42 protein-coding genes and 3 pseudogenes (1 of these 45 running past the window's edge) are annotated in these 49,827 nt (G+C 69.7%); 21 read left to right on the top strand and 24 right to left on the bottom strand.

What is annotated here, in order from left to right:
• From JL475_RS11800 to JL475_RS11785, 4 genes and pseudogenes are all read right to left on the bottom strand, one after another.
• Window positions 1-365: pseudogene (locus tag JL475_RS11800) on the bottom strand (hypothetical protein); the annotation flags it as partial.
• A 291-nt stretch (window positions 366-656) separates the two neighbouring features.
• The gene (locus JL475_RS11795; RefSeq protein ID WP_202277502.1) at window positions 657-1,769 is read right to left on the bottom strand and encodes a HAMP domain-containing sensor histidine kinase; all 1,113 of its coding nucleotides are present in this window, start codon (window positions 1,767-1,769) and stop codon (window positions 657-659) included.
• Window positions 1,766-2,506 (bottom strand): response regulator transcription factor, encoded by a 741-nt coding sequence (locus tag JL475_RS11790; protein WP_202277501.1) that lies wholly within the window; start codon window positions 2,504-2,506, stop codon window positions 1,766-1,768. The genes JL475_RS11795 and JL475_RS11790 overlap by 4 nt, the downstream gene beginning before the upstream one ends.
• 122 nt (window positions 2,507-2,628) lie before the next feature.
• Window positions 2,629-3,342: a spermidine synthase gene (locus tag JL475_RS11785; RefSeq protein WP_202277500.1), complete on the bottom strand. Its 714-nt coding sequence runs from the start codon at window positions 3,340-3,342 to the stop codon at window positions 2,629-2,631.
• Window positions 3,343-3,515: 173 nt separating this feature from the next.
• Here JL475_RS11785 and lon point away from each other — a divergent pair, with 173 nt between their 5' ends.
• A complete protein-coding gene (gene lon / locus JL475_RS11780) occupies window positions 3,516-5,948 on the top strand; it encodes an endopeptidase La (RefSeq protein ID WP_202277499.1) in 2,433 nt (810 codons plus the stop codon).
• Window positions 5,949-6,048: 100 nt separating this feature from the next.
• Here lon and JL475_RS11775 read toward each other — a convergent pair whose 3' ends face one another.
• Window positions 6,049-6,876, bottom strand: coding sequence for a lysozyme (locus JL475_RS11775; protein WP_202277498.1), 828 nt, complete (start codon window positions 6,874-6,876; stop codon window positions 6,049-6,051).
• 216 nt (window positions 6,877-7,092) lie between these two features.
• Here JL475_RS11775 and JL475_RS11770 point away from each other — a divergent pair, with 216 nt between their 5' ends.
• Entirely contained in the window at window positions 7,093-7,587 is a 495-nt protein-coding gene (locus JL475_RS11770; RefSeq protein ID WP_202277497.1) for a MarR family transcriptional regulator, read from the top strand.
• 207 nt (window positions 7,588-7,794) lie between these two features.
• On the opposite strand, the gene JL475_RS11765 is transcribed toward JL475_RS11770, so the two are convergent.
• Entirely contained in the window at window positions 7,795-8,580 is a 786-nt protein-coding gene (locus tag JL475_RS11765; RefSeq protein WP_202277496.1) for a protein phosphatase 2C domain-containing protein, read from the bottom strand.
• Between the two features lie 431 nt (window positions 8,581-9,011).
• On the opposite strand from JL475_RS11765, the gene JL475_RS11760 reads away from it, so the two are divergent.
• From JL475_RS11760 to JL475_RS11740, 5 genes are read left to right on the top strand one after another with little or no spacing between them, the layout of a single operon-like run.
• Window positions 9,012-11,951 (top strand): nitrate- and nitrite sensing domain-containing protein, encoded by a 2,940-nt coding sequence (locus tag JL475_RS11760; protein WP_307825022.1) that lies wholly within the window; start codon window positions 9,012-9,014, stop codon window positions 11,949-11,951.
• Window positions 11,948-12,496, top strand: coding sequence for a roadblock/LC7 domain-containing protein (locus tag JL475_RS11755; protein WP_202277494.1), 549 nt, complete (start codon window positions 11,948-11,950; stop codon window positions 12,494-12,496). Before JL475_RS11760 ends, JL475_RS11755 begins: the two co-directional genes overlap by 4 nt.
• Window positions 12,493-12,915, top strand: coding sequence for a DUF742 domain-containing protein (locus tag JL475_RS11750; protein ID WP_202277493.1), 423 nt, complete (start codon window positions 12,493-12,495; stop codon window positions 12,913-12,915). The genes JL475_RS11755 and JL475_RS11750 overlap by 4 nt, the downstream gene beginning before the upstream one ends.
• Window positions 12,896-13,534 carry an ATP/GTP-binding protein gene (locus tag JL475_RS11745; protein ID WP_202277492.1) on the top strand — a complete coding sequence of 213 codons (639 nt, stop codon included), beginning with the start codon at window positions 12,896-12,898 and terminating at the stop codon, window positions 13,532-13,534. Before JL475_RS11750 ends, JL475_RS11745 begins: the two co-directional genes overlap by 20 nt.
• Before the next feature lie 55 nt (window positions 13,535-13,589).
• Window positions 13,590-14,855: a styrene monooxygenase/indole monooxygenase family protein gene (locus JL475_RS11740; RefSeq protein ID WP_202277491.1), complete on the top strand. Its 1,266-nt coding sequence runs from the start codon at window positions 13,590-13,592 to the stop codon at window positions 14,853-14,855.
• On the opposite strand, the gene JL475_RS11735 is transcribed toward JL475_RS11740, so the two are convergent.
• The 9 genes and pseudogenes from JL475_RS11735 to JL475_RS11695 all read right to left on the bottom strand — a co-directional run bounded on the left by JL475_RS11735 (window position 14,816) and on the right by JL475_RS11695 (window position 23,230).
• Window positions 14,816-16,081, bottom strand: a complete 1,266-nt coding sequence (locus JL475_RS11735) for a C40 family peptidase (protein ID WP_202277490.1) — start codon at window positions 16,079-16,081, stop codon at window positions 14,816-14,818. The two genes, JL475_RS11740 and JL475_RS11735, sit on opposite strands and share 40 nt — an antisense overlap.
• Before the next feature lie 102 nt (window positions 16,082-16,183).
• The gene (locus JL475_RS11730) at window positions 16,184-16,510 is read right to left on the bottom strand and encodes a hypothetical protein (RefSeq protein ID WP_202277489.1); all 327 of its coding nucleotides are present in this window, start codon (window positions 16,508-16,510) and stop codon (window positions 16,184-16,186) included.
• A 62-nt stretch (window positions 16,511-16,572) separates the two neighbouring features.
• Window positions 16,573-17,226 carry a TetR/AcrR family transcriptional regulator gene (locus tag JL475_RS11725; protein ID WP_202277488.1) on the bottom strand — a complete coding sequence of 218 codons (654 nt, stop codon included), beginning with the start codon at window positions 17,224-17,226 and terminating at the stop codon, window positions 16,573-16,575.
• A gap of 35 nt (window positions 17,227-17,261) precedes the next feature.
• Window positions 17,262-18,212: a diiron oxygenase gene (locus JL475_RS11720; RefSeq protein WP_202277487.1), complete on the bottom strand. Its 951-nt coding sequence runs from the start codon at window positions 18,210-18,212 to the stop codon at window positions 17,262-17,264.
• Between the two features lie 225 nt (window positions 18,213-18,437).
• Window positions 18,438-18,966, bottom strand: a pseudogene (locus tag JL475_RS11715) (DUF3291 domain-containing protein).
• Window positions 18,967-19,033: 67 nt separating this feature from the next.
• On the bottom strand, window positions 19,034-20,491 hold the full coding sequence (locus tag JL475_RS11710; protein WP_202277486.1) for a penicillin-binding transpeptidase domain-containing protein: 1,458 nt from the start codon (window positions 20,489-20,491) through the stop codon (window positions 19,034-19,036).
• A complete protein-coding gene (locus tag JL475_RS11705) occupies window positions 20,488-21,867 on the bottom strand; it encodes an FtsW/RodA/SpoVE family cell cycle protein (protein WP_202277485.1) in 1,380 nt (459 codons plus the stop codon). Before JL475_RS11705 ends, JL475_RS11710 begins: the two co-directional genes overlap by 4 nt.
• Window positions 21,868-21,910: 43 nt before the next feature.
• Window positions 21,911-22,618 (bottom strand): SH3 domain-containing protein, encoded by a 708-nt coding sequence (locus JL475_RS11700; RefSeq protein WP_202277484.1) that lies wholly within the window; start codon window positions 22,616-22,618, stop codon window positions 21,911-21,913.
• A gap of 105 nt (window positions 22,619-22,723) precedes the next feature.
• A complete protein-coding gene (locus tag JL475_RS11695) occupies window positions 22,724-23,230 on the bottom strand; it encodes a dual specificity protein phosphatase family protein (RefSeq protein ID WP_202277483.1) in 507 nt (168 codons plus the stop codon).
• A gap of 100 nt (window positions 23,231-23,330) precedes the next feature.
• Between JL475_RS11695 and JL475_RS11690 the strand changes: the two genes are divergently transcribed.
• From JL475_RS11690 to JL475_RS11680, 3 genes are all read left to right on the top strand, one after another.
• A complete protein-coding gene (locus JL475_RS11690) occupies window positions 23,331-24,134 on the top strand; it encodes a nuclease-related domain-containing protein (protein ID WP_202277482.1) in 804 nt (267 codons plus the stop codon).
• 217 nt (window positions 24,135-24,351) lie between these two features.
• Entirely contained in the window at window positions 24,352-24,867 is a 516-nt protein-coding gene (locus tag JL475_RS11685) for a SigE family RNA polymerase sigma factor (protein ID WP_202277481.1), read from the top strand.
• Window positions 24,857-25,588, top strand: coding sequence for a hypothetical protein (locus JL475_RS11680; RefSeq protein WP_202277480.1), 732 nt, complete (start codon window positions 24,857-24,859; stop codon window positions 25,586-25,588). Before JL475_RS11685 ends, JL475_RS11680 begins: the two co-directional genes overlap by 11 nt.
• A 101-nt stretch (window positions 25,589-25,689) precedes the next feature.
• On the opposite strand, the gene JL475_RS11675 is transcribed toward JL475_RS11680, so the two are convergent.
• The 7 genes from JL475_RS11675 to JL475_RS11645 all read right to left on the bottom strand — a co-directional run bounded on the left by JL475_RS11675 (window position 25,690) and on the right by JL475_RS11645 (window position 30,896).
• Complete coding sequence (locus JL475_RS11675) at window positions 25,690-26,550, bottom strand: carbohydrate ABC transporter permease (protein ID WP_202277479.1); 861 nt, start codon at window positions 26,548-26,550, stop codon at window positions 25,690-25,692.
• A complete protein-coding gene (locus JL475_RS11670; protein ID WP_202277478.1) occupies window positions 26,547-27,485 on the bottom strand; it encodes a carbohydrate ABC transporter permease in 939 nt (312 codons plus the stop codon). The genes JL475_RS11675 and JL475_RS11670 overlap by 4 nt, the downstream gene beginning before the upstream one ends.
• A complete protein-coding gene (locus tag JL475_RS11665; protein ID WP_202277477.1) occupies window positions 27,485-28,702 on the bottom strand; it encodes a sugar ABC transporter substrate-binding protein in 1,218 nt (405 codons plus the stop codon). The genes JL475_RS11670 and JL475_RS11665 overlap by 1 nt, the downstream gene beginning before the upstream one ends.
• A gap of 344 nt (window positions 28,703-29,046) precedes the next feature.
• Complete coding sequence (locus JL475_RS11660; RefSeq protein ID WP_202277476.1) at window positions 29,047-29,703, bottom strand: dienelactone hydrolase family protein; 657 nt, start codon at window positions 29,701-29,703, stop codon at window positions 29,047-29,049.
• 43 nt (window positions 29,704-29,746) lie between these two features.
• Window positions 29,747-30,088: a DUF6343 family protein gene (locus tag JL475_RS11655; RefSeq protein ID WP_307825021.1), complete on the bottom strand. Its 342-nt coding sequence runs from the start codon at window positions 30,086-30,088 to the stop codon at window positions 29,747-29,749.
• A 12-nt stretch (window positions 30,089-30,100) separates the two neighbouring features.
• Complete coding sequence (locus JL475_RS11650) at window positions 30,101-30,526, bottom strand: CBS domain-containing protein (protein WP_202277475.1); 426 nt, start codon at window positions 30,524-30,526, stop codon at window positions 30,101-30,103.
• Between the two features lie 115 nt (window positions 30,527-30,641).
• Window positions 30,642-30,896, bottom strand: a complete 255-nt coding sequence (locus JL475_RS11645; RefSeq protein WP_202277474.1) for a hypothetical protein — start codon at window positions 30,894-30,896, stop codon at window positions 30,642-30,644.
• Window positions 30,897-31,263: 367 nt separating this feature from the next.
• Here JL475_RS11645 and JL475_RS11640 point away from each other — a divergent pair, with 367 nt between their 5' ends.
• Together JL475_RS11640 and JL475_RS11635 are read left to right on the top strand one after the other, a co-directional pair.
• Complete coding sequence (locus JL475_RS11640; RefSeq protein WP_202277473.1) at window positions 31,264-31,944, top strand: endonuclease; 681 nt, start codon at window positions 31,264-31,266, stop codon at window positions 31,942-31,944.
• Window positions 31,945-32,262: 318 nt separating this feature from the next.
• Window positions 32,263-33,804 (top strand): M28 family metallopeptidase, encoded by a 1,542-nt coding sequence (locus tag JL475_RS11635; RefSeq protein WP_202277472.1) that lies wholly within the window; start codon window positions 32,263-32,265, stop codon window positions 33,802-33,804.
• A 222-nt stretch (window positions 33,805-34,026) separates the two neighbouring features.
• On the opposite strand, the gene JL475_RS11630 is transcribed toward JL475_RS11635, so the two are convergent.
• Complete coding sequence (locus tag JL475_RS11630; protein WP_202277471.1) at window positions 34,027-34,935, bottom strand: hypothetical protein; 909 nt, start codon at window positions 34,933-34,935, stop codon at window positions 34,027-34,029.
• Between the two features lie 201 nt (window positions 34,936-35,136).
• Between JL475_RS11630 and JL475_RS11625 the strand changes: the two are divergent.
• The 3 genes and pseudogenes from JL475_RS11625 to JL475_RS11615 form a co-directional block, all read left to right on the top strand.
• Window positions 35,137-35,382, top strand: a pseudogene (locus JL475_RS11625) (RNA-guided endonuclease TnpB family protein); the annotation flags it as partial.
• Between the two features lie 268 nt (window positions 35,383-35,650).
• Window positions 35,651-36,178, top strand: a complete 528-nt coding sequence (locus JL475_RS11620) for a hypothetical protein (protein ID WP_202277470.1) — start codon at window positions 35,651-35,653, stop codon at window positions 36,176-36,178.
• A gap of 918 nt (window positions 36,179-37,096) precedes the next feature.
• On the top strand, window positions 37,097-37,372 hold the full coding sequence (locus JL475_RS11615) for a hypothetical protein (RefSeq protein ID WP_237406836.1): 276 nt from the start codon (window positions 37,097-37,099) through the stop codon (window positions 37,370-37,372).
• A 64-nt stretch (window positions 37,373-37,436) separates the two neighbouring features.
• Here the strand turns inward: JL475_RS11615 and JL475_RS11610 are convergent, their stop codons facing one another.
• Window positions 37,437-38,102, bottom strand: a complete 666-nt coding sequence (locus JL475_RS11610; RefSeq protein WP_202277469.1) for a hypothetical protein — start codon at window positions 38,100-38,102, stop codon at window positions 37,437-37,439.
• A 927-nt stretch (window positions 38,103-39,029) separates the two neighbouring features.
• Here JL475_RS11610 and JL475_RS11605 point away from each other — a divergent pair.
• The 6 genes from JL475_RS11605 to JL475_RS11580 form a co-directional block, all read left to right on the top strand.
• Entirely contained in the window at window positions 39,030-43,082 is a 4,053-nt protein-coding gene (locus JL475_RS11605; protein WP_202277468.1) for a hypothetical protein, read from the top strand.
• Complete coding sequence (locus tag JL475_RS11600; RefSeq protein WP_202277467.1) at window positions 43,079-46,468, top strand: helicase-related protein; 3,390 nt, start codon at window positions 43,079-43,081, stop codon at window positions 46,466-46,468. Before JL475_RS11605 ends, JL475_RS11600 begins: the two co-directional genes overlap by 4 nt.
• 565 nt (window positions 46,469-47,033) lie before the next feature.
• On the top strand, window positions 47,034-47,885 hold the full coding sequence (locus JL475_RS11595) for a helix-turn-helix transcriptional regulator (protein ID WP_202277466.1): 852 nt from the start codon (window positions 47,034-47,036) through the stop codon (window positions 47,883-47,885).
• Between the two features lie 92 nt (window positions 47,886-47,977).
• Entirely contained in the window at window positions 47,978-48,367 is a 390-nt protein-coding gene (locus JL475_RS11590; protein ID WP_202277465.1) for an ATP-binding protein, read from the top strand.
• A gap of 172 nt (window positions 48,368-48,539) precedes the next feature.
• A complete protein-coding gene (locus JL475_RS11585) occupies window positions 48,540-49,391 on the top strand; it encodes a sigma-70 family RNA polymerase sigma factor (RefSeq protein ID WP_202277464.1) in 852 nt (283 codons plus the stop codon).
• Window positions 49,388-49,827, top strand: the 5' portion of a protein-coding gene (locus tag JL475_RS11580; protein ID WP_202277463.1) for a protein phosphatase 2C domain-containing protein. Its footprint extends 382 nt past the window's final position; the window shows 440 of its 822 coding nt (coding positions 1-440); it begins with the start codon at window positions 49,388-49,390; its stop codon lies beyond the right edge, outside the window. The genes JL475_RS11585 and JL475_RS11580 overlap by 4 nt, the downstream gene beginning before the upstream one ends.

Below are 49,827 nucleotides of genomic sequence, written 5' to 3'. Positions count from 1 at the left end.
CACACCATGAAGGTCGAGCGGGACGGCAAGGTCATCAAGACCATCCCGATCACGGCCGGCGCCCCCGGCACCGAGGCGGGGGCGGGCGTGGCGGCGGGCTGGGCCGGAGCGGCCGGCGGAGCCGTCGTCGTGCCGGCGGTCCCCGTCGACGCGTTGCTCACCGGAGCAGAGGCCTGGGGCGCCCCCGGCTTGTAGTCGGCGAAGAAGTCCCACCAGGCCCGGTCGACCGAGTTCGGGTCCTGGAGGTACTGCTGGTAGATCTCGTCGACGAGCCATTCATTGGCACCGAAGGCCGCAGCGGGGTTCTTGCCCGCTTGGTCGGTGTCGGTCGAGATGCTCGAGTTACTGGGGGACTGTGGCGACACGGCGTCAACCGCCCTCTTCCGCTTCACAAGATGATGGACAGCGGAAATTAAGGCTACGCCTCCAAGAGCGGGAAGGTCAGGTCGGGCCCGTTCAACGTCGCGTAAGTCACATCTCGGAGGGCGTTTCGGCGTGGGAAATGGCGGGAAACAAGCCTGGTTCCGCTTCTTCGGATCGCGTCGGGCATGCGTCGGCCGCGGCCCGGCGCACTCGCGACCCGGGTCTTTGCCTGATCACACGTGTCCGTCAGGGCGAACACGTGTGGATCTTGCGACTCGGCTTCGAACCTTACGTCAACCTGACGCGGGAGACGCTCCCGGAAGAGTGATGAGAATCCGGCAACCACGCTCGGATTCGGCCACCCCGATCCGTCCGCCGTGGAGATCGACGGCCCAGCGGGCGATCGCCAGACCGAGACCGGTGCCGCCGTCGCTGCCCGGGCCGTGCGGCAGATTGACGCTGCCGCGGTTGAAGCGCTCGAAGACGCGGTGCCATTCGGTCCGCGGAATGCCGGGCCCCTCGTCCAGGATTTCCAGCCGCAGCGAATCCGGCTGCGTTCCGGGCCGCGCCCTGACCGTCACATGGCCGTGCGGCGGACTGTGCTTGACCGCGTTGTCGATGAGGTTGGCGACCACCTGGTGGATGCGCTCCGGGTCGACGTGCGCGGTGAGCTCCGGCGGCGAGACGTCGAGGCGCAGGTAGACGTCCGTACGGGTGTGGCTGCCGGAGCCGGTGGCCATGCCCGCGCGCGCGGAGGCGACCATGTTGGCCTCCTTGAGCACGCCGGACAGATACGGCCACACCTCGAAGCGCTGCCGCTTCAGCGGGACGACGCCGTTGTCCAGGCGGGACAGGTCGAGCAGCGTCTCCACCAGTCGGCCGAGCCGTTCGGTCTGCTTCAGCGCCGTGCGCATCGTCTCGGGGTCGGCCTCGGTGACGCCGTCGACGATGTTCTCCAGCACCGCGCGCAGCCCCGCGATCGGGGTGCGCAGCTCGTGCGAGACGTTGGCCACCAGTTCCTTGCGCTGATGGTCCTGTGCCTCCAGCTCGTCGGCCATGACGTTGATGGTCTGGGCCAGGTCGCCCAGCTCGTCCCGGCGGTTCTCCCGCACCCGGCGGGTGTAGTCGCCGTGCGAGATGGACCGGGCCACGGCGTTCATGTCGTCCAGCGGCGCGGTGAGCGAGTGCGCCACGAACTGCGTGATGAGCAGCGTGGCGATCATCGAGAAGACCGTGATGAAGCGCAGCTCGGTCTTGGTGTGGACCGCGACCACCGAGAGACCGGTGGTGATCAGCACCGAGATGACGACCAGCGCGCCCAGCTTGGTCTTGATCGAGAACGGGCGGACACCGCCCCGGGGGCCCCGGCCCCCGGGGCCTCTCCGTGTGGCCGGCCCGTCGCTCACGGCGTCGGTGTCTCCAGGGCGTAGCCCACGCCGTGCACGGTGCGGATGCGCTCGGCGCCGATCTTCCGGCGCAGCGCCTTGATGTGGCTGTCGACGGTACGGGTGCCGGAGGCGTCCGCCCAGTCCCAGACCTCGGCCAGCAGCTGCTCCCGGGAGAGCACCGCGCGGGGCGTGTTCGCCAGGCACACCAGCAGGTCGAACTCGGTGGGCGTCAGGTGGACGTCCTCACTGCGCACCCGCACCCTGCGCTGCGCGTGGTCGATCTCCAGCTCGCCCAGGCGCAGGATGCCGCTGCGCGGTGTGGTGGCGGCCAGGGCCGCCCGCTCCATGCGGCGCAGCAGTACGTGCACGCGGGCCGCCAGTTCCCGCATGGAGAACGGCTTGGTCATGTAGTCGTCGGCGCCGACGCCGAGTCCGACCAGCATGTCGGTCTCGTCGTCGCGCGCGGTCAGCATCATGACCGGCACCGGCCGCTGGGCCTGCACGCGCCGGCAGACCTCCAGACCGTCGAAGCCCGGCAGCATGATGTCGAGGATCAGCAGGTCGGGCTGCCATGCCTCCGCCGTGTCGACGGCGGACGGCCCGTCGCCCGCCGTCTGCACCAGGAATCCCTCGGCACGAAGGCGGGTCGCGATGGCGTCCACGATCGTCGCGTCGTCCTCGACCACCAGGACCCGGCGTTGTGCGCCCGGAGTGGCCGCCGCCGTGCCGTTGTGGGAGGTGTGTGTCTGCTCCATCGCCCGCCCCTGAAGTGTGCTTTCCGGAATCCGTGGGGTGATCCGTCTCTGCGCATGACTGCGATTGACGCTTGAATGATCGGCGCCAAGGCAGCAGCGTACGGGGAGCCGCCGCGCCTTTGCTATCCAGGGCGGACGCCGAGGTGCACGACGTCCGGAACGCCCCGGGCAACCGGGACCTCTTCGGTACGCACCTGCTGGAACCCGGCATTACGCAAGGTTTCTTCGAAATCCCCGGACGGCTTGGCCGACCACACCGCGAGTACCCCGCCGGGCCTCAACGCCCTTGCGCAGGCCAGGAGTCCGGCGGGGGAGTAGAGCCCTTGGTTGTCCTCCGTGACGGTCCAGTCGGGCCCGTTGTCGATGTCGAGACAGAGCGCGTCGAACGTGTCGGAAGTCTCATTGACGTACGCCACCAGGTCGGTCTCGACGATCGCCGTGCGGGGGTCGGCGAGGGCGTGCGCGGAGAACGCGGCGAACGGAGGCAGCGGGCCCGCGCGGTGCCAGTCGATGACGGCGGGTTCGCGCTCCACCACGGTGATGCGCCCCCAGCGGGGCTGGGTGGCGGCGTGGGCGAGCGAGAAGCCGACGCCGAGTCCGCCGATGAGGACGTGCGGGCCCGGCCGCGGGCCGTGTCCCGCGCGGGTGTCGGCGGCGTCGAGTGCGGCCAGGGCGGCGTCGATCAGCCGCCGCTCCGAACGGCCGTCGGAGGTGTCCATCAGGAAGCAGCCGTTCGCGATGATCTGCAGCAGGCTGCCGTGCCGGCGGAGCACCACCTCCCCGTACGGGCCCTCGCGGCGGTCCAGGACTTCGGGAATGTCGTACGGGGTGGTCATGCGTTCATCCTGGCAGCACCTTCCGTTCGGCGGGCCGTGCGGGTCGTGTCGTGCGGGAGTTCCCTCCGTCACCCTCGTGAGTGATCGCTGAGAGCGAACGCGATCCGGGGAACATTCGGTGACTCACAGACATTGAGTCGGCATAGCTCAACTTGACTGCCGAAGGGGAGATCATGGCTGCTGAGTCCACATCGCTCGCCCTGCCCGTGCTGCCGCTCGACGACGAGGTCGTGCTGCCCGGGATGGTGGTTCCACTGGACCTGAGCGACTCCGAGGTGCGCGCCGCGGTGGAGGCCGCCCAGGCCGCCGCCGCGTCCGCGCCGGGCAAGCCCCGGGTCCTGCTGGTGCCGCGTATCGACGGGACCTACGCCGGTACCGGCGTCCTGGGCACGGTGGAGCAGGTCGGCAGGCTGGCCGACGGCGACCCGGGCGCCCTGATCCGGGGCCGCGGCCGCGTGCGGATCGGCGCCGGGACCACCGGGCCGGGCGCGGCGCTGTGGGTGGAGGGCACCCGGATCGAGGAGACCGTTCCCGAGCCCCTGCCCGGCCAGGTCGGCGAACTGGTCACGGAGTACAAGGCGCTCGCCACCGCCTGGCTGCGCAAGCGCGGCGCCTGGCAGGTCGTCGACCGGGTCCAGGCCATCGACGACGTCGCCACCCTCGCCGACAACTCCGGTTACTCGCCCTTCCTGACCACCGAACAGAAGGTGGCGCTGCTGGAGACCGCCGACCCGGTGGCCCGGCTGAAGCTCGCCACCCAGCAGCTCCGCGACCACCTCGCCGAGCAGGACGTCGCCGAGTCCATCGCCAAGGACGTCCAGGACGGCGTCGACAAGCAGCAGCGCGAGTTCCTGCTGCGGCGCCAGCTGGAAGCCGTGCGCAAGGAACTGCGCGAGCTGAACGGAGAGAACGGCAAGGACTCCGCCGAGGAGTCCGACGACTACCGGGCCCGCGTCGAGGCCGCCGACCTGCCGGAGAAGGTGCGCGAGGCCGCCCTCAAGGAGGTCGACAAGCTGGAGCGCTCCTCCGACCAGTCGCCCGAGGGCTCGTGGATCCGCACCTGGCTCGACACGGTCCTGGAGATGCCGTGGAACGAGCGGACCGATGACAGCGCCGCCGCGTACGACATCCAGGGCGCCCGGGCCGTGCTCGACGCCGAGCACGCGGGCCTGGAGGACGTGAAGGAACGCATCACCGAGTACCTGGCGGTGCGCAAGCGGCGCGCCGAGCGCGGACTCGGCGTGGTCGGGGGCCGCCGCGGCGGTGCCGTGCTCGCCCTGGTGGGGCCGCCCGGCGTCGGCAAGACGAGCCTCGGCGAATCCGTCGCCCACGCGATGGGCCGGAAGTTCGTCCGGGTCGCCCTCGGCGGTGTCCGCGACGAGGCCGAGATCCGCGGCCACCGGCGTACGTACGTCGGCGCGCTGCCCGGCCGGATCGTGCGGGCGGTCAAGGAGGCCGGGTCGATGAATCCGGTGGTGCTGCTCGACGAGATCGACAAGGTGGGCTCGGACTTCCGGGGCGACCCGTCCGCCGCCCTCCTCGAAGTGCTGGACCCGGCGCAGAACCACACCTTCCGGGACCACTACCTGGAGGTCGAGCTGGACCTCTCGGACGTCGTCTTCCTCGCCACCGCCAACGTCCTGGAGGCCGTTCCGGAGGCGCTGGCGGACCGGATGGAGATCGTCCGTCTGGACGGCTACACGGAGGACGAGAAGGTCGTCATCGCACGCGACCACCTGCTCCCGCGTCAGCTGGAGCGGGCCGGGCTCGCCGCGGACGAGGTCGACCTCGACGACGGCGCGCTGCGCAAGCTGGCCGGCGAGTACACCCGTGAGGCGGGCGTACGCACCCTGGAGCGGTCCATCGCGCGGCTGCTGCGCAAGGTCGCGGCCCAGCACGAACTGGGCGAGCGGGAGCTGCCGTTCACCGTCACGGAAGGCGATCTGCGAGGACTGGTCGGACGGCCGCACCATGTGCCCGAGTCCGCCCAGGACCCGGCCGAGCGCCGCACCGCCGTCCCCGGTGTCGCCACCGGGCTGGCGGTGACCGGCGCCGGCGGTGACGTCCTCTACGTGGAGGCGTCCCTGGCCGATCCGGAGACGGGCGCCGCCGGACTGACCCTGACCGGACAGCTGGGTGACGTGATGAAGGAGTCGGCGCAGATCGCGTTGAGCTTCCTGCGGTCGCACGGCGCCGAGCTGGAGCTCCCGGTGGCCGACCTGAAGGAACGGGGCGCGCACATCCACTTCCCGGCGGGTGCGGTGCCCAAGGACGGCCCCAGCGCCGGCGTCACGATGACCACCGCTCTGGCCTCGCTGCTCTCCGGGCGCCTGGTCCGTACGGATGTGGCGATGACCGGTGAGGTCTCGCTGACCGGGCGGGTGCTGCCGGTCGGCGGGGTGAAGCAGAAGCTGCTCGCCGCGCACCGGGCGGGGATCACCACCGTGATCATCCCCAAGCGCAACGAGCCCGATCTGGACGACGTCCCCGCCGAGGTGCTGGACGGGCTCGACGTCCACGCCGTGACCGACGTCCGCCAGGTCCTGGAGCTGGCGCTCGCGCCGGCGACGAACGGCGCGGCGCCGGAGGTTCCGGTGGCGGCCTGATCGCCGTCCGCCGTCCGCCACCGGAAGGGCGACGGCCCGGGTCCCGTGAGGGAGGCCCGGGCCGTCACCGTGCGGGTCGGGGGCGGGGCGCGAGGCGGCGTCAGCCGAGCGCCAGCGCCCGCACCCGGTCGACCGTGCCGTTGAAGAGGTCGTGGTCCTCGACCGTCGGCCCGGTCGAGGTGTACTGCCACATCGTGTAGAAGTCCCAGCCCGCGGGCAGCTCACCCGCGGTGGAGGCGTACCGGGCGATCCACAGGGGGTTGTCGGCGGCGAACCCGGCGTGGTTCCCGGTGCACTGCTTCCACCAGTTGGTCGCCGTGTAGATCACGGCGTGCCGGCCGGTGCGCTCCCGGTACTGGTCCAGGAAGTCGCGGATCCAGCTCACCATGGCGCTCTGCGACTTGCCGTAGCAGGCGTCCCCGTAGGGGTTCCACTCGATGTCGAGCACGCCCGGCAGTGTCATGCCGTCGCGTGACCAGGCGCCGCCGTTGTCGACGAAGTAGTCGGCCTGGGCGGCGCCGCTCGTCCTGTCGGGGGTCGCGAAGTGGTACGCGCCGCGGATCATGCCGATGTCGTACGAACCGTTGTACTGCTGCGTGTAATAGGGGTTCTTGTAGTACGTCCCCTCCGTGGCCTTCGCGTAGGCCCATTTGATTCCGCTGTCCCAGAGGGTCGACCAGGGCACGTCGCCCTGGTGGCTGGAGACATCCACGCCCTCCGTCCAGGCGGTGCGGCCGGTGGGCGCGCCGTCCTGGCCGTCATGGGCGACGACGCCCATGCCCATGTGGGCGGAGCCGCGCGGTGGGACGTCGGGGGCGGCAGCCGTGGCCGCGGGTGTCGCGCGGGGAAGCGAGACGACCGCGAGCAGGACCGCCGCGACGGTCGTGAACGCGCGTAGACGGGTGAAGCCGAATCTGTGCACGGGCATGACGTGTCTCCGAGGAACTTGGTGCGGGACCCTTGGGAAGGGGAAGCAAGGGAGGCGACGCACGCGGACCGCGACGTGAGCCCCGGGAATCCCCGGGGCTCCCCAGGGGTTCGGAAACCGCCGCCGGGCCGCGTCTGCGAAATACTTGCGGAGCCGCAGCGGCGTCGCCACTTGGCGGGAACACGGACGACCGGGAAAACCGAGGCAGGAACTGACGTGCACGAAGGCGGAAACGGCGGCGCAGAGGACACCTCGTCCGAGGAGCCCGCGAGCGGTGTGGAACAGCCCGGATTCCTCGCTCTGGAAAAGGAGTTGACGGTGCTGCTGCGTCGCGCCAGGGCCAGCCAGGGCGAGATGTCACGCGAGGTCCATCCGGACCTGGAACCGTCCGCGTACGGCCTGCTCGTCCGTCTGGATGAGTGCGGCAAGCAGCGGGCCACCGAACTCGCCGCCTACATCGGCGTCGGCAAGGCGACGATGTCGCGTCAGCTGCACGCCCTGGAGGAGCTCGGGCTCGTCACCCGCGAGCCGGACCCCGCCGACGGCCGCGCCTGGCTGGTCGCCCTCACCCCGGAGGGCCGGGACCGGGTGAGCAGGGTCCGTGAGGCCCGCCGCGCGCGCTACGCCCGCAGCCTCGCCGACTGGGACACCGGCGAGGTCACGGAACTCGCCCGGCTGCTGCACCAGCTGAACCGCGGGACGGACAGGTGACCGGAGCGCCGTTCGGGGCGATTCGGCGCCGTCCGGGGGACGTACGGCGCTCTTCGGCGTAATCCGGGTGATCCGGGTGATCGGAGTGAGCGGGACGCCGTTCGGGGGAAGCGGGGCGCCGTTCGGCGTACCGGAGTGCTCGAGCCCGGCGGCGTACGGGCGGGCGAACGGGACGGCGGCGGGCGAGCGGGAGTGGTGTACGGGGAGTCAGAACTCCACGTACACCACCGTCGCGTCGTCGTGCGTCTTGCTCCGGCCCGGCGTCACCCGGTCCGTGTCCGCCCGCTCCAGGGCCCGTACGCGATCCACCAGCGCCTGCGGCCCCTCCTTGCGGACGAGGGCGAGACACTCCGTCCAGTCGCCCTCGCGGAACCTCTCCACCCAGCGCGCGGCCCCGTCCGTCAGCGCGGCCAGGGCGTGCACCTCGGCACGCGGAAGGGTGCCGGTGACCGCGCGCGCCGCGACCGACGGATCGGCGGCCGCGGTGAAGAAGCCGCCCTCCTTGTTCCGCACCGTGGCGTCCACCAGTGCGTCCGTGGCCAGGGCCGAGCGGGGCAGCAGGGCCAGCCGGTCGTCCAGCAGCGGGGTGACCGCCCCGTCGGGGGACTCGACGAGCAGGACCGAGTCGGACAGCACCAGGTACTCGACGGACTCCGGTGACCAGCGGGCCAGCACCACCGTCGCCTGAGGAGTGCGCGGGTGAGAAAGGTCACAGGTTTCGACGTGCGCGTCAGCGGTACGCACAAGGGCCCGGGACAGCAGGTCGGCCAGGGGGACATCCGGGAGTGAAACGGTCAGTTCGGCCAGTGCCCCGCCGAGTCGCGCGGTGAACCAGGGGACGGAGTGCCGGCAGCCCGCCCCGTCCCGCGGCGGCGTGACGCCGTCCAGCACGACCAGCGAACCGCCCTGTCCGGAGGCCGGAAGCCCGACACTGGCGAAGTCCTCGTTGGGGCGGTCCGCGTCGCCGGGTTCCGAGGCGAGTCCAGTACGCATTCTTCCAGTCTGCACGAGGCCTCCACCGGGACCGCCGGAGGCCGGACGGGTTCGCTGATTTCCCGGGACCGTGCAGGTCAGGAGCCGAGTTTGGGTGGGAATGCCGTGCTCCGGGCGCGCGTGGCGGCGAATACTGCCATTGGCTGCCGCAGACGTCCAACCGGCCCGCCGCGCACGGCCGCTGCGGGGCGTGGCGGGACTTGCCCCTCAACTCGCCTCCGATGTTCACTCCTTCGAGTGGCGGGTCAGGTGATGCGTATCCAGCGCCCAGAGGCGCTGGGAGGGTCGGGAGGCGTTGAGGGCGTCTCACGGGCCCAGCGCGGTCGACAGTCCGGACAGGACACAGGTGCCTGTCACGAGCAGGGCGTGGACGCCTGTTGACGGAGCGTCACCCGGACCCACGGGTACACGAGTCAGGAATGCGAGCACCGGTGCAGAAGACGCGGCCTCGTCGCACAGGCAAGCAGACGGCCCCCACGGGGGACGCCGACCAGAAGCCCACCGTCGGCAAGGGCCGCCCCACCCATGTGCGCAACCGGCTCATCGTGGCCGTCGCGGTGGTGGCCGCCGCGATCGCGGGCGCTGGAACGCCGTCCGTGCTGGCGGCCTCCGGGCAACTGAACGACTCCCAGAACCTGGTGACCCTCGCCGAGCGGACCCAGGACTCCCTGACGCTCGCGCACTCTCTCGCCGACGAACGGGACGAGGTCACGTCCTACATCGCGGCCGGCCGCCCCAAGTCCAAGGCACCCGCCGAACAGGACAGCGCCCGCGTCGACCGGCAGATCGAGGAGCTGCGCGCCGACACCGGCACCCCCGAAGCCATGCGCGACGACCTCGACGCCATCGCGGCCGTGCGCAGGGCGGCGCTCACCGGCAAGAGCAGCGCGCTCGAGGCGCACCAGGCGTACTCCACCGCCATCACCCAGCTGCACCGGCTCGCCGAGCAGCTCGCGGAGCGGACCCCGCCCCGCGCGGGCTCCGGAGCCTACGCGCTCGCCGAACTGGACTCCGCCGTCCAGCAGGCAGCCGCCACCCGCGGGCTGCTGCTCGCCGCACTCGACGTGCCGGGCACCACCCAGACCGTCATCGACCCGATCACCGGTCTGCCCACCACGTCCACCGCCTCCTCGGGCGCCGACACCGAGCGGCGCGACGAGCTGACCGCCGCGGCCCTCCAGGCCCGCCTGCGCTCCGACGCCGCCCTCGCCGACTTCCGTGACACGGCGCCCAAGGCGGCCCGCGCGTCCTACGACTCCACGGTGACCGGACCCGAGGTCGACTCCGCCGAGAAGTACCTCGCGAGCCTCACCGACCAGCCGTCCCTCTCCGACGACGAACTCGCCACCGACGTCAAGAAGCTGGAGGCCGCGCTCACCGCCCGCGTCGAGACGATGCGCGGAGTGGAGTCCGCCCTCTTCGAGAAGCGCACCAAGGACCTCGCCCAGCTGCGCGACGACGACGTCACCGCGCTGGAGATCCACATCGCCGTCCTCGGCGCTCTCATGCTGCTCGCGGTCGGCGTCGCCACCGCCATGGCCCGCACCCTCACCCGCCCGTTGTCCGTGCTGCGCCGCGGTTCGGCCCGCCTCGCCGGGGCCGAGGACCCGAGCGTCGAAGAGCCGGTCACCTTCACCGGACGCAACGACGAGTTCGCCCAGGTCGTCCGCTCCGTCAACGCCCTGCACGCGCACGCCGCGCAGCTCACCGCGCGGATCGCCACCCTCGAGGCCGACCGCAAGCACCTCGTCGCGCAGCGGCAGCGGATGGCCGACGCCCGTGAGGAGCTGCGCACCGAGCTCACCGAGTCCGCCGCCCGTCTGGAGCAGTTGCGCACCAGCATCGGCGGCACCTTCGTCAGCCTGGCGCTGCGCACTCTCGGCCTGGTCGAACGGCAGCTCGGTGTCATCGAGGGCCTGGAGGAGCGTGAGGACGACCCGGACCGCCTGGCCACCCTGTTCAAGCTCGACCACTTCGCCACGGTGATGCGCCGGCACAGCGAGAACCTCCTCGTCCTCGCCGGCACCGAACACGTCCAGCACGCGGCGGGTCCGGTGCCGCTCGTCGACGTCGTACGGGCCGCGGTCAGCGAGATCGAACGGTACGAGCGGGTCAGGATCGCCTCGCTGCCGCCGCACGCGCACATCGCCGGGTTCGCCGCCGACGACCTCAGCCATCTGCTGGCCGAACTCCTGGAGAACGCCACCTCGTTCTGCCCGCCCGACCTGCCCGTCGAGGTCTCCGGCTGGCTGATGGAGAGCGGCGAGGTCATGCTCTCCGTGCAGGACGAGGGCATCGGCATGGACGGGGACCGGCTGGAGCGGCTCAACGCCCGCCTGTCCGACTCCGACCCGGAGGCGCACTACAAGCATGAGGACGAGGACGGCCTCGGACTCGGCCTGTACGTCGTGGCCCGGCTCGCCCAGCGGCACGGGGTGCGGGTGCGGCTGCGGGAGCAGAAGCAGGGCGGCGTCGCCGCGGTCGTGGTCCTTCCCACGACCCTGCTGGCCGCCAAGCCCGCCCCGCCCACCGCCGTCCCCGCCTCCGGTTCCGGCACCGCCGGTGCGCAGCGCGTCTCCCTGCCGGGCGCGGACGCCGAGGCCAACGCCAACGTCCTGCACGGCCGCACGGAGAGCGACGACCCGCTGGTCGCCCTGGCGGAACAGGCGGTACGGCAGCAGTCCGCCGCGGAGGCACCGACCGCGGAGGCCCCCGCCGAGCAGGAGCCCACGGGCGACGCGCCGGAGGAGCCCGCGGAAAACGCCCCTGCCGAGGCCGCTGCCGAGCCCCTCTCCGGAGCCGGAGCCGGAGCCGAAGCCGGAGACGGCGACAGCGCCGGTGACAGTGACAGCGCCGGTGACAGCGACGGCGACGGTGGCCCCGAGGCTGAGGACGGGACGCATCAGCGGCCCGCCGAGACCACCATGGAGCTGCTGATCCCGTCGCCCTCCCCCGCGCCCGACGCGACCGCGGCGGCGGACGCGAAGGCCCCGGGCGCCCAGCTGGACACCGGGCCCGAGCCTCCGGCCACACCGTCGGCCCGTTCGGTGCCCGCCCCCGCCCCCGACGCCGAGCACACGCGCGTGCCCGACGGCCCGGAGGCGGAGGAGGAGCCGGTCACCGCCAAGGGCCTGCCCAAACGCACACCGAAGATCGCCGCGCGCGCCGAGGCCCCCAGGCAGCGCACCGGCTCGGTGGACGCCGACGCCCTGCGGCGCCGCCTCGGCGGCTTCCGCCAGGGGGCGGAGGCCGGACGCCGGGACGTCGAAGTGGAGATCGCCGAGGAGACGGGACCGCACCGACCGCCGTCCACCGCGGCCGCACCGTCCGAAGAAGTCACGGGGGGCACCGTCGAGGAGGCAAGCAGTTGACCGCGCCCAGTACCTTCGGACTGAGCAGTGAGGCCCGCAACCTGCACTGGCTGCTGACCAACCTCGTCGAGGAGGTGCCCGGCATCCTCTCGGTGGCCGTGGTCTCCTCCGACGGGCTGCTGCTGCTCTCCTCCGACCCCGCCCTCGTGCACGCCCGGACGGACCAGGGCGAGGCCGCCGCCGGGGCACCCGAGGCGCGGGCCGTGAAACGCGCCGGCCCGCGAGGCTCCGCCGCCGATCTGGCCACCGTCGTCTCCGGCATCGGCAGCCTGACCGTCGGTGCCGCCAAGCTGATGGACTACGGCCAGGTCAAGCACACCATGGTGGCGATGGACGAGGGCAGTCTGTTCGTGATGTCGATCAGCGACGGCTCGCTGCTCGGGGTGCACGGCTCCGCGGAGTGCGACATGAGCGTGGTGGCGTACCACATGGCCCTGTTCGTGGGCCGGGCCGGCCATGTCCTGACCCCCGAGCTCCGCAGCGAACTGCGCAAGTCCATGGAGAACAAGACCCTGGAGAACGAGTCCACCGGGAGCCCCTGTTGAGCGGTAAAACCAGGAAGAACCTCCCGATCCGCGGCGGGGACCGCAAACCCGCCCGGGTCCGCCCCTACTCGCTCACCCATGGTCGTACCCGCTTCGGCCATGTGCTCCTCGTCGAGACGTTCGTGGCGGCCACCGCCGAACTGGAGGCCCCCGAGCAGCGCAAGGAGCTGACGAAGGGCTCGCTGAAGTCGGCGATCATGCCGGAGATGCGGGCCATCGTCGAACTGTGCCGCCGGATGCGCACGGTGGCAGAGATCGCCGCGCTGCTGAGGATGCCGCTCGGCGTGGTCCGGGTGCTCCTGAGCGACCTCGCGGACCAGGGAAAGATCCGTGTCTACGGAACGGGAACCGGCCACGGCACGGGCCGCCCGGACCGCGTGCTGCTGGAAAGGGTGCTGAGTGGACTCCGCCGTCTCTGACGCAGTTCAAGGCGTCTCCCCGCTCGTCGAGGACGACGAGCAGTTGCTGCCCTGGCAGACGGACCGTACCCGCGCCCCGATCGCCACGAAGATAGTGGTGGCCGGCGGCTTCGGAGTCGGCAAGACCACGCTGGTCAGCACCGTCTCGGAGATCAAGCCTCTGGAGACCGAGGCGCTGATGACCGAGGCGAGCGCCGGGACCGACGACCTCACCGCCACGCCGGACAAGCTGACCACCACCGTGGCCATGGACTTCGGCCGCATCACGCTCGACGACGACCTGGTGCTCTACGTCTTCGGCACGCCGGGGCAGCAGCGGTTCTGGTTCATGTGGGACGACCTGGTGCGCGGTGCGATCGGCGCGGTCGTCATGGCCGACACCCGCCGGCTCAAGGACTGCTTCCCGGCGCTCGACTACTTCGAGAGCTGCGGACTGCCGTACATCGTCGCGGTCAACCACTTCGACGAGACCGAGCTGTTCGAGCCGGACGACGTGCGGGAGGCGCTCACCATCCCGGACCGTATACCTGTCATGATCATGGACGCCCGGCGCCGGATCTCGGTCGTCGAGACCCTCCTGTCCCTGGTGGGTCACGCGCTCGAGGAAACCTCGGAGTAGCCCGGAAGCCCCCGCTCGGCTGCCGGAAGCCCTCGTCCCCTAGGAGAACTCCCGCATGCGGAAAATACTCGTCGTCGGAGCCGGTCAGTCCGGCCTCCAGCTCGCCCTCGGCCTTCAGTCGCACGGGTACGAGGTCACCCTGATGTCCAACCGGACCGCGGACGAGATCCGCACCGGACGGGTGATGTCGACGCAGTGCATGTTCCACACGGCCCTGCAGCACGAGCGCGATCTCCAGCTGAACTTCTGGGAGTCCCAGGCCCCGAAGATCCAGGGGCTCGGTGTCTCGGTCGCGGCCCCCGGCTCGCACGACCCGGGCCCGACACAGCGCGCGATCAACTGGCTGGGCCTGCTCGACGGGTTCGCGCAGTCGGTCGACCAGCGGGTGAAGATGGCGGGCTGGATGGACACGTTCGCGCAGCGCGGCGGCCAGCTGGTCATCCACGGCGCGGCCGTCGGCGACCTGGACTACTTCTCCCGTACGTACGACCTCGTGCTCGTCGCCGCGGGCAAGGGCGAACTCGTGCGGATGTTCGGCCGCGACGCCTCGCGCTCCCCGTACGCCGAGCCGCAGCGGGCGCTCGCGGTGGCCTACGTCCACGGGATGGACCCGCGTCCGGAGCACCCGGACACCGAGGCGGTCCGCTGCAACATCGTCCCCGGCGTCGGCGAGATGTTCATCATGCCGACGCTCACCACGTCGGGCCGTGCCGACATCCTGTTCTGGGAGGGCATACCCGGCGGCCCGCTGGACGCCTTCAAGGACGTCAAGGACCCGGCGGAGCACCTCTCCCTGACCCTGGAACTCATGGAGAGGTTCCTCCCCTGGGAGCACGCGCGGACCAGCAAGGTCGAACTGACCGACGCCGGCGGCACCCTCGCCGGCCGCTACGCCCCGACCGTCCGCAACCCCGTCGGCCGGCTGCCCGGCGGCGGCCTGGTCCTCGGCGTCGCCGACGTGGTCGTGGCCAACGACCCGATCACCGGCCAGGGCTCCAACTCGGCCTCCAAGTGCGCCGCTTCCTACCTCGCCTCGATCATCGAGCACGGTGAGCAGCCGTTCGACGAGGCATGGATGCGGCAGACCTTCGACCGCTACTGGGACACGGCCCGGCACGTCACCAAGTGGACCAACGCCATGCTGGCCCCGCCGCCCGCGCACGTCCTCGAGGTGCTCGGCGCCGCGGGCAGCCTCCAGCCCGTCGCCGACCGGTTCGTCAACTGCTTCGACAACCCGGCCGACCTCGAGAACTTCTTCTACGACCCGGAGAAGGCCGGAGCCTACCTGGCGGAGGTCTCGGGAGCGGCGGGCGGCGCGTAGGCGCGTGCGTAGCCCTGGTCGGGTCCCTCCGTCGCCCCCTCGGGGAGCTCCGGCGGCACGTAGCGCCGCAGGGGCTCCCCGTCCGGGTCGGGGCGTACGGCGCCCAGGACCGGGTTGGCCGCGATCGGGGAGACCTTGACCCGCGCGCCGGGCCGGGGCGCCTGCACCACCATGCCGTCACCCAGGTAGAGGGCGACATGTGTGGCCTCGGGGAAGTACACGACGAGGTCGCCCGGCCGCAGTTCGTCCAGCGCGACCCGCTCCAGCCGCGCCCACTGCTCCTGACTGGTCCGGGGAACGGGCGTTCCGGCAGCACCCCACGCCTCGGACGTCAGCCCCGAACAGTCGTACGCCCCGGGGCCTTCCGCGCCCCACTCGTACGGCTTCCCGATCTGCTCCACCGCGTACCGCACGGCCCGGTCGCCCGCCGCGGAGGGGGTGCGCCCGCCGCCGGGAGCACCGGACACGCCGGGTGCGCCCAGGGCGCCGGAGGCCAGGAACTCCGCCTGGTCCCGGGCCACTTCGGCCCGTTCCCGCTCGGCGAGGGCGGCCAGCTCCTCGGGGCTGAGCGAGGCGAGCAGTTCCTCGACCTCACCGAGCCGCTCACGCACCGCGTCCCGCTCCTTCCCGCGCCGTTCGGTGAGGGCGAGCCGGACGTCGAGCGCCCTGCGGGCCCGCCGGGCGAGCTCGTCGGCCCGCTTCTCACGACCGGTCAGCCGGCCCACCGCGTCCGCCCGGTTGCGCGCCAGCCGCCCGATCACATGCCCCTGGTCGAGCGCGTGCTGCGGATCGCGCGCCAGCAGCAGCCGTACGTACGGGGAGATCCCGGTGCTGTTCTGGTACTGGTGCCGGGCCAGCCGCCCGGCCGCGCCCCGGCTGTCGTGCAGGGAGAGCCGGGCGCGGGCGAGGGCGCTCTCCAGCCGCCGGGTCTCGGCGCGCTGCTCCGTCAGCCGCTCCTCGGTGGCCTCGTAGGCCGCGGTGGCCTTCCCCGCCGCGTGGTACAGCCGCTGAAGGTCCGTCAGCAACTCGGCGACGGACCGCTCGCGGGGCTCGGCCGCGGTGCCCGAGGACGGTTCGAGAGCGCCGTCGTCGTTCCCGGGGGCCCCGGGGGGCCGCGCCGCAGCGCTCTCCGGCGGCTTCCGAACGGCCGTCGCGGGCACCGGTGCGAGAACGGTCCCGGCCGCGACCGCCGCCGTGCACACCAGACGCAGAAGCATTTCTGACACGCCATCACCTCCGACGCGGGCGGCTCCTCCGCTCCGCATCGCGAGCATCCGGCGGCCCGGCCGGGCCCGCTCGCCGGGTGTGCGCGGTTCGGCGCAACGGCGTCACCCGTCGGCGTCGTCCGGCTTGCCACCCGGCGTGGCGTCTGGATCGGCGGCGGGCTTCCGGGGGCGCCCCGACCACGGCCACCTCGGCCGGCCGGCCGCCGCCCCGCTCGGGTCGTACAGGTACTTCCACCCCCGCGTCAGCCCGATCCGCCCGCCCTGCTCCCGGGGCACCCGCCGGTAGATCAGCACGGTGGCCGGGCCGCCGTCCGGGGCCGGGACGGGAATGCGGTACGTCTTGGGCGGGTGCCCGGTGATGCCCAGCAGCACGGGCAGGACGCGCCCGTCCATGGGCCCGCCCTCGAAGGGGGTGTCCTGACTCTTCACGCCTCCAGTGTCGGCCATGCCCCACGCGGGCCGTCCGCCGGCGGCGGTACGCCGGCCGTCCGTCAGCCGTCCGTCAGCAGGGTCCGGACGAGTGCCTCGGTCTGCGCGTCGCGCCGCGCGGTCACCTCCAGGGCGGCCAGGAACTGCTCCGCCAGCCAGTCCCGCAGCTCGTCGACCGGCGGGAGCCTGTCCTCGTCGAGCCAGATCAGCGAGGCCGCCTCCACGGCGGTGATCCACATCCGGATGGTCATCCGCAGCCGGGGCCCCGGTTCGACGACTCCGAGGTGGCTGAGGATGTGCTCGGCGGCGGCCCGGCGCACACCGTCGACGACGGCGGTCGTACGGGAGGTCTCCACGACGCTCCCGCCCTGCAGCAGCGCGCTGAACCCGGGGCCGTGCCCGTCGACGAAGGCGAGGTAGCGGTCGAGGGCCCTGGACAGCCGGGGCAGCAGCGGACCCTCGCGCGGCTCGTCGAAGCAGTGCCGCAGCTCGTCGGCGGCGGACCTGAGCGCCGCCTCGTACAACTGCTGCTTGCCGCCCGGGAAGTACCGGTACACCAGGGGGCGTGACACCCCGGCCGCCTCCGCCACGTCGTCCAGCGCCACCTCGTCGGGCGCGCGGTGGGCGAAGAGGGACAGCGCGGCGTCGATCAGCTGACTGCGCCGCTCCTCGACGCCGAGGCGCCGATAGGCGGGAGTGGGAGCCTGCGGGGTCATGCCCCGCAGCGTAACCAACCGCTTCCGGCGGCTGCCTACGCCAACAGTCCGGACGACCTCCACAGCCGCCGTCCGACCCCGCGCAGCACGCCGATGTCGTCCAGGAACTCCGTCAGCCGCTTCGATCCCTGCCGCATCACGTCCCGACGGTGCCCGCTCGCCCTGACCTGGGCGACGGCCTCGCGCTTGTCCAGCCCGACGTTCGGGTACACCTCGGGGTTCACGAACGCCACCGAGAAGACGCGGGCGAACTCGCCGGAGGTGATCCGGGTGAACTCCCGCGACCACTTCGGCGCGGTCACCATCTGGCGCCGCAGCTCCTCACGGGCGTAGCGGACGTGCCGGGCCTCCTCGACGACGTGGATGCGCGTGACGCCCCGGATCAGTGGCTGGACGCGCTCGTCCGGGAAGGTCAGCCGCTGCATCCAGTCCAGGACCTCCTCGCCGAGCAGGGTCGCGGTGAAGGAGCCGGGCGTGGTGGAGATCGTCTTGAACAGCCGTCCCAGCTGCTGATGGGCCCGGCTCACCGGGTACCACGGGGTGCCGCCACGCGTGATCACCCGGGCGAACATCCTGGAGTGCCGGCACTCGTCCTCGATCTCGGTGAGCGCGTACCGCACATGCGCGCTCGTGGCGGCCTTGTCGTAGACGTGCCGCACCAGCAGCTGCATCAGGATCAGCTCGAACCAGATGCCGAGCGAGGCGAGCGCCGCGGCCTCGTGCCGGGAGAGCGCGATGCGCTGCTCCTCGCTCATCCGCTTCCACAGCGGGGTGCCGTACAGGGACACCAGCTCCGGCGGCCAGAACCACTTGCCCTCCTCGAACGGAGCGTCCCAGTCCAGCTCCTCGTCCGGGTCGAAGGAGTGCCTGGCGGAGGCGTCGAGCAGCCGCTGGGCCATCTGTTCCCGGTCCTTGAGCAGGCCGAGCGCGTCGCGCAGCCCGTCGAGCGCGTCGGCTTCCGGCAGGGTCCGGTTCTGGCTCGTCATGGCGGCTCCACCTTGAGGGCGTATCGGGTTACCGGCGGTTCACCCCCCTTATGAGACTGTCTGTCAGCAAGCCCGTCAATCCCCTGGGCGGGACTTGTCGACGGCCGGAACGAACCAGGCTCCTGCCGGAGACCTCGCCCTGGCTGCCGAGGGCGTGTCCGAGGACCCGGCGGGCCGGGACCGCGAAGTGAAACCGCCGGAGTGCGCGCGGGCCGGGATCCCGCGCTACTGGCGGGCCGGCACCTCGCCGGTCATCGGCGTCGACGTGCCGGGCGGGAGCGGCGTCCGGAGGGTGAACGCGTAGGGGGTCGGGCCGTGGGCGCGCAGGTGCAGCAGGCGTGCCTCGGCTTCCGCGACCGTGGGGCGGTGGCCCTCCGGGACCCACCACAGGGCCGTCATGCCTCCCGCGCCTGCTCGAACCTCCCCCACTGCCTCAAGGGCGTGGGGGGACCCCCACCCGCCGCCGGCCCAGCATCTCCCGGTGCCGTCCCTGGTACATGTACGCGGTCAGGGCGTCGGTGTCCCGCCACACCGACATGTTGACGATCAGCCACGCGTCGCCGAAGACCGGCACGGCGGTGGCGTTCCCTTCCTCGCCCTGCAGACGCCAGACGAAGCCGTCGGCGGCCTCGGCGTCCGCGTTCACCGGGCCGAGGTGGTCGACGAAGTCCTTCAACTGCGGCGAGTCCAGCGGGGCCTTGAGGCGGGAGATGTTCACCTGGGCGAGTTCGTGGATGGTGCCTGCTTCGGCCATGAACCGGACGGTAAGCCAGGAACGGGAGGCTTCGACAGTCCACGTCTCACCAAGTGGGCTTCCTTGCCTACGAGTTCAGCACCGCCTTCATCACCGCCCGGGCGATCGGCGCCGCTGTTCCGCCGCCGCTGATCTCCCGGCGGTTCGCCGCTGCGTCCTCCACCACCACCGCCACCGCGATCTTCGCCTCCGCGTCCCCGTCGCCCTGTGCCCAGGACACGAACCACGCATACGGCGTACCGGAGTTGCCGATGCCGTGCTGGGCGGTGCCGGTCTTGCCGCCGACCACGGCACCCCGGATGGCGGCGTTCGTGCCGGTGCCCTCCTCCACCACCCCCCGCATCAGCTCCCGCATCCGCAGCGCCGTCGACGGGTACATGGCGCGCCGCGTCGGACGCGAGCCGGCCGTCGACACCGTGCCGCCGCCCGCCCGGGTCGTCCGCTCCACCAGATACGGCTCCCGCACCTGCCCGTTGTTGGCGACGGCCGCCGCGACCATGGCCATCTGCAGCGGGGTGGCCCGCGTGTTGTACTGCCCGATCGACGACAACGCGAGCTGCGCCCGGTCCATCGTGGTGTCGAAGGTGCTGCGGGCCACCGGGAACGGCACCCGCAGCTCGCCGTCGTTGAAGCCGAAGCCCTCGGCCGTGGTCGTCAGGTCCGCCAGGCCCGTGGCCACGCCCAGCTTGGCGAACACGGTGTTGCAGGACCAGGTGAACGCCTCCCGCACCGAGGCGTCCGCACAGCCCCGGGACCCGTTCGTCAGCCGTGTCGTCGTCCCCGGAAGGAGGTACGGGTCGGGGGAGTCGGTCGGTGCGTCGAGGTCGGTGACCGCGCCCGTGTCCAGCGCCGCCGCCGCGGTGACCACCTTGAACGTCGACCCCGGCGGATACGTCTGCCGCACCGCCCGGTTCAGCATCGGCCTGTCCGGATCGGCGTTCAGCCGCTCCCAGGCGCCGCGCGCCGCCGCTCCGTTCCCGGACAGCAGCTCCGGTTCGTACGACGGGACGGACACCAGCGCCAGGATCCGTCCGGTCGACGGCTCCACCGCGGCCACCGCGCCCTTGCGTGAGCGCAGCCCCTCGTACGCGGCCCGCTGCGCGGCCGGGTCGATCGTCGTGACGACGTTTCCGCCCGCGTTGCGCGAGCGCGTGAAGTCGTTCCACAACGGCAGCGGCTGGAGCGCCGGGTCGGTGCCGGACAACAGCCCGTCCTCCGTGTCCTCCAGCAGGGTCGTCCCGTACTCCTGCGAGGCGTACCCGGTCACCGGCGCGTACAACGGTCCGGCGTCGTAGGTCCGTTCGTAGCGCAGATGCTCCCCGGTGTCCCGCGAACCGGTGACCGGGCGGCCGTCGACCAGGATGTCGCCGCGCGGCTGGCGGTAGCGGGCGATGGCGTCACGGCGGTTGGCCGGGTTGTCGTCGTAGGCGTCGGCCCGCAGCACCTGCACGCGCATGGCGTTCAGCAGCAGGGCGAGCAGCAGCAGCGCGCAGAAGACGGCGGCATGCCGGATGTACCGTGTCACGACCCGGCACCTCCGTCCCCCGGACGGCACCCGTCCCCCTGGCGTCGTGCCGAATCGCTCAGCCGGGCCAGCAGCGCCACGATCGCCCAGTTGGTGACCACCGACGAACCGCCCTGTGCCAGGAACGGCATCGCCATCCCGGTCAGCGGGATCAGCCCGGTCACCCCGCCCGCGATGACGAACACCTGGAGCGCCACGATCGCGGCGAGCCCCACGGCGAGCAGCCGGCCGAACGGGTCGCGCAGCACGAGCCCCGTGCGGTAGCCGCGCTCCACCAGCAGCCCGTACAGCAGGAAGATCGCGCAGAGCCCGGCCAGCCCCAGCTCCTCGCCCGCCGTGGCCAGGATGAAGTCGGACTTGACCGCGAAGCCGATGAGTACGGAGTTCCCGAGCCCCAGACCGGTACCGAGCAGTCCACCCTCCGCGAAGGCGAACAGGGACTGCGCGAGCTGGTTCGGGCCCTCGCCCGCCTCGATCGAGGCGAACGGATGCAGCCAGGTCTCGATCCTGCTGTGCACATGCGGCTCCAGCCGGCCCACGGCCATCGCGCCCAGCGAGGCCAGCAGCAGGCCGACGGCGAGCCAGCCGGTGCGGCCGGTGGCGACGTACAGCAGGACGACGAACAGGCCGAAGAACAGCAGTGACGTGCCGAGATCCCGCTCCAGCACCAGCACGCCCACGCTCACCAGCCACACCGCGACGATCGGTCCGAGCACCCGGCCGGTGGGCAGCTGGAGCCCCCAGACCCTGCGGCCGGCGTAGGTGAGCGCGGCCCGGTTCTGAGCCAGGTAAGCGGCGAAGAACACCGCGAGCAGCACCTTCGCGAACTCGCCCGGCTGGATGGAGAATCCGGCGACCCGGATCCAGATGCGGGCCCCGTTCACCGCCGGGAAGAGGATCGGCACCGTGAGCAGGACGAGCGCGGAGGCGGCACAGGATCGGGTGAAGCGCTGGAGCATCCGGTGGTCGCGCAGCAGCAGGACGACCGCGATGAACAGCGCCACTCCCAGCGTCGACCACACCAGTTGGGTCGGGGCGGCCCGGTCTCCGGGGGTCTCCAGGTCGAGCCGGTAGATCAGCACCAGGCCGAGCCCGTTGAGCAGGACGGCGATGGGCAGCAGCAGCGGGTCGGCCCAGGGGGCCCGGAAGCGCACCGCGAGATGCGCGACCAGGGCGAGCACGCCGAGCCCGGCGCCGTAACCGGCGGCGCCGGGCGGGACGGAGCCGTTCCTGGCGAGTCCGACGGCGCAGTAGCCGAACACCGACAACAGGACGGCCAGGACGATGAGGGCGAGTTCGATGCCACGGCGCCGGGGGAGGGGAGCGGCGGGCGTGGGCGGATCAGCCGTCGCCAGGGAGATTCCGGCCTTGCTCATGTGCGGAACCTACCCATATGTTGCGGCTCAGGTGGTTTGCGCGTCAGCACCAGCGTGGCGCGGGCCCGATGCTGTTGATGTGTCGGGCGGGGCCCCAGGCCCAGGTGCCGTCGGTGAGGAGGTACCAGATCGGGTCGCCCTGCACGGAGTCCCCGCGGACCTGGCAGTAGATCGAGACGACATCGCCCTTGTGGACGTAGCGGATGATGCGGGAGCCGCGGTTCGGCGAGCTGCGCAGGGCCAGCGAGTGGGCTGTGACGACGCCCTTGAACCTGCCCTGGTCGCCGTGGTTGCCGCCGGCCTGGTTGCCGCCGTTGTGGTTGTTGTTGCCGCCACCCTGCTGGTTGCCGTTGCCGTTGCCGTTGCCGTTGCCGTGGCCGTTTCCGTTGCCGCCACCCTGCTGGTTGCCGTTGCCGTGGCCCTGCTGGTTGCCGCCGCCCTGCTGGTTGTTGCCGTTCCCGTTCCCGTTGCCGCCGGCCTGGTTGCCGCCGTTGTGGTGGTTGTTGCCGCCGCCCTGCTGGTTGCCGTTGCCGTTGCCGTTGCCGTTGCCGTGGCCGTTGCCGTTGCCGTTGTGGCCGTTGCCGCCCTGCTGGCTCCAGCTCGCTTGGTCGCCGTCGTCCCCTCCGTCGCTCGCGGCGGCGGGGACGACGGCGGTCGCGAGGGCGAGGGCACCGACGGCCAGGGATATGGGTAGCCGGCGGATGAGAGAAGAGCGGGGCGAGCGCGCCGAACGCGAGGAGTGCGAGGGCATGTAGTACCTCCACATGGGGGCGAAAAGGTCAAAGGTGACTAATCGCCACACTAGGAGTGGCCCTCCACACCCGCCTGCCCGGGTGCGCCATCGGGGACGGCGCTGCTACTCGGTCAGCTCCTCCAGCAGTCGGGCCGTCGTCAGCCCCGCTCGCAGGTAGTCGGCGAACAGCTCGTTGTGCAGGGCCCAGCCCGAACGGCGGGCCCGGATCAGCCGGATGGCCGCATCGGCGGAGCTGCCCCGGCGCATCAGCGCGTGCGCGACGACCAGGCCGGAGCGGTTGTACCCGTGGTAGCAGCGCACGAGGACCTTGCGGCCGTCGTCCAGCGCCTCGCACGCCGCCTCGGCGAGCCGCATGACCCCCAGAAGCTGCGTTCCGTCGAGCGGCCCGTCCGGGATGGGCCACACATGGTGCTCGACCCCGGGGCCGGGCCCGTGTCCCGGCAGCCGCAGCAGCGTCTGCACAAGATCGAACTCCTGTCGGGCCACCGCGGGCTCCAGCTGCCCGGACCGGCCCCTGAACTCGTGCCCACCCATCCACAGGCCGGGCGCGATCTCGTTCCACGGACTGTCCGGCGCCGGTACATCGGGTTGGTTCCTGCGGGTATGCAACGGTGCCTCCCCCACATCACCGTTCACGTCATCTCAAAGGTATCCGGGTTCTTGCCCCGGGAGCACCCGCCTGTTCCCATGGAATGTGGGGTGATGGTGCATGAACGGTCTGCGCGTCATACCGGCCTGGCGGCACGGCCAGGAGCGGCTGTACGTCTGTCTCCCGGACGGCAGGAACCTCGCCTGGTACGACCGTGAGTCGGCCAGGGTCAACGTGCTCGGCGAGGACCACGAGGCGGATGTGCTCGAAGCGCTCGGCCCCTTCCTCACCGGCCCGGTCTCGGTCGGCCCGCCCCCCGTCCCCACCCCCGCCGAGCTGGCCCGACTCTCCCTGCACCCCGACGACGATCTCGCGCCGAACCGCCCGGGTGAGGCCCTGCTGATCTCCCTCGACCGCGACCCCGGCCCGGCCCACCGCTTCCGCGCCGACCCGCGCCGGCAGGCGCTCACGGCGGAGCGGGCGGTGGGGGAGGCCCTGGACCGCATGGACGGCCTGGGCGTACGCACCCTGCACTCGGTGCCGCTCCCCGGCGGCGACCGCGTCCACCACCTGCTCATCGGCCCCGGTGGGCTGTACGCCGTACACGCCCTGTACGCCCACAAGCAGCGGGTGACGGTCGCCGACCCCCGGGTGGCCCTCGGCCGCCGCGAGCCGCGCCCTCTGCTGCGCCGCCTCCGCGCCGACGCCGACCGGGTCTCGTACGCCCTGACCGCGGAGGTCCGTCCGGTGCTGGTCCTGGTCGGCGCGTCCCACGTGACGGTGGCGACTCCGCCGCGCGAGGTGCGCGTCCTGACGGACGGCGACGTGGAGAGCCTGGGCCGTCTGGGGGGAGTGCTCAAGCCGGCCGACGTGGAGGCCCTGCACGCGATGGCACGGGACCGGAACACGTGGGCCCGGCTGTGAACGGGACGGGCGGAACCGGCCGAACGGGCTGACCTGCCGGGCCTCTGCTGTGCCTGCCGCGGTGCGGGCTCCCCCCGTACGGCGGTCGATGGATCCTCGGACCCGTGTTCGGCGTCTTCCCTCAGGGCTGTGCTTCCATGTGCGTGATCTGCGGGACCTGTGCACATGACAGGTACGGCCGGGTCGCAAGGAACATCCAAGGACACCGGCGGAGGGCATGACCGAGGACGAGTTCGACGCTTTCTACGCGGCCGCGTTCCCCCGTCTGACCGGGCAGCTCTTCGCCTTCACCGGGGATCTGGGCGAGGCCCAGGACGTGGTCCAGGAGGCGTTCGTGCGGGCCTGGGACCGGCGCCACAGGCTCCAGGCCGACGGGGCGCCCGAGGCGTGGACCCGCACCGTCGCCATGCGTCTGGCGGTCAGCCGCTGGAGACGGGCGAAGCGCTGGCTGGAGCTGGTGCGCCATTCCGCGCCGCCGGAGTCGACCCCCGGCCCCGGCCCCGAACGCGCCGCGCTGGTGGCCGCGTTGCGCCGGCTGCCGGAAACCCAGCGCATGGCCGTCGTCCTCCATCATCTGTGCGACCTCACGGTCGAGCAGGTAGCCTCCGAGACCGGCGCGCCCGTGGGGACGGTCAAGGCCCGGCTGTTCCGGGGGCGGGCGGCACTGGCCAAGGAACTGGCGGTGGACGAGGCCGAGGAGCCGGCCTGGAGGGAGGGCGGCCGTGTCGGATGAACTCTCCATCGCGTTGCGCGAGTTGGCGGCGGACCACGAGGCGCCGCCGCTCGTCCCGGCGGCCGAGGTGCGCGCCCGGGCGCGGCGCCGCGGCCGCCGCCGCCGGACCACGGTCGCGTTCGGCATGGTGACCGCGGCGGCATGCGTGCTGACGACGATCGGACTCACCGTGCACGCCGAGAAGCCCGGCCGGAACCGTCACATCCCGGCCGCCTCGTCCGGCGCCCGGGCCTCCGGCACCCCGACGACCGCCGGCACGTCGGCACCCGACGGGGCGCCCACCCGCTCGGCCGCCGCCACGGACGGCTTCCTCGACCTGGGCCGTCGCACGCTCACGATCGGCGGCCACGTCATGCGTGTCGACTCGCACGCCGTCGCCGCGCTGCCTCCCGGCCACCGGCTGACCGTGCGCGCCAAGCACAAGGCCATGACGCTGCCGGGCGACCCGAGGGCCGAGAACCGCCGTGGCACCAAGGTTCCGTACGTGGTGGAGCTGCGTGCCGGCAACCGGCTGCCCGTCTACGCGGGCGCCCTGGCCGGCGGCACCGAGCCCCTGGGTGCCCTCGGCGCGAAGACCGGCTGGCTGGGCCTGAGCGTCAAGGACGCGCGGTGGTTCTACGCCCGCGTCCGGCAGGGCGAACTCATCGAGATCACGTCCACGCCCGTCCCGGAACCGGATGCACCGGCTCCACCGACCCGGACGGCGGCTCGCGTCGGCTGAACGGCCGCCGTCCGGACGGCCCGCCCGCCACGTGCCGGAGTCCGGAGCAGGTCGGCTCCCCGTGTCCGCCCCCGTCTGTGTCCCTGTCCCTATACCTGTCCCTATCCCTTGACCGCCCCTGACGTCAGCCCCCGGATGAACGAGCGCTGCAGCGCCAGGAAGGCGAGCACCGACGGCAGCATCGCCAGGAACGCGCCCACCAGCAGCACCCCGATGCCCACCTGGTCGTCCGAGCGCAGGGAGCGCAGCGCCAGCGGCAGGGTGTACTGGGCCGGGTCGGTGGCGACCAGCAGCGGCAGCATGTACTGGTCCCAGATCATCGTGAACCCGAAGATGCCGATCACACCCAGAGCGGGGCGGCAGAGCGGCAGTACGACCTGCCAGAAGACGCGGAACTCGCCCGCGCCGTCCAGCTTCGCCGACTCCTCCAGCTCCTTGGGGATCTCCTTCATGAACTCGGTCATCACCAGGATCGAGAAGCCCCACGCCGCCACCGGCACGATCATGCCGACCAGCGAGCCGACCAGACTGATGTGCAGCACCGGCAGATCCGCCAGCAGCACCGACAGCGGTACGGCCAGCACCTCCTCCGGCAGCATCATCGTCGCCAGGATGAACACCAGCACCGCCGCCGAACCGCGGAAGCGCTTACGGGCCAGGGCGTAGCCGGCGAAGACGCTGACCAGGACCTGCAGGGCCAGCCCGCCGCCCACCACGATGAACGAGTTGAGGAGATGGTCCAGGACGTTCCGGTCGATCGCCCGTTCCAGGTTGTCCAGCGACAGCCGGTCGGGGAGCAGGGTGAACTGCGTCGGGTCCACGGTCGGGGTGAAGGCGCCGACCATCAGCGCCAGCAGCGGTCCCGCGAAGATCCCGAAGAGGACGGTGTACAGGACGAACCGCAGCATCCGGGCCCACGGCCCGCGCGCCTCCTGCAGACCCAGCGCGGTGTCGTTCCTCATCGGGTCTCCCTCCTGCGCAGTCGCGACGCGACGGTCAGCACCAGCAGCACCAGGAACAGCAGGACGGTTCCGGCCGCCGCGACCCCCAGCTCGTTGCGTTCAAGACCGAGCTTGTACGTGAGTGTCAGCAGTACCTCCGTCGAGCCGTCGGGCCCGCCGTTGGTGAGCAGGAACACCTCGGTGAAGATCCGCAGACCCCGGATCGCGGCCAAGGTCAGCAGAATTGCGAACACCGGCCGCAGCCCGGGCAGGGTGACGTGCCGGATCCGGCGGAAGCGCGAGGCGCCGTCGACCGCCGACGCCTCGTACAGCACCCGGTCCACGCCCGCCAGCCCCGCCAGGAAGATCATCATGTCGTACGGGGCGCCCCGCCAGATGCCCACGAAGACGATGGACGCCAGTGAACTGTCCGGCGAGTTGAGGAACTCGCTGGGTCCCAGGCCGAAGACGGAGAGCACCGAGTTCAGCGCACCGCCCTGGCCCGGGTAGTACATGACCCGCCACACCTCGGCCACCACCGCCATGGCCGTGACCACCGGCAGGAAGATCGCCGACCGGACGAACCACAGGGACCGGGTCTGCCCCTCCAGCAGCAGGGCCAGCACCAGCCCGAGCACGATCGAGCCGGCGGTCGTGGCCACGGCCAGCACCACCGTGTGCCACACCGCGGCCCCGAAGTCGGCGCTGCCCGCGATCTCGGAGTAGTTCGCGCCGCCGACGTAGGTGTTGCCGAGGAACGGCCGGACTTCCTCGAAGCTCATCCGCACGGCCTGGGCCATGGGGATGAACTTGAAGTACAGGAAGAGCAGCAGGGCCGGGGCCAGGAAGAGCCATGGCGTCGCGGCCCGACGCAACCGCGCCCTCACCGGCAGCCCCGCACGGAGCGGGCGCCGGGTGCCGGGCCCCGGTGACGTCCGTGCCTCGGTCACCGTCATCAGCCCTTGGCCCCCTGCTTCTCGAGCTCCGCGGCGAACTCGCCGGCCAGGTCGCCCATCGCCTTGGTCACATCGCGCGCGCAGTCGGAGACGACGCCGTTGAGGCCCTCGGCGGAGATCTGCCGGATGGTGGACCAGTTGGGCAGGGCCGGCGCGTTGCGGCCGGACTCGTTGTAGACCTGCTGGAAGGTCTCCCAGCGCGGGTCCTTCCGTTCGGCGGCCCCGTCCACCTCGGTGTTGACGGGCAGCCGGACGATGATGCCGCCGTTGTCGACCCCGAGACCGATCTTCTGGCCCGCCGGGGAGGCGGCGAACTCGGCGAACTTCTGCTGGCCCTTCTCGTTGGCCGAGCCGGCCATCAGGTAGACGTTCTCGCCCTCCGCCAGGACGGTCTCACCGCCGGCGCCCGGCGGGGGCGCGACGACCTCGTACTTGTCCTTGCCCAGCGACCCGTCGAAGCGCGGCAGCATGTAGGGGCCGGTCAGGTAGATGCCGCCCTTGCCGCTTTCGAAGACGGTGTGCGTGGTGGAGGAGTCGGCGGTACTGGCGCCGGGCTGGGCGACCTTGGAGTCGCAGAACATCGCCTGCAGCTTCTCGACGGCCTTGACCGACGCGGGCTCGTCGATCGCGGGGGTGTAGCCGTCGCCCTGCTCCTTGACGAAGTCGCCGCCCTCCGACCACAGCATGGTGGAGAACCACCAGGTCAGATAGCCGCGGGTGGTGGTCCCCGGTATCACCATGCCGGCGGTGTCGTCCTTGCCGTTGCCGTCCGGGTCCTCCTTGGTGAACTTCACGGCCAGTTCGGTGAGTTCGTCCCACGACTCGGGTACGTCCGCACCCACCTTCTCCCGCCAGTCCTTGCGTATCAGCAGCGCGAAGGCCTGTGAGTTGAAGGGCACGCCGTAGTACTTGCCGTCGTGGCCCTGCGCCGCCTCCCAGGCCCGGTCGGCGAGATCGGCGCCGCCGGCCACGCTCCCGCGGTCGACCTCACGGACCAGCCCCTGGGTCACCAGGTTCCCCAACTGGCCGGTGTCGTTGATGACGATGTCCGGCAGGTCCTTCTGCGCGGTGCGCTGCTGAAGCTTGGTCTCGAAGTCCGTCACGCCGACGGCGACCAGTTTCGCCTTGACGCCGGTCTCCTGGGTGAACGCCTTGGTGAGGGCCTCGGCCGATTCCGCGGAGGGACTGCCGGCGTCCTGCCGGATCCAGACCTCCAACGGCTGTGACTCGTCCTGTTGTTGACCTGACCCGCCTGAGGAGCACCCGGTGGCGGTGGCAGCGGCTACGGCAAGAACGGCGGCGACGGCGCCGAACCGCCGCCCTCCTCTTGGCTTACGGAGTTGCTTCGACACGGGTGGCTCCGTCCAGTCCGTACGGGCGAGGTGAACGGACTCTACGCACAGACACTCCGTGCATCAAGACAGTGAACGCTATTTATATACATGAACATCAGGGAGGTGATCGGACGTGCCGCACGCGCCCTGCGCGACGTCGGCTTCGGAGCCGACGACCGGGCCCGGCTCCGGCTTCGGCTCCGAGGTGAACGGTTGTCCGGGGCCGCTCAGCCGGCCGCGTCCCGCAGCTGTTCGTCGCACCACCGGCGGGCGGCCTCGGCGACCTGTTCCAGCGCGCCGGGCTCCTCGAACAGGTGGGTGGCGCCCGGCACGACCCGCAGGGTGTGCGGACCGCTCAGCCTGCGGGCCGCCTCCTGGTTGAGCCGTATCACCTGGTCGTCCCGTCCGCCGACGATCAGCAGGACCGGCATCCGTACGGCCTCCAGGGCATCGCCCGCCAGGTCCGGCCGTCCGCCGCGCGACACCACGGTCAGCACCCGGGCGGGCCGCTCGGCGGCGGCGACCAGGGCCGCGCCCGCACCGGTGCTGGCGCCGAACAGGGCGAGGGGAAGGCCCCGGGTCTCGGACCGGACCTCGAGCCAGTCGATCGCGGCCACCAGACGGCGGGCCAGCAGGGCGATGTCGAAGCGATGCTCGCCGGTCACCGTGTCGCGCCGCTCCTCTTCCTCGGTGAGCAGGTCGATCAGCAGGGTGCCGAGCCCCGCGGTGCGCAGTTCGGCGGCGACCGCACGGTTGCGCGGGCTGTGCCGGGAGCTGCCGCTGCCGTGCGCGAACAGCACGACCGCCCGTGCGGGCGTCGGCACGTCGAGGTCGCCCGTCAGCTCGATGTCGCCGACGGGCACCGTGCACACTCGGGAGATCATCGGCCTCACTCTTTCCTGGCTGCCCGGCTGCCCGGTCAGCTCGCTACCTTGAGGCGTCGGCTTCCCGCTCGCGCCGCAACCGACGGATCACGACCCACAGATCGACCGCCGCCGACAGGGCGAGTGCACCGCAGGCGACCGTGATCACGACCAGCTCGCCGCGGCCGGGGCCGTCGCCGGGCCCGGATTCCGCCGCCCAGAGGCCGAAGAACACGGCCGCCGCCGTGAAGAGCGGCAGGAAGGCACCCGCCAGCAGCAGCCGCAGCCGGAGCGGACTGCGGGCGGTGACCGGTTCGGTGCCCGTCCGCGGCCGACGCCGGCCGATCGCCCCGGAGCGCGTCCTCGGCGCCTCCCGAGTGGTCACGGCGGGGTCTTCGTCGCGCACGATGTGCCTCCGTCAACGGTTGGGGGAGGCCCTGCTGACGTCCGCCAGGGCCGAGTGCGGGTCGTCGGCGGCGGCGAGGTCACCGAGACTGACGATGCCGACCGGGCAGCCACCGTGCTCCACCACCGGCAGGCGGCGCACGGCGTACCGCCGCATCAGCTCGATCGCGTGATCGGTGGTGTCGTCCGGCGCCAGGGTCACCACCGGCGGGCGGGTGCACACCGAGCCGACGGACGTGGCCGCGGGGTCGAGGCCCTCGGCGAGGGCCCGGACCACGATGTCCCGGTCGGTGAGCATGCCGAACAGGTCACAGTCGTACGTCACCAGGACGTCGCCGATGTCCTGCTCACGCATCAGCCGGGCGGCTCGCGCCACCGTGGTCATGGGCTCGACGGCGGCCGTGCCGGGCGACATCACGTCACGTATCCGCGTGGTCATGGGAACCTCCGGGTCCTGCGTCGGCGGTGCGTCGCACCGCCCGCGTAGCCCGTACCGGCGGCGGTAAACCGTTCGGGAGGGACGCGGTGCCGTCGCCGGAACCCACCCCCGTCCGTCATGGGCGCCGGTGCGAGCGTCGACGCACGGTGAAGAGGCAGGCGAGCATGCCGAGGCCCCAGGCGATCAGGAGGGCACCCCACAGCGGCATGGTCACCATCGGAATGAGAAGCCGGATCTCGACATACGAGCGGTTCTCGAAGATGAAGATCAGAGCGATCGCAGTGATCAGAACGAACGGTGCGAGGCGGCGGACGCCGGGGCGGGAAAAGAACGGCGTGTGCGCCTTGCGGCTTGTACTGGTCCGAGCCATGAGGTCTCCCCATCACGTCGCCCCTGCATCCAGCGTCCTCTTCCAGCAGGTGACACGCCACCGAACGATCCGCGAAGCCGTGCGATCCCTTCGGGATGTCGGCGTCAGACCGGGGTGACGGTGATGCGAGAGCCGCACGGGCGACGGGCTCCCCGGGGTCCGAGGTGAGAACCGTCGTCGGGCCCGGGGCAGCGCGGGCGTGGCCCTCGCGGGTGCGGGCCTTCTCCTGACGCTCACCGGAACAGACCCGCGGCCCGGCCGGAACCCATCGCACGAGGAGGGGCACTCGAACGGGGTGGGTGATGCCTCCCACGGGGAAGGCCGGTGAACCGACCCACCACTGAACCGTCGAACGGGTGACCAGACGATGACTGGGAAAACCACGGGGAAGGCCGGTAAGAAGAGGACCGGTGCGACGGACGAGGCAGTGGCGCGCGCACTGCTCGACCGGCAGCGGCGCACCTACGCGGCGCAGGCGGGCATCCGGCTGCGCAACACCCCGGCGCCGCTGTACCAGACGCTCGTGCTCGCGATTCTCCTCAGCGCCCCCATCAGGTCCGGCACCGCGGTGGCAGCGGCCAGGGCGCTGTTCGACGCCGGCCTGCGCACCCCGCGGGCGATGGCGGACGCGTCCTGGCAGCAGCGCGTCGACGCACTCGGCGAGGGCGGCTACCGGCGATACGACGAGCGGACCGCCACGACGCTGGGCAAGGGGGCCGAACTGCTGCTGGAGCGCCACGGCGGTGATCTGCGCCGACTGCGCGAGGAGCCCGACCCGAAGAAGGCCCTGATGGACATACCCGGGATCGGGCCCACCGGGGCCGACATCTTCCTGCGTGATGTACAGGGCGTGTGGCCGGAGTACGCGCCGTACCTCGACCGCAAGGCCCTGGACGGCGCCCGGCGGCTCGGACTGCCGGCCTCACCCGGCAGGCTGAGCAGCCTCGTTCCCGCCCGCGAGATGCCCCGGTTGGCGGACGGCCTGGTCCACGCGGCCCTCGACGAACCGCTGGCGGACGAGGTGCTCACGGCCGCCGGGGCAACCTGACAGACCTCTTTGCAGGGCACGGCAACCGGGTGACACACCGCCACGGGGCGAACGCCGCCTGACGCGGCACCGGCCTGCGCCGGTGGCTTCCGGTCAACTCCATTGGGCCGAAGACCGATCGGTGCACACGGGTGACGGCGACGCCGAAGATTCCCGTCGACCCATTACCAAGCGTTTAGCGAGCAGATACCTTTCTCCTTGCCGGTGGCAGGGGCGGAGCGATCCAGCCATCCCTGCCTGCCCGGAGTACCGCCGCACCTCGTTCGGCCTGTTTTCGGTTTTAGGCCCATTCCTCATGAACCGCCGGAAGGAAGCGCTTTGAACGCTCGGAACCGCCGCACCACGGTAGTCGCCGTATCCGTCGCAGGGCTCATAACGCCGCTGCTGCTGATCGGATCGGGCACCGCCTCCGCCCACAGCGACCCTGCCAAGGAGGCTGCCAAGCTCGCGAAGAAGCTCGTCAAGAAGAGCGACGCCAAGGATGCCCACGAGCATCTGAGACAGTTCCAGCGGATCGCCGACAAGAACGGGAACACCCGGGTGGCCGGGTCGGAGGGGCACCGGAAGTCGGCCGAGTACGTCGAAGGCCTGCTGCGGAAGGCCGGGTACTCGGTGACCCGGAACGCGTTCGACTTCCCGTTCACCGAGACGCTGGCGCAGTCCCTGCGGGTGGTGTCGCCGCAGCAGCAGGACGTCCCGGTGACCGCCATGACGTACTCCGCCAGCAGTCCGGTCGGCGGCATCACCGCCCCGGTCGCGGTGGTGCCGGTCGACGGCACCACCGGCTGCGAGCCGGGGGACTACGCCTCCGACACGTTCACCGGCAAGATCGCGCTGATCAAGCGCGGCGGCTGCACCTTCGCGGAGAAGCAGGAGGCCGCCGCCGGTGCGGGCGCGGTCGGCGCGATCGTCTACAACAACACCGAGGGCGCGCTCAGCGGCACCCTGGGAGACCCGTCCGTCGCCAAGATCCCGACAGGCGGCGTCACGCAGGCGGACGGCGAGGCGCTCGCGGCCAAGGCCGCCGCCGGCGCGGTGACCGTCAACCTGGAGATCCGCACCTTCTCGGAGACCCGGCGCACCTACAACGTGATCGCCGAGACCAAGGGCGGCGCCGCCGACAACGTGGTGATGTTCGGCGCCCATCTGGACTCGGTGGCGGACGGCCCGGGCATCAACGACAACGGCTCCGGCTCCGCCGGCATCCTCGAGGTGGCCCTGAACCTCGCCCACGAGAAGACCAAGAACAAGGTGCGCTTCGCCTGGTGGTCGGCTGAGGAGTTCGGCCTGCTGGGCTCGGAGGCGTACGTCGACAGCCTCTCGGCGGCGGACCGTGCGAAGGTCAAGCTGTATCTGAACTTCGACATGATCGCCTCGCCGAACTACGCCCAGTTCGTCTACGACGGCGACGACTCCGACCAGATCGGCGCCGGCCCCGGCCCGGAGGGCTCGGCGCAGCTGGAGCGGCAGATCACCGACTACCTGGACAGCCGGCGCGTCCCGCACGAGGGCACCGACTTCACCGGCCGGTCGGACTACGGGCCGTTCATCGAGGTGGGCATCCCCTCGGGCGGCACCTTCACCGGCGCCGAGGGCATCAAGACGGCCGAGCAGGCGAAGGCGTACGGCGGCCAGGTCGGTGTCGCGTACGACGCCTGCTACCACGCCGCCTGCGACGACCTGAAGAACATCAGCATGAAGGCGTTCGACGTCAACATCGACGTCATCGCCAACGCGGCGGGCCAGTACGCCTGGGACACCAGCCTGCTGAGCAAGCCGGTGGCGCCGCGGAACACCAAGGGTTCGGCGGGCAGCGGCGGCGGTCTGCACGAGGGCCACGACCACGAGGTCACCGAGTAACTCCCGGCACACACAGGGGGGAGGGCCGGACAGTCCGGCCCTCCCCTTCACCGCTGGGCGGGAGGCACAGTCGCCACGGTTCCTCGCGGAGGGAGGCCCAGGCGGGTGCCTGCGCCGCGATGTGACGTGCAGTTCGGGCACCCAACGGCATGAGAGTCGTGAACTCATGGAGGCTCGCGCGGTGCACTGAGCCGCGCGACAGCCGGTGAAAGGGCGCGGGGATCAGCCGACGCAGCCGGGGACCGGGCTCGGGCTGTTGAGGCAGTTGCCCGGAGTGTTGGCGGCAACCAGGCTGACGCGCAGGGTCACCGTGCCGCCGTTGTTGTAGATGCCGCCCGGGTTCGCACCGCCGGCCGAGTTGTTGCTGATGTTACTGGTGGTCACGGTGGAGGTGCCGCCGCTGGCGGCGGGCACTCCGTTGGCGATGCCACCGCCGCCGTTCGGCGCGGTGTTGTTCACGAGGTTGCTGGCGTTGACCGTCAGAGTTCCGATGCTGGCGATGCCACCGCCGACGTTGCCTGCCGTGTTCCTGCTGATCTGTGAGGTATTGACGGTCGTCGTGCCGTCGCTGACGATGCCCCCGCCGTTCTGAGTCGCTTTGTTTTCCGTGAAGACACTCGCGTTGATCTGGGCCTGGGAGCCACTGAACACACTGATGCCACCGCCGAAGTTGGCGCTGTTGTCCCGAATCACGCTGGAGCTGAGGTTGAGGCTGCCGTTGCCGGTGACGACGATGGCGCCGCCGGCTCCGTTCTCGACCGGGCTGCCCGTGGCGTCACCCTTGCTGAGGATGGCCGCCCGGAGGGTCAGAGCGCCGCCCTTCACGGTGAGGATGCGGAACGTCCCCGACAGCCGGGTGATGGTGTCGCCGTTGCCGTTGATGACGATCGGCGAGGTGATGGCGGGCAGTTCGGTGGTCAGCCGATACGTGCAGCCAGGCGCCAGGTTGAGAGTGTCGCTGGCGGGGGTGCCGTTGGCGGTGGTGATGGCGTTCCGCAGGGCGGTCTCGCTGCACGTCACGGGCAGCGTCGCGGCCGAGGCAGGAGGAGCCAGGGTTATGGGGGTGAGCAGGGCGGCGCTGCTGATGCAAAGCACCTGGGCGGACCGGATGAGGGATCTACGCGTGAGCATGCCATTTCCTTCGGGGACGCGTGTCGCGAACGCCCGGCCACGAGGAAGTGTCGTGCGGCGCCGCAGGCAGGGGTTGATAGCCGAGAGATGCCCGACACGTCGCGCGACATCACGGAGAACGCCCCGATTTCCGCCTAATGGCCCCCTTGACGCACCCCGGGGTCGAACCGAGGACCCAAGCCGGCGGGAGGGGGACGGCTCGTGATCCGCGCGTACAGGTTCCTCCTGCGGCCCACGGCCCGTCAGACGGTCGCGCCGGGCGAGATGCTGCAAGACGCTGATCGCTGCTCGCTGTACAACGGGGCCCTCCAGGAGCGCCGGGACGCCTACCGGCACACTTCGAAGACGACCGTGCGCTACGGCGACCAGTCCGTACAGCTCAAGGACATCCGGGCTTTCGACCCCGAGCGCCAGGGCCGCTGGTCGTTCTCCTCCCAGCAGGCCACCCGTGACATGCAGGCCCTGGTCAAGGCAGGCATCCACACCGCGGTCGGTCGGACCAAGGGCCGACACTGTGCGGCCGGCGACCGCTTCCCCCAGGACGTCCTCGACGCCGCCCACCGCCGCCACACGATCCGCGATCCATACGATTCCCAGCACCGGTCCGGTTCTGTGTAGCGATCGGTAACGGCCTTGCCGTGAGAGCCGGGTGAGTACCGCTCAAGTCGGCGGGTGTGGTGCGGCCACGCTCAAGTACTGGGTTCGAGGAGGGGCTTTGGGAGCGAAAACGGGTCTGTGCACGTACGTCGATGAGGATGTGCCGGACCAGTTGCGACGGGTGGGGCCGGCGGACCTGGCGCGGACGACAGGTCGGAGTAGGACCTGTCGCCGCTGCGCGGCGGCTGTTTCGGTCCGCGTGCGGCTCATCGCGGTAGCGGCCACGTCCTTGCTGGCGGCAGGTTGCGGCACGCTGGACGATCCGGTCAAGGACCGCTGGGAGTCCAGAGCTGAGTTTTCAAGTTGCGGCGAAGTGAACTTGGCTCAGGGTGAGGAGATGCAGAAGCAGGCGGTGCGGGAAATCGTCTGTCTCCGGCGAGCCCTGAAGAGTGGTGAGAGCGCAGAACTGAAGGTGACTCATCCCACTGTGGAGGGTGACCCGATCCGCGAGTACTACCGCTTGACACCGCAAGGCAGGCTTGAGGTGTACACCGACAGCACGGAGGACCGCTACTCGGACCGGAAGTGGTCGTTCGCTGAGTGCTACACCCCGGAATGGCTGGCTGGGGTTTCCTGTGATCAATGACCGGGCCGACACCACGAGGTCTCGTCCATGGCCTCCTGGCACGGGTGTTTGATCGGTGCCGTTCTCGTGTCCGGCTACTGTGACTGCCCGGTGTCCCCCGTGGTTTCCCGCTCGATCGAGCACGTCGGGGGCGCGGGTGGCTCTCCCGGCTTCCCGGGGAGGGGAGGCCGGGAGAGGGTCTCGTCAGGTCTGGCCGACGGTCACGCGGTCGTCTGCGGCCGTCGGACTGATACGGCGCTCACCGCGGAGCCACAGACCAGGACTGCTGACAGCGCGGTCAAGTTGGTCAGGACGTCTTGGATCTGTGCGACGGGGACGTAGACGACCACGATGACGAGGACGACAGCCCAGTCTCGCAGGCGGGGGATCGAAAGTGGTTTCACCGAGGTCACACTCATAGCAGTACCTCCTGGGTGCCCGCCCTTCGAGTGCTGCTCTTGCCAGGAAGCCTGCGCAGCGATCGGTGGGCTTTCGTGTCGGGCCACTGTGATGTAGGTCTCCCCTCGACATGCGGCAAGGTAACGATGCGTAAGGGTGATCTGACTCGCAGTCACGATGCGCAAGGGGTGCACGAAGTCATGACATCCGCGATGCGAACGGTGAGACTCGCCCGACAAGGTCGGCGGAGCTGCTTTCCCTGGTCGACTCGGGACGGGGCGGTCCGCTCCGGAGGTGCTGCGACGGACGCTGCGGTCGTATGGAGCTGACGGAGATCCGGCCCGCCGCGGGGGAGGTGTGGACGGACGGACGGGCTCCGGCGGGGCGCATGACCGGCGAGGGCTGAAGCAGCGAGCCGAGGGCGAGGTACACACGTCGGGCCCGTCCCACCTCCACTGGTACGGCTGCTCCGCGAGCATCTGAAGGACCCCGGCACGACGGGCGGAGGGCGGTCTGCCGTTCTCCAGCGAGCGGGGCGACGTGATCGCTGCGTCCTCGTACTCCCGCACCTGGAAGCAGGCTCGGGGACTGGCGCTCGTCCCCGATCAGGTGGCCTCGGTCCTCGCGTTCCGGCCGTACGACCTCCGGCGCGCGGGCGTCTCCCGGTGGCTCGACTCCGGGGTGAGCCCGACGGAGGTCGCCGAACGTGCAGGCAGCGGCGTGGAGATCCTGCTGAGCCGCTACGTCAAGTGCATCGGCGGACGGCAGGACGTCGCCAACCGGCGTATCGAGGACTTGCTCCGCGAGTATGAGTAGACACCGCTGCCTGCCTCCGAGGCCCCTGGCGTTGCGTCCAGGGGCCTCGTCGTTGCTTCATGTCTCAGCTCATCGGATAGCCGATCTCCGTAATGTTCTCCACGAGATCTGCCAGGACGATCTCCGAGTTCAACGCACGGACCACTTCTTCGGTCAGAGGGCGCGAAGAGAAGACGTGACGAACGGCCTCCAGGTCGACTGTGACCTCGTAGTAGTCCTCGGCCCACCGCTGAAACGCTTCCGGTGAGCGATCCACCAACAGATGGAAGAGATGGTCGGCACCGTCCGGATCTTCTGTTGCCTCATCGGGAAAGTCGATCGTCCCTGCCTTCCAGCCGTCGTCACCCGTCTCCCGCCACATACACGTGGTGACGAGGGGCATCCCGTCCTCGTCCGAGAACGCCGGCTCCTCGACATAAGGCCGGAAGACATCAGGAACCTCGTCGAGCACTCCGGGCCATGGCCCGTCCTCCGCATAAGGGCTCATAGGCGATTCGTGATCGAACCCCCGGACGTAGGCGCCGGCGGATGAGAAAACGATCGAGTACTCGTCGCCCGATCCGTTCCACATCGAGGCCATCGACTCCGTCTCGGACCAGCGGTCGTCGAAGGAGTGGTAGCGGTCCTCCCACTCGGGGCTCAGGACTGCATCCAGGACGGCCATGGAGCGGCAGTGCTCACGGAGGACTGCTATCTCGGGCAGGTGTCGAGCAACGTCATGAACGGTCACCCGCTCATCCAAGCGCACGCATCTGACACGTCAGGATCTTGCCTGGCGGGTGACTGCCGTACCGGATTGGTGGACTGCAGACAGCGCGACTCACCTGCGACAACGCTTCGAGATCCCGTCCACGCCTCGTCCACGGACCTCGACATACGGCCGCTCCGGGTGGCACACATCTGCACATACGCGAAGACCCCGGCCTCAGCGTTTCCGCTGGTGACGGGGTCTTTGGGCACCTCATGCAAGGTGCCCCCGGCAGGATTCGAACCTGCGCACACGGCTCCGGAGGGCGCTGCCGTGTCATGGATCCCCACAGGTTACGGCTCCATGTGACCCCTTCGAACGATCCCCAGTCCACAGATGGTCCACGGCCCGTCAGCCAATTATGGGCGGTTGCTGGCCATGTCATCTGGGGCAGCAGGTCCGTTAGAGCGGGTCCTCCCGTCGGCGAGTAGCGCGGTGGTGCCGCTGCAGCGGCCAGTGCGTCCACCCGCGACGAGGTGAAGTCCAAGCACCCTCGCGGGCCGTTGGTGGGGCGTCACACTCGAACTGCGGGCCTGCGCTACTGAGGGGGTGCATCAGCCCCGCCACCCATGCCACGAGGTGTACGGCGGGAGCGCGAACCTCCACGGCAGGCCGATCCACTCTGTCGTAATCCCCACCCGAGGCCGGTGATCGGGATGACTGCGAGCTTCCGCCGGCCGTACTGGTTCCAAGTGCATCAGTTGTAGGAACAGGCCTGACAATGCGCACCGCACCGAACACGAAACCCTCAGCCGCAAAGAGCCCAGCCCGCCCCCACGAGGCTGCGGAAGAGCAGAGCCCATCCCCCCTGTTGAGGGCACGGAGAGCCGAGTACGATCAGCTGTTCGTACTAGCTTAAGGTTGAACAAGCGCTGCAGCGGGTCGCTCTGAGGTGGCGTCAGAGGGGGCATGTTGAGCCGGACAGGTATCGAGGACTTCCTCAACGAGGCAGAAGCCCACGAAATATCCTGGAGCCGACCGGAGAGTGCACCGGCATCACTGGCCACGGAACGAGTCCTTATCGCTGCAGGCCCCCAAGCTTTCGAAGTCGCCATCGCCTCGGCAACCATCAGGCCCCGCGTCGACGATGTCCGCCGCCTGTGGGCCCTGCGATGGAACCGTCGCGCCGCTCCCGTTGTCCTGGTCGTTTGTTACCCCACAGACGGCACCTGGAAGACAGCCGTTTGCGGAACCAAGGACGACCCGGCCGTCCTACACGACCTGAACCTCGATCAGGTCGAACGCATCTGCACCGCAGCCCTGGAGGCTCCCGACTCGGCGAACGCAGAACGCACGTTGCACCGCCTGCTCTCCGGTCTCAAAGATCAGCTCGTCGCTGGCCTGTTGAACTCCGGCCTGTTCGCTTCGCATGAACTGCGTCACGGCGTCCCGACCCGCACTGACTGGGCATCCGCGCAAACAAAGGGGGTGCCGCTCCTTCGACGGCGCGGCGTCGAACTCATCCGTGGGCTTGGCTACTCCACCACTCCCCACGGATCCACCGCAGTGATCCTCTCTGCCAGCGGCGACCAGCGGGCCGTGGGCGTCCTGCTGGACGAGATGGAGATGTTCGACCGTCCGACCGCCCGCCTCGGCGCAGTCTCCCCCGTAGCGTTGGGTCTGGCCATAGCGCAGGAGCAAGGGCTGCCGTGGCTGGTGATCACCCGTGACACCCAGATCCGCCTCTACTCGGCCAACCCTGATATCGGTGTCGGCCGCAAAGGCCAGGCCGAGACCTTCGTCGAGATCGACATGGCGCTCCTGGCCGAGGTTGATGCGGCCTACCTGTCCCTGCTGTTCTCGGCCGACGCGCTGACCAAGGGCGGCAGCGTTCCCCAGATCCTGGAAGCCTCCGCCGACCACGCCGCAGCACTGGGGAGGCGCCTTAGGGAGCGCGTGTACAAGGATGTGGTGCCGCAGCTGGCCACCGCAGTCGCCCGCCGTATGAAAGCGGCCAGCGAGGCCGAGCTTGCCGAGGCATACCACCGCACCCTGATTATCCTGTTCCGGCTTCTATTCACCGCTTACGCCGAAGACCGCGGCCTGCTGCCTTACCTGCGCAATCCCCGCTACACCGCGAAAGCGCTCAAGACACTCGCGCGAGAGTTCGCCGAGAAGCCAGAGCAGGAGTTCGATGCTGTCGCAACCGATCGGTGGGACGACCTTCTCACCGTCTGGCGGGCTGTCGATGACGGCAATACCGAATGGGGTGTGCCAGCCTACAACGGCGGTCTGTTCGCCTCCGGCAATGCCCACCCGGCCGGCCAAGCCATCGCGGACCTGCGGCTGACCAACAATGAGATCGGGCCGGCACTACGTGCCTTGCTTGTCGACACCGGCGAGGATGGCACGGTCGGCCCCGTGGACTTCCGGTCCCTGTCTGTGCGCGAGTTCGGCACCATCTACGAGGGGCTACTGGAGTCCTCTCTTTCGATCGCTCCCGGCCCGCTCGCTGTTGATCCGAAGACAAAAGCGTATATCCCGGCAAGGACGACCGATGAGGTCGTTGTGGCCGCAAGCGACGTCTACTTCCACAACGCCTCTGGAGCGCGCAAGTCCACCGGCTCCTACTTCACCAAAGCCTTCGTGGTCGAGCACCTGCTCGACACCTCTTTGACGCCCGTACTCACCGAGCACCTGGCTAGGGTCAAGGCCCTGCTGGACGCTGGGGATGAGGCGAAGGCGGCAGAGACGTTTTTCGACTTCCGTGTCGCTGATCTCGCCATGGGTTCGGGACATTTCCTGGTCGCTGCAATTGACCGGATCGAGAACAAGTTCTCCGCCTTCCTCACCGCTCATCCGATCCCAGACGTCAACGACGAGCTGTACCGCCTCGCGGATGCGGCCAGGGCCGCACTGGGCACGAGCGCCCCGGACATCGAGATTGAGCCGTCCGCGCTCCTGCGGCGGCAGATCGCCCGCCGCTGCATCTACGGCCTTGACCTCAATCTTATGGCCGTTGAACTCGCGCGCCTGGCCATCTGGATCCACACCTTCGTTCCCGGCCTTCCGATGAGCACCCTCGATCACGGTCTCGTCGTCGGAAACAGTCTGACCGGCATGGCCACCATCGAGGAGGTCATCGATGTGTTCGATCCGCAAAGCGGCGGTGGAACCATCAGTCTCTTCGAGGAGCAGATCACTGAGCAGCTTGCTCCTGCCCGTGACCTGTTGCGGCGTGTCGCCCGAACCAGTGAGGCCACTAGGCAGGAAGTGAAGGAGGCGAAGAAGGCACATGCCGAGGCGCTGAAAGCCGCGGCAGACGCCACGCCCTTGTTCGATGCAGCTGTTGCTACTCGGCTCGGACTCATCGACCGAATGCCCACTCCGCAGGAAGCAGTCAGCGCGGTCTGGGAGGACGGCGTGAAGGAGGGGATGCGCCACCTTAAGGCCGCCCACTTCCCGATCCTCTTTCCCGAAGTGTTCCTTCGTGATCGTCCGGGTTTCGACGTCCTGCTAGGGAACCCCCCGTGGGAGGAAGTTACCGTTGAGCAGCTTGGATTCTGGGCACTACGGTTCCCAGGCTTGAAAAGTCTTCCTGCGAAGGCACAAAACGAGAAGATTGCCGGGTTCGAGCGTGACCGGCCGGATCTGGTCGCTGAATATGAGGCCGAGGTCAGCTCCTCGGCCCTGTTGCGCCAGGCGCTGCTGCACGGGCCATTTCCTGGCATTGGGAAAGGGGACCCGGACCTCTATAAGGCGTTCACCTGGCGGATTTGGCAGACCCTGCGCTCGGACGGAGCTGCCGGCGTCGTCCTCCCCCGCAGCGCTCTGAGCGCGGCTGGAAGTGCCGAGTGGCGCGAGAAGATCTTGACTGAGGGCACCTTCAGCGATGTGACCCTGCTGCGCAACTCGGCGGAATGGGTCTTCGATGAAATAGATCCGCGGTACACGGTCGGACTAATCGGCATCCGGAAGGGCGCCGGCTACGCCGGGCGTCTGCGGATGCGAGGCCCGTTTGTGTCGCTGAGGGAATATCGCGCCCATGCCGGAGAAAGCGGAGTGGAGGTCGCCACCGACAGCTTTCTGTCCTGGTCGGAGGGGGCCGCTTTCCCTGCCATCCCTGATTCCGTAGCGCTCGGCATTTTCGCCAAGATGCGCCAACAGCCGCGCTTGGACACCACGAGCGGGACGTGGCGTGCCCGCCCTGCCACCGAGTTCCATGCGACGAGCGACAAGAAAAAGGGGCATTTCTCAGTAGACCTTGACGGCCCGTCCGGGTGGCCCGTGTATAAGGGCGCTTCTTTCGACCTGTGGAACCCGGACACTGGGACCTATTACGGCTGGGCCGACCCTGCCCACGTCACCACAGAACTGCGGTCCCGCAGAACGCGTCAGGCACGCAAATCCACGTCCGCCTTCGCGGAGTTCGCTCCTGCAGTCATCCGGGATGCCAGCACGTTGCCCTGTCTGCATCCACGGATCATGCTGCGCGATATCACCCGCTCTAACGACAGCCGTACAGTGCGGGTCGCGCTCGTTCCAGCGAACGTGGTCGCCACGAACTCGGCACCCTACCTGCTCTTCCCCCGAGGGAACGAGCAGGATGAGGCATACCTGCTTGGTGTTCTGTCCAGCATCCCCTTGGACTGGCTCGCCCGCACCGTGGTCGAGAATCATCTGAACTTCCACATCCTCAACGGCCTTCCGATCCCCCGGCCCGAACCCGGTTCCGTGCTGCGGGAGCATGTCATACAGATTGCTGGGCAACTGGCTGCCGTGGACGGCCGCTACACCGACTGGGCTGCCAAAGTCGGCGTGCCGGTGGGGTCTGCCACCGACGAGGCAACCAAAAACGATCTGATAGCTGAACTCGATGCCGTCGTCGCCCTGCTGTTCGGTCTCGACCGCGATGATGTTTCCCACATCTTCGCCACCTTCCACCGCACCTGGGACTCCCGCGAGCGCCTGTCCGCAGTGTTGACCCACTACGACCTGTGGAAGGCACGGGTGGAATCGTGAGCGAGAACAGTTCTGGCTACCGGCCTGAGTTCGCTACCAACCGCAATAACGGTGAGCGGGTCGCGGATGCGATCAACACTCTGCTCGCGGGGCTGCGTACACGGCTGAGGAACCCCCCGAGGCTGGCGATTGCGACGGCCTATTTCAATCCTGGCGGGTTCGGTCTGCTTGCTGATGAGCTGGAGAAGGCCGGGGGTGTGCGGCTGCTGCTCGGTGCCGAGCCGTCACCGGACGGCGACCGGGCCCGCGTGCGCGCACTTGGCCGGACGCCCCGCCGACGGCGCCGCGGTCCCTCGGCGGACGTCGTCCAGGCGCTGGAAGGTCACCGCAGGTCGATGGAGGAAGACCGGGACCATCTGGGGTTCACCCGCGAGGCTGATGCACAGGCCCGCCGCCTGGTGGCGTGGCTACGCAGCAACCCGGACGTTCAGGTGCGCAGGTACGAGACTGAGTTCCTACACGGCAAGGCTTTCATCGTGGAGACCGACGCCACTGGGGTGATCGCCGGGTCCTCGAACTTCACCTATGCCGGGCTGGCCAAGAATAAAGAGCTCAACCTCGGCCAGTACCAGCCGGGCACGGTTCGGCAGGTTATCGACTGGTTCAACGAGCACTGGGACGCCGCTGCCCCTTACGACCTGGCCGCGTTGTATGAGGCACGCTGGTTCCCGCATCAGCCGTGGGACGTGTTCCTGCGGATGCTGTTCGAGCTGTACGGAGCGGACTTGGGGGAGGAGGATAAGGTCAGATCTCGGCTCGGGCTGACCGCATTCCAGGCGGACGGCGTATGGCGCGCCCGGCGCATCCTGGCCCGGCGCAAGGGCGTCCTGATCGCTGATGAGGTCGGTCTCGGCAAGACATACGTAGCTGGCGAGCTCATCCACGAGGCCGTATTCGACCGCCGCCAGAAGGTACTGATCATCGCTCCGGCGACGCTGAGGGACTCCACATGGGAGCCCTTCTTGCGGGAGAAGAACCTGCGCGCCGATGTGCTGTCGTATGAGCAGTTGGTCTCCGGTATCGAGGACGCTGGGACCCGAACTGCTCACCTGCAGGCTCTCGACGAGTACGCCATAGTGATAGTGGATGAGGCCCACGCGTTGCGTAACAGCAAGACTCTGCGTGCTGACGCCCTTCGGCAGGTGCTCGCCGGCCCGGTGCCTAAAGACCTGGTGCTTCTGACCGCGACACCGGTAAACAACAGTCTGGAAGACCTCTACAGCCTCATCGCATACTTCACGCCGAACGATGCCGCGTTCAGCGACGTGGGCATCCCCAGCCTGCGCGCCTACTTCCAGCGCGCCATGGAGATGAACCCCGATGACCTGTCTCCGGAACACCTGTTCGATGTGCTGGACGAGATAGCCGTACGGCGTACCCGGCGGTTCGTCAAGAACCATTATGTCGGGGACAGGATCCTGGTCGGTGGCAAGGTGCAGGAGATCCGGTTCCCCACGTGCCGGGTGGTGAGGGTGGACTACAACCTCGACAAGGTTCTTCCCGGGGTATTCCACGACCTGGCTGTCGCGCTCGGTGCGGAGATCATGGAGGAGACCCCGGATGATTCGCTGGCGGTCGGCGTCATCCTCGAGGAGCCCGGCGAAGTCCTCACCATGGCCCGCTATGTTCCCTCCCGCTTCCGCCTGTATGGGGAGACCGAGCAGTACCAGGCGCAGAACGCCGGGCTGATCCGCTCGAATCTCCTCAAGCGGTTCGAGTCGTCCTCCTACGCGTTCGAGCAGACCGCCACCAAGATGATCAATTCGCACGACACCTTCCTCAGCGCCTTGGACTCCGGTCTAGTTCTTACTGGAGACCCCTTGCGCGAGTGGGCCGGCCTCTCGGCCGAGGAGGTCGAGGATTGGATCGCATCGCTGGATGAGGCGAGTGCTGAGAACGTCGCGTACGCCTCAGACTTCAACGTGAAGGCCCTGCGGGATGCAGTCCAGGCGGACCGGGACCTGTTGGAAGCATTCCGGGATCGAGTGCGCGCCGTGCACGCGGACAACGATCCGAAGGTTGCTGGCCTTATCGAGCAACTGGCCTCCATCGCCAAGGACGCCGCTGCCGAAGGGATCGGAGAGGAGGACACCCGAGATAAGCGGAAAGTACTGGTGTTCACCTATTACACCGACACCGCCGAGTACCTGGGTCGGGCGCTCCGAGACGCGCTTGCCAGCGATCCGCGACTGGCTGCCTACCGGGGCCGTATGGCCACCGTGTCGGGCCCGGACCGTGACCATCGGGCCGACATTATTACGGGTTTCGCCCCCAAAACCGCGGGTACCGGCGTTGAGGCTGACGCATACGACCTCATCGTGACCACCGATGTGCTCGCAGAAGGTGTCAACCTCCAGCAGGCCCGTCACATCATTAACTACGACCTGCCATGGAACCCTATGAGGCTCGTGCAGCGGCACGGTCGCATTGACCGCATCGGCTCCCCGCACAAAGAGATCTACATGCGGGCGTTCTTCCCCGACAAAGACCTCGATGAAATCCTCCGCCTGGAGGAACGCCTCCAGCGCAAGTTGAAACAGGCCGCAGCGTCCGTTGGCGTCGGCGAGGTTCTGCCTGGTATAGAGGCGGTGGAGCACAACATTGCCGAGACCCGGGAACGGATTGAGCAGATTCGCTGCGAGGAAGCCGCCCTGTTCAATGACGGAGGCAATGGTGCGCTTTCCGGTGAAGAGTACCGGCGGCGGCTAGCGAATGCCTTCCACAGCGACGCCACAAAAAACCGGGTTCTGGATTTGCCTTGGGGATCCGGCACCGGCTTTCACCGGGACGGAGCCAGCCCAGGCTTTGTGTTCTGCGCCCGTATCGGAAACCATCCTAAGCCCTGGTACCGGTATATTCCCCTCAACGACGACCTGACCCCTCAGAGTAGCGGCCCGGATGGCGAGCCGGTGGTCATTGACGACACCCTCGCCTGCCTCGCCCACGCTGATCCTCAAACGGATATCACCCCAGTGGCGCTGTCCGATCAGATGTACGCTGCGGCGTTCGATGCATGGTCTGCCGCACGGAGGCACATAAAGAGCCGCTGGGACTTCCAGGCCGACCCTGCCAACTTTGAGCCCCAGGTGCCCAAAGTCATGCGAGATGCTGCCGCATTCGTCCGAGAGCATGGCCAGTTGCTGGGCGACGATCAGGACATGCTCTCTGCCCGTCTTGACGCCCCGTATGCTGTTCGTGTCCAACGCGAAGTCCGGAACGCCCTCACCAGCACGGAACTCTCCGCCACAGGCAAGGTCCAGGCGCTCGCGGAGCTCGCGGACCGGCTCGGGCTGATCCCCCCCGAGCCACCGCCACTCCGGCCTGCGATCCATCTTGAGGATATCCATTTGATGTGCTGGACCGCGATCACACCCGAGTATCCTTGAGAGCCGTAAGGGGCCAGGACGGGCCGCCAGGGGCAGCCGGACCTTGACCTGGTAAATCGCCTGATCCACTGGCAACTTGTGCCACGCCTTTTGGCCGCAACGGCACTACGGCACGTGCTGCATTGGAGGCTGGCCGAGGCTTTTGCAGCGGTCGGTGGAACGGCTTTGGGCTGGAGCTGCTTTGGCGCGAGTGATCACGGCCCCGTAAGCTTCCGGCGCGTCGGGCAGTCTGTGGACCTGCCCGCTAAAGCACGACGTTGGGGCCGTGATCTTCGAGGCTCGCGCCAAAGTGGCTGCCTAAAGCCGTGGAGCCGACCGCCCCAGCCACGACGTATCCCTTCTCTGGCATCAGGCGGCTGCATGCTTTGAGCGCGGCACGGGCGCCGGCCGGGCTGGAGCGGGGCGGAGACAGGAGCGCAGGCCCGGCCGGGGGCCGGGCCGCGCGCGGTGAGCGGAGCGAGCCGCCTTGAACCTGTAGGGAGAGTTTGAATCACGCTCGTGTTGCTGGTCGTTGATGCTGCTCTTGTGCCTGGTGGCTGCTGGCTCGTGGTGTAGAACCCTGGGTATGGGGAGTGAACGGCGCGAGCGGATGAGGGTGCTTGGGGCACGTATTCGGGCTCTGCGCACGGATGCCGGTCTGACGGGTGCTGCTCTGGCGCAGCGGGCTGGCGTGGGACAGCCGACGGTCTCCAAGGTGGAGAACGGGCGTATGGTTCCGAGCCTCGATGTGCTGGACCGGTTGTCCCGGGCGCTCGGACTCGATGAGGCGGCTGCCAATGAGGTCCGCGAGCTGCTGGCCGCGGTTGAGGCTGTGGTGGAGGTCGGTTCCGGCTCCGAGGGGGACGTCTCTGCGGGTCCCGTCGTGGATGAGGCGGTCCGCGGTGCTCGGCTGGTGCGCTCCTTTCAGTGCGTGGTCCTGCCGGCCATGCTCCAGAGTGCCGAGTACGCCCGGCACGTCTTCCTGACTTCACCGGACCTGGACGCTGAGATGGTCGGTCGCGCCGTTGCTGCGCGGGTGGAGCGGCAGGGCTTGTTGTACGAGCCGGGGCGGGAGTCGGTGTTCGTGTTGACGGAAGCTGTGTTGCGAACCTGGCCGGGAACGCCGTCGCTGATGCTCGCCCAGCTTGATCGGCTGTTGGCCGTCGAGAGTCTGGACACGGTGCGGATCGGGGTCATCCCGTGGCGTCGGCCGGTGCCGGTGCTGCCTCGTCATGGCTTCACGCTCTGTGATCGGCAGTCCGTCGTGGTGGAGGCGTTCCCAAGCGAGCGGCTCTCGACCGAGGCGGATGACCTCGTTCGGTACGAGGAGATGTTCGGCCGGTTCGAGGGTGCGGCCGTCTTCGGTGGTGAGGCGCGGGACCTGTTGATGCGGATGATGGGGGAGTTCCGTGAGTTGGAGGCCACCGTCACTCGGTAGAGGAATAATTCCTCCGTATGCCTAGATTGGTGTCGCGGGTGGGAATACTCTGCTCCTCGTGCTGTCTAGCCCTCTAGACGAGGAGTGTTGTCGTGCTCACCAAGTGGTGCCGTGCCTTCCCCGGCCTGCCTGAACAAGTCGCCGAAGCTCGTCACTTCGTAGCCGCGTTACTCCGGGAGTGGGGCTGTGTCGACGAAGGGGCCCTGGTCGTCGGGGAGCTGGCGGCCAACGCCGTACGTCACTCGCTGAGCGGCAAGGCCGGCGGCTGGTTCCTCGTGGTCGTCGGCTTCGGTACGGACTTCGTGCGCATCGAGGTGATCGACCAGGGCGGCGACGGTGCCCCGGCGATGCGGGACGCGACCAACATGGAAGAGGGCGGCCGCGGGCTGATGCTGGTGGCGGCCTGCGCGAAGGACTGGGGCGCCAAGACCCTGCCGCAGGGCTCTTCGGTGTGGGCGGAGCTGGTGCGGGAGGGGGCGTGACCGCGTCCGGCCTGCTCCTCCTCGGCCGTCGCGTGGGCGGTTAGGGGTGACTCCTCGTGGAGTGCCTCGGCGCCGGTCCGGCCTCTATGCGATAGGCGTCCGGTCGGGACGGCGACTCCCGCCCGTTTCGTCTAGGGGCCTAGACTCTCGGGTGAGGCAGGGAGGTGAGCGCATGTCGGACGAGTTGCAGCGGATCATGGCGATCGATGATCCGTACCTGCTCCTGCGCGAGGTCACGACGCGACTGGCCGACGCGCAGCAGGAGGTCACCGAACTCGCTCGGCTGCGGCGCCGTGTGGTGCAGGACCTCCACGCGCAAGGGCTGTCGTACGCGCAGATCGCGGCGAAGGCCGGCCTCAGCCGCGGACGCATTCACCAGATCCGCCACACCGGCCCGGCGCCCGAAGGTGCGTTCCTCGGATCGGGCGCCGTCACGGTCGCGACTCCGCTGCGACGGGACGACGAACGCGGACGCACGGTCGTCGCCGTGGACGACGTCAGTTCCGGCAAGCGTCTGGAGGACCTGGCGCGGTCGTACGGTCTCGCCGTCGCCTCCGAACACGTGCCGGTGAGCGGAGAGATCGACCTGAACCGTGACGGCCTGGTCGTCGTCTGCGGGCCGCGCATGTCACAGGACATGTGGAACACCTACGCCCAGGACCCCGTGCTGCGCTGGGAGAAGGCGGAAGACGGGCCCTGGACGGTCGTGGACCGGCTCACCGGCACCGTGCACAGGTCGGGGCAGGACAGTGATCCGGCCCGGTCGTACGACATCGGCTATCTCGGTCGGCTGCCGCGCCCGGACGGCAAGGGCTCGCTCCTCGCCATCGCCGGTATCCACACGCAAGGATCGCTCGGCGTCGTCCAGTTGCTCGCCTCCGAACTCAACTCCCTGTGGGGGCAGGTCGGGGATCGCCGGTTCTCCACGCTGGTGGGGGTCGAGTACGACCCGGAGACCAATGAGCCGCGGTCCGTCGAACTGGTCTGCCCGCTCTACCGCCACGACGAGGAGACCGCGGGGTGAGGCTCGCCCTTGGTACCTCGCCGTCCGCGCCGGACAGCGAGAACGAGGACTTCGCCGCTGCTGCTCCCGGCGTCGCCGTACTCCTCGATGGTGCCGGCGTGGGGGGTGCGGAAACCGGTTGCGTGCACGGCGTCGCCTGGTTCTCCGGAACGTTGGGGGCGCTGCTGCTGCGCACCCTCATCGCACGTCCGGCCTGGTCGCTCGCCGAGTGCTTGGCCGACTCCATCCGCATCATCCGCTCGCTTCACGAGGACGTCTGCGACCTGGAATACCGGGCCAGTCCGACCAGTACGGTCGTTGCCGTTCGGGCTCGTGGCGGGGTGCTCGAACACCTCGTGCTCGGTGACTCCTCGCTGCTCCTCGCGGAGCGGGACGGGAACTCTTCCGTCCTCACCGACCGGCGCCTCGACGAGGTCGGTGCGCGGCTTCGTGGGCC

The sequence above is a fragment of the Streptomyces sp. M2CJ-2 genome (genome assembly GCF_016757295.1).
In the GTDB taxonomy this organism is placed as follows: domain Bacteria; phylum Actinomycetota; class Actinomycetes; order Streptomycetales; family Streptomycetaceae; genus Streptomyces.
This window is presented reverse-complemented; position numbering and strand designations above follow the sequence as displayed.

What these genes read in the sequence shown, in the direction of transcription:
- JL475_RS11790 (WP_202277501.1), bottom strand. Translation starts at nt 2,506, where the DNA reads ATGGAGCAGACACACACCTCCCACAACGGCACGGCGGCGGCCACTCCG.
- JL475_RS11595 (WP_202277466.1), top strand. Translation starts at nt 47,034, where the DNA reads ATGGGGAGTGAACGGCGCGAGCGGATGAGGGTGCTTGGGGCACGTATT.
- JL475_RS11640 (WP_202277473.1), top strand. Translation starts at nt 31,264, where the DNA reads ATGACTGGGAAAACCACGGGGAAGGCCGGTAAGAAGAGGACCGGTGCG.
- JL475_RS11660 (WP_202277476.1), bottom strand. Translation starts at nt 29,703, where the DNA reads ATGATCTCCCGAGTGTGCACGGTGCCCGTCGGCGACATCGAGCTGACG.
- JL475_RS11785 (WP_202277500.1), bottom strand. Translation starts at nt 3,342, where the DNA reads ATGACCACCCCGTACGACATTCCCGAAGTCCTGGACCGCCGCGAGGGC.
- JL475_RS11645 (WP_202277474.1), bottom strand. Translation starts at nt 30,896, where the DNA reads ATGGCTCGGACCAGTACAAGCCGCAAGGCGCACACGCCGTTCTTTTCC.
- JL475_RS11690 (WP_202277482.1), top strand. Translation starts at nt 23,331, where the DNA reads ATGAACGGTCTGCGCGTCATACCGGCCTGGCGGCACGGCCAGGAGCGG.
- JL475_RS11630 (WP_202277471.1), bottom strand. Translation starts at nt 34,935, where the DNA reads ATGCTCACGCGTAGATCCCTCATCCGGTCCGCCCAGGTGCTTTGCATC.
- JL475_RS11740 (WP_202277491.1), top strand. Translation starts at nt 13,590, where the DNA reads ATGCGGAAAATACTCGTCGTCGGAGCCGGTCAGTCCGGCCTCCAGCTC.
- JL475_RS11700 (WP_202277484.1), bottom strand. Translation starts at nt 22,618, where the DNA reads ATGCCCTCGCACTCCTCGCGTTCGGCGCGCTCGCCCCGCTCTTCTCTC.
- lon (WP_202277499.1), top strand. Translation starts at nt 3,516, where the DNA reads ATGGCTGCTGAGTCCACATCGCTCGCCCTGCCCGTGCTGCCGCTCGAC.
- JL475_RS11650 (WP_202277475.1), bottom strand. Translation starts at nt 30,526, where the DNA reads ATGACCACGCGGATACGTGACGTGATGTCGCCCGGCACGGCCGCCGTC.
- JL475_RS11675 (WP_202277479.1), bottom strand. Translation starts at nt 26,550, where the DNA reads ATGAGGAACGACACCGCGCTGGGTCTGCAGGAGGCGCGCGGGCCGTGG.
- JL475_RS11705 (WP_202277485.1), bottom strand. Translation starts at nt 21,867, where the DNA reads ATGAGCAAGGCCGGAATCTCCCTGGCGACGGCTGATCCGCCCACGCCC.
- JL475_RS11670 (WP_202277478.1), bottom strand. Translation starts at nt 27,485, where the DNA reads ATGACGGTGACCGAGGCACGGACGTCACCGGGGCCCGGCACCCGGCGC.
- JL475_RS11765 (WP_202277496.1), bottom strand. Translation starts at nt 8,580, where the DNA reads ATGCGTACTGGACTCGCCTCGGAACCCGGCGACGCGGACCGCCCCAAC.
- JL475_RS11720 (WP_202277487.1), bottom strand. Translation starts at nt 18,212, where the DNA reads ATGACGAGCCAGAACCGGACCCTGCCGGAAGCCGACGCGCTCGACGGG.
- JL475_RS11585 (WP_202277464.1), top strand. Translation starts at nt 48,540, where the DNA reads ATGTCGGACGAGTTGCAGCGGATCATGGCGATCGATGATCCGTACCTG.
- JL475_RS11725 (WP_202277488.1), bottom strand. Translation starts at nt 17,226, where the DNA reads ATGACCCCGCAGGCTCCCACTCCCGCCTATCGGCGCCTCGGCGTCGAG.
- JL475_RS11775 (WP_202277498.1), bottom strand. Translation starts at nt 6,876, where the DNA reads ATGCCCGTGCACAGATTCGGCTTCACCCGTCTACGCGCGTTCACGACC.
- JL475_RS11605 (WP_202277468.1), top strand. Translation starts at nt 39,030, where the DNA reads ATGTTGAGCCGGACAGGTATCGAGGACTTCCTCAACGAGGCAGAAGCC.
- JL475_RS11685 (WP_202277481.1), top strand. Translation starts at nt 24,352, where the DNA reads ATGACCGAGGACGAGTTCGACGCTTTCTACGCGGCCGCGTTCCCCCGT.